Source organism: Maribacter chungangensis (assembly GCF_042676845.1).
Lineage (GTDB): Bacteria > Bacteroidota > Bacteroidia > Flavobacteriales > Flavobacteriaceae > Maribacter > Maribacter chungangensis.
Genome location: NZ_JBHTHY010000006.1, coordinates 288,358 through 344,756 on the forward strand (window position 1 = coordinate 288,358; position 56,399 = coordinate 344,756).

General features: G+C 40.0%; 61 protein-coding genes and 1 pseudogene (2 of these 62 only partly in view). 31 read left to right on the forward strand and 31 right to left on the reverse strand.

Annotated elements, in window-relative coordinates:
- A protein-coding gene (locus ACFQZJ_RS09240) for a hypothetical protein (RefSeq protein WP_379934074.1) crosses the window boundary here: on the forward strand, positions 1-43 show its end. The gene continues 125 nt to the left of window position 1, outside the view; the window shows 43 of its 168 coding nt (coding positions 126-168); its start codon lies off the left edge, out of view; its stop codon occupies positions 41-43.
- Positions 44-56: 13 nt separating this feature from the next.
- Here ACFQZJ_RS09240 and ACFQZJ_RS09245 read toward each other — a convergent pair whose 3' ends face one another.
- The 3 genes from ACFQZJ_RS09245 to ACFQZJ_RS09255 all read right to left on the reverse strand — a co-directional run bounded on the left by ACFQZJ_RS09245 (position 57) and on the right by ACFQZJ_RS09255 (position 2,694).
- Complete coding sequence (locus tag ACFQZJ_RS09245) at positions 57-1,520, reverse strand: M14 family metallopeptidase (protein WP_379934076.1); 1,464 nt, start codon at positions 1,518-1,520, stop codon at positions 57-59.
- 89 nt (positions 1,521-1,609) lie between these two features.
- Positions 1,610-2,269, reverse strand: coding sequence for an N-acetylmuramoyl-L-alanine amidase (locus ACFQZJ_RS09250; protein ID WP_379934078.1), 660 nt, complete (start codon positions 2,267-2,269; stop codon positions 1,610-1,612).
- Positions 2,266-2,694, reverse strand: a complete 429-nt coding sequence (locus tag ACFQZJ_RS09255) for a 3D domain-containing protein (RefSeq protein WP_379934079.1) — start codon at positions 2,692-2,694, stop codon at positions 2,266-2,268. Before ACFQZJ_RS09255 ends, ACFQZJ_RS09250 begins: the two co-directional genes overlap by 4 nt.
- Before the next feature lie 236 nt (positions 2,695-2,930).
- Between ACFQZJ_RS09255 and ACFQZJ_RS09260 the strand changes: the two genes are divergently transcribed.
- Positions 2,931-3,332, forward strand: a complete 402-nt coding sequence (locus ACFQZJ_RS09260) for a DUF2452 domain-containing protein (protein ID WP_379934081.1) — start codon at positions 2,931-2,933, stop codon at positions 3,330-3,332.
- Here ACFQZJ_RS09260 and ACFQZJ_RS09265 read toward each other — a convergent pair.
- Complete coding sequence (locus ACFQZJ_RS09265; RefSeq protein WP_379934084.1) at positions 3,327-4,202, reverse strand: pirin family protein; 876 nt, start codon at positions 4,200-4,202, stop codon at positions 3,327-3,329. The two genes, ACFQZJ_RS09260 and ACFQZJ_RS09265, sit on opposite strands and share 6 nt — an antisense overlap.
- Positions 4,203-4,355: 153 nt before the next feature.
- On the opposite strand from ACFQZJ_RS09265, the gene ACFQZJ_RS09270 reads away from it, so the two are divergent.
- The 6 genes and pseudogenes from ACFQZJ_RS09270 to ACFQZJ_RS09295 all read left to right on the forward strand — a co-directional run.
- Positions 4,356-5,582, forward strand: a complete 1,227-nt coding sequence (locus ACFQZJ_RS09270) for a serine hydrolase domain-containing protein (RefSeq protein WP_379934085.1) — start codon at positions 4,356-4,358, stop codon at positions 5,580-5,582.
- A 33-nt stretch (positions 5,583-5,615) separates the two neighbouring features.
- Positions 5,616-6,491, forward strand: coding sequence for a helix-turn-helix domain-containing protein (locus ACFQZJ_RS09275; RefSeq protein WP_379934087.1), 876 nt, complete (start codon positions 5,616-5,618; stop codon positions 6,489-6,491).
- 97 nt (positions 6,492-6,588) lie between these two features.
- Positions 6,589-7,488: a pirin family protein gene (locus tag ACFQZJ_RS09280; protein ID WP_379934088.1), complete on the forward strand. Its 900-nt coding sequence runs from the start codon at positions 6,589-6,591 to the stop codon at positions 7,486-7,488.
- Between the two features lie 68 nt (positions 7,489-7,556).
- On the forward strand, positions 7,557-8,075 hold the full coding sequence (locus tag ACFQZJ_RS09285; RefSeq protein WP_379934089.1) for a YceI family protein: 519 nt from the start codon (positions 7,557-7,559) through the stop codon (positions 8,073-8,075).
- A 796-nt stretch (positions 8,076-8,871) separates the two neighbouring features.
- On the forward strand, positions 8,872-9,756 hold the full coding sequence (locus tag ACFQZJ_RS09290) for a RidA family protein (RefSeq protein WP_379934091.1): 885 nt from the start codon (positions 8,872-8,874) through the stop codon (positions 9,754-9,756).
- Positions 9,757-9,935: 179 nt separating this feature from the next.
- Positions 9,936-10,259, forward strand: a pseudogene (locus ACFQZJ_RS09295) (RidA family protein); the annotation flags it as partial.
- Positions 10,260-10,526: 267 nt separating this feature from the next.
- Here the strand turns inward: ACFQZJ_RS09295 and ACFQZJ_RS09300 are convergent.
- The 3 genes from ACFQZJ_RS09300 to ACFQZJ_RS09310 all read right to left on the reverse strand — a co-directional run bounded on the left by ACFQZJ_RS09300 (position 10,527) and on the right by ACFQZJ_RS09310 (position 14,180).
- Entirely contained in the window at positions 10,527-11,369 is an 843-nt protein-coding gene (locus ACFQZJ_RS09300) for a 1,4-dihydroxy-2-naphthoyl-CoA synthase (protein ID WP_379934092.1), read from the reverse strand.
- A gap of 24 nt (positions 11,370-11,393) precedes the next feature.
- Positions 11,394-12,212 carry a mechanosensitive ion channel family protein gene (locus tag ACFQZJ_RS09305; RefSeq protein ID WP_379934093.1) on the reverse strand — a complete coding sequence of 273 codons (819 nt, stop codon included), beginning with the start codon at positions 12,210-12,212 and terminating at the stop codon, positions 11,394-11,396.
- A gap of 204 nt (positions 12,213-12,416) precedes the next feature.
- Complete coding sequence (locus ACFQZJ_RS09310) at positions 12,417-14,180, reverse strand: PorP/SprF family type IX secretion system membrane protein (protein WP_379934094.1); 1,764 nt, start codon at positions 14,178-14,180, stop codon at positions 12,417-12,419.
- A gap of 83 nt (positions 14,181-14,263) precedes the next feature.
- On the opposite strand from ACFQZJ_RS09310, the gene ACFQZJ_RS09315 reads away from it, so the two are divergent.
- Positions 14,264-14,806, forward strand: a complete 543-nt coding sequence (locus tag ACFQZJ_RS09315) for a SixA phosphatase family protein (RefSeq protein ID WP_379934095.1) — start codon at positions 14,264-14,266, stop codon at positions 14,804-14,806.
- On the opposite strand, the gene ACFQZJ_RS09320 is transcribed toward ACFQZJ_RS09315, so the two are convergent.
- Positions 14,784-15,533, reverse strand: coding sequence for a DUF6503 family protein (locus ACFQZJ_RS09320; protein ID WP_379934096.1), 750 nt, complete (start codon positions 15,531-15,533; stop codon positions 14,784-14,786). The genes ACFQZJ_RS09315 and ACFQZJ_RS09320 overlap by 23 nt on opposite strands.
- A 190-nt stretch (positions 15,534-15,723) precedes the next feature.
- Here ACFQZJ_RS09320 and smpB point away from each other — a divergent pair, with 190 nt between their 5' ends.
- A complete protein-coding gene (gene smpB / locus ACFQZJ_RS09325) occupies positions 15,724-16,185 on the forward strand; it encodes an SsrA-binding protein SmpB (protein WP_379934097.1) in 462 nt (153 codons plus the stop codon).
- Between the two features lie 6 nt (positions 16,186-16,191).
- Here smpB and ACFQZJ_RS09330 read toward each other — a convergent pair whose 3' ends face one another.
- Entirely contained in the window at positions 16,192-16,833 is a 642-nt protein-coding gene (locus ACFQZJ_RS09330; protein WP_379934098.1) for a protein-L-isoaspartate(D-aspartate) O-methyltransferase, read from the reverse strand.
- 146 nt (positions 16,834-16,979) lie between these two features.
- Between ACFQZJ_RS09330 and ACFQZJ_RS09335 the strand changes: the two genes are divergently transcribed.
- From ACFQZJ_RS09335 to ACFQZJ_RS09365, 7 genes are all read left to right on the forward strand, one after another.
- Positions 16,980-17,960 (forward strand): Gfo/Idh/MocA family protein, encoded by a 981-nt coding sequence (locus ACFQZJ_RS09335; RefSeq protein WP_379934429.1) that lies wholly within the window; start codon positions 16,980-16,982, stop codon positions 17,958-17,960.
- 90 nt (positions 17,961-18,050) lie between these two features.
- A complete protein-coding gene (locus ACFQZJ_RS09340; RefSeq protein ID WP_379934099.1) occupies positions 18,051-18,944 on the forward strand; it encodes a 3-hydroxyacyl-CoA dehydrogenase family protein in 894 nt (297 codons plus the stop codon).
- A gap of 70 nt (positions 18,945-19,014) precedes the next feature.
- A complete protein-coding gene (locus ACFQZJ_RS09345; protein ID WP_379934100.1) occupies positions 19,015-19,668 on the forward strand; it encodes a YggS family pyridoxal phosphate-dependent enzyme in 654 nt (217 codons plus the stop codon).
- Between the two features lie 55 nt (positions 19,669-19,723).
- Positions 19,724-21,091: an exonuclease domain-containing protein gene (locus ACFQZJ_RS09350; protein WP_379934101.1), complete on the forward strand. Its 1,368-nt coding sequence runs from the start codon at positions 19,724-19,726 to the stop codon at positions 21,089-21,091.
- A 74-nt stretch (positions 21,092-21,165) separates the two neighbouring features.
- The gene (locus ACFQZJ_RS09355) at positions 21,166-21,975 is read left to right on the forward strand and encodes an ion transporter (RefSeq protein WP_379934431.1); all 810 of its coding nucleotides are present in this window, start codon (positions 21,166-21,168) and stop codon (positions 21,973-21,975) included.
- Positions 21,968-22,891, forward strand: coding sequence for a tRNA (adenosine(37)-N6)-dimethylallyltransferase MiaA (gene miaA, locus ACFQZJ_RS09360; RefSeq protein ID WP_379934102.1), 924 nt, complete (start codon positions 21,968-21,970; stop codon positions 22,889-22,891). The genes ACFQZJ_RS09355 and miaA overlap by 8 nt, the downstream gene beginning before the upstream one ends.
- An 81-nt stretch (positions 22,892-22,972) precedes the next feature.
- On the forward strand, positions 22,973-23,485 hold the full coding sequence (locus ACFQZJ_RS09365) for a gluconokinase (protein ID WP_379934103.1): 513 nt from the start codon (positions 22,973-22,975) through the stop codon (positions 23,483-23,485).
- A 138-nt stretch (positions 23,486-23,623) separates the two neighbouring features.
- On the opposite strand, the gene ACFQZJ_RS09370 is transcribed toward ACFQZJ_RS09365, so the two are convergent.
- From ACFQZJ_RS09370 to ACFQZJ_RS09430, 13 genes are all read right to left on the reverse strand, one after another.
- Entirely contained in the window at positions 23,624-24,337 is a 714-nt protein-coding gene (locus ACFQZJ_RS09370; protein WP_379934104.1) for a response regulator transcription factor, read from the reverse strand.
- Between the two features lie 8 nt (positions 24,338-24,345).
- Positions 24,346-25,926 carry a sensor histidine kinase gene (locus tag ACFQZJ_RS09375; RefSeq protein WP_379934105.1) on the reverse strand — a complete coding sequence of 527 codons (1,581 nt, stop codon included), beginning with the start codon at positions 25,924-25,926 and terminating at the stop codon, positions 24,346-24,348.
- An 83-nt stretch (positions 25,927-26,009) separates the two neighbouring features.
- Positions 26,010-26,594, reverse strand: coding sequence for a dephospho-CoA kinase (gene coaE / locus ACFQZJ_RS09380; protein ID WP_379934106.1), 585 nt, complete (start codon positions 26,592-26,594; stop codon positions 26,010-26,012).
- Positions 26,591-27,556, reverse strand: coding sequence for a CdaR family protein (locus ACFQZJ_RS09385; protein ID WP_379934107.1), 966 nt, complete (start codon positions 27,554-27,556; stop codon positions 26,591-26,593). The genes coaE and ACFQZJ_RS09385 overlap by 4 nt, the downstream gene beginning before the upstream one ends.
- Positions 27,553-28,563, reverse strand: coding sequence for a glycosyltransferase (locus ACFQZJ_RS09390; RefSeq protein WP_379934108.1), 1,011 nt, complete (start codon positions 28,561-28,563; stop codon positions 27,553-27,555). Before ACFQZJ_RS09390 ends, ACFQZJ_RS09385 begins: the two co-directional genes overlap by 4 nt.
- Before the next feature lie 115 nt (positions 28,564-28,678).
- Complete coding sequence (locus tag ACFQZJ_RS09395; RefSeq protein WP_379934109.1) at positions 28,679-29,488, reverse strand: enoyl-ACP reductase FabI; 810 nt, start codon at positions 29,486-29,488, stop codon at positions 28,679-28,681.
- A 55-nt stretch (positions 29,489-29,543) separates the two neighbouring features.
- Positions 29,544-31,196, reverse strand: a complete 1,653-nt coding sequence (gene recN / locus ACFQZJ_RS09400) for a DNA repair protein RecN (RefSeq protein ID WP_379934110.1) — start codon at positions 31,194-31,196, stop codon at positions 29,544-29,546.
- 55 nt (positions 31,197-31,251) lie between these two features.
- Positions 31,252-32,145 (reverse strand): type IX secretion system protein PorD, encoded by an 894-nt coding sequence (gene porD / locus ACFQZJ_RS09405; RefSeq protein WP_379934111.1) that lies wholly within the window; start codon positions 32,143-32,145, stop codon positions 31,252-31,254.
- The gene (coaBC, locus tag ACFQZJ_RS09410) at positions 32,138-33,343 is read right to left on the reverse strand and encodes a bifunctional phosphopantothenoylcysteine decarboxylase/phosphopantothenate--cysteine ligase CoaBC (protein ID WP_379934112.1); all 1,206 of its coding nucleotides are present in this window, start codon (positions 33,341-33,343) and stop codon (positions 32,138-32,140) included. The genes porD and coaBC overlap by 8 nt, the downstream gene beginning before the upstream one ends.
- A 5-nt stretch (positions 33,344-33,348) precedes the next feature.
- Positions 33,349-33,681 (reverse strand): DNA-directed RNA polymerase subunit omega, encoded by a 333-nt coding sequence (locus ACFQZJ_RS09415; protein ID WP_379934113.1) that lies wholly within the window; start codon positions 33,679-33,681, stop codon positions 33,349-33,351.
- Positions 33,682-33,693: 12 nt separating this feature from the next.
- Entirely contained in the window at positions 33,694-34,512 is an 819-nt protein-coding gene (locus tag ACFQZJ_RS09420; RefSeq protein WP_379934114.1) for an outer membrane protein assembly factor BamD, read from the reverse strand.
- Between the two features lie 122 nt (positions 34,513-34,634).
- A complete protein-coding gene (gene dapA, locus ACFQZJ_RS09425) occupies positions 34,635-35,525 on the reverse strand; it encodes a 4-hydroxy-tetrahydrodipicolinate synthase (RefSeq protein WP_379934115.1) in 891 nt (296 codons plus the stop codon).
- Between the two features lie 2 nt (positions 35,526-35,527).
- Positions 35,528-36,061 (reverse strand): DUF6913 domain-containing protein, encoded by a 534-nt coding sequence (locus ACFQZJ_RS09430; protein ID WP_379934116.1) that lies wholly within the window; start codon positions 36,059-36,061, stop codon positions 35,528-35,530.
- 45 nt (positions 36,062-36,106) lie between these two features.
- Here ACFQZJ_RS09430 and ACFQZJ_RS09435 point away from each other — a divergent pair, with 45 nt between their 5' ends.
- The 7 genes from ACFQZJ_RS09435 to ACFQZJ_RS09465 all read left to right on the forward strand — a co-directional run bounded on the left by ACFQZJ_RS09435 (position 36,107) and on the right by ACFQZJ_RS09465 (position 43,246).
- Positions 36,107-36,892 (forward strand): 5'-nucleotidase C-terminal domain-containing protein, encoded by a 786-nt coding sequence (locus tag ACFQZJ_RS09435; protein WP_379934117.1) that lies wholly within the window; start codon positions 36,107-36,109, stop codon positions 36,890-36,892.
- 41 nt (positions 36,893-36,933) lie between these two features.
- Positions 36,934-37,842: a metallophosphatase gene (locus tag ACFQZJ_RS09440; RefSeq protein WP_379934118.1), complete on the forward strand. Its 909-nt coding sequence runs from the start codon at positions 36,934-36,936 to the stop codon at positions 37,840-37,842.
- Positions 37,843-38,138: 296 nt separating this feature from the next.
- Complete coding sequence (locus ACFQZJ_RS09445) at positions 38,139-39,227, forward strand: Gfo/Idh/MocA family protein (protein WP_379934119.1); 1,089 nt, start codon at positions 38,139-38,141, stop codon at positions 39,225-39,227.
- Positions 39,228-39,308: 81 nt separating this feature from the next.
- On the forward strand, positions 39,309-39,557 hold the full coding sequence (locus ACFQZJ_RS09450; RefSeq protein ID WP_379934120.1) for an FUSC family protein: 249 nt from the start codon (positions 39,309-39,311) through the stop codon (positions 39,555-39,557).
- Positions 39,558-39,748: 191 nt separating this feature from the next.
- On the forward strand, positions 39,749-40,588 hold the full coding sequence (locus ACFQZJ_RS09455; protein ID WP_379934121.1) for a DUF3667 domain-containing protein: 840 nt from the start codon (positions 39,749-39,751) through the stop codon (positions 40,586-40,588).
- Positions 40,589-40,814: 226 nt separating this feature from the next.
- The gene (locus tag ACFQZJ_RS09460; RefSeq protein WP_379934122.1) at positions 40,815-41,531 is read left to right on the forward strand and encodes a hypothetical protein; all 717 of its coding nucleotides are present in this window, start codon (positions 40,815-40,817) and stop codon (positions 41,529-41,531) included.
- 1,157 nt (positions 41,532-42,688) lie between these two features.
- Positions 42,689-43,246 (forward strand): REP-associated tyrosine transposase, encoded by a 558-nt coding sequence (locus tag ACFQZJ_RS09465; protein WP_379934123.1) that lies wholly within the window; start codon positions 42,689-42,691, stop codon positions 43,244-43,246.
- 98 nt (positions 43,247-43,344) lie between these two features.
- On the opposite strand, the gene ACFQZJ_RS09470 is transcribed toward ACFQZJ_RS09465, so the two are convergent.
- The 5 genes from ACFQZJ_RS09470 to ACFQZJ_RS09490 all read right to left on the reverse strand — a co-directional run bounded on the left by ACFQZJ_RS09470 (position 43,345) and on the right by ACFQZJ_RS09490 (position 47,984).
- Positions 43,345-43,647: a hypothetical protein gene (locus ACFQZJ_RS09470; protein ID WP_379934124.1), complete on the reverse strand. Its 303-nt coding sequence runs from the start codon at positions 43,645-43,647 to the stop codon at positions 43,345-43,347.
- A gap of 81 nt (positions 43,648-43,728) precedes the next feature.
- Positions 43,729-45,723, reverse strand: coding sequence for an NAD-dependent DNA ligase LigA (gene ligA, locus ACFQZJ_RS09475; RefSeq protein ID WP_379934125.1), 1,995 nt, complete (start codon positions 45,721-45,723; stop codon positions 43,729-43,731).
- Positions 45,723-46,304 (reverse strand): LOG family protein, encoded by a 582-nt coding sequence (locus ACFQZJ_RS09480; RefSeq protein ID WP_379934126.1) that lies wholly within the window; start codon positions 46,302-46,304, stop codon positions 45,723-45,725. Before ACFQZJ_RS09480 ends, ligA begins: the two co-directional genes overlap by 1 nt.
- A gap of 325 nt (positions 46,305-46,629) precedes the next feature.
- Complete coding sequence (gene prmC, locus ACFQZJ_RS09485) at positions 46,630-47,496, reverse strand: peptide chain release factor N(5)-glutamine methyltransferase (RefSeq protein WP_379934127.1); 867 nt, start codon at positions 47,494-47,496, stop codon at positions 46,630-46,632.
- Positions 47,497-47,498: 2 nt separating this feature from the next.
- The gene (locus ACFQZJ_RS09490) at positions 47,499-47,984 is read right to left on the reverse strand and encodes a GNAT family N-acetyltransferase (RefSeq protein ID WP_379934128.1); all 486 of its coding nucleotides are present in this window, start codon (positions 47,982-47,984) and stop codon (positions 47,499-47,501) included.
- Between the two features lie 100 nt (positions 47,985-48,084).
- On the opposite strand from ACFQZJ_RS09490, the gene ribD reads away from it, so the two are divergent.
- From ribD to ACFQZJ_RS09510, 4 genes are read left to right on the forward strand one after another with little or no spacing between them, the layout of a single operon-like run.
- The gene (ribD, locus tag ACFQZJ_RS09495) at positions 48,085-49,170 is read left to right on the forward strand and encodes a bifunctional diaminohydroxyphosphoribosylaminopyrimidine deaminase/5-amino-6-(5-phosphoribosylamino)uracil reductase RibD (protein WP_379934129.1); all 1,086 of its coding nucleotides are present in this window, start codon (positions 48,085-48,087) and stop codon (positions 49,168-49,170) included.
- Positions 49,163-49,765, forward strand: coding sequence for an HAD family hydrolase (locus tag ACFQZJ_RS09500; RefSeq protein ID WP_379934130.1), 603 nt, complete (start codon positions 49,163-49,165; stop codon positions 49,763-49,765). Before ribD ends, ACFQZJ_RS09500 begins: the two co-directional genes overlap by 8 nt.
- A complete protein-coding gene (locus ACFQZJ_RS09505) occupies positions 49,766-50,623 on the forward strand; it encodes an EamA family transporter (RefSeq protein WP_379934131.1) in 858 nt (285 codons plus the stop codon). It begins immediately after the preceding gene.
- A 9-nt stretch (positions 50,624-50,632) separates the two neighbouring features.
- The gene (locus ACFQZJ_RS09510) at positions 50,633-51,241 is read left to right on the forward strand and encodes an IMPACT family protein (RefSeq protein WP_379934132.1); all 609 of its coding nucleotides are present in this window, start codon (positions 50,633-50,635) and stop codon (positions 51,239-51,241) included.
- A 28-nt stretch (positions 51,242-51,269) separates the two neighbouring features.
- On the opposite strand, the gene ACFQZJ_RS09515 is transcribed toward ACFQZJ_RS09510, so the two are convergent.
- Positions 51,270-51,665, reverse strand: a complete 396-nt coding sequence (locus ACFQZJ_RS09515) for an acyl-CoA thioesterase (RefSeq protein WP_379934133.1) — start codon at positions 51,663-51,665, stop codon at positions 51,270-51,272.
- Positions 51,666-51,868: 203 nt separating this feature from the next.
- Here ACFQZJ_RS09515 and dnaA point away from each other — a divergent pair, with 203 nt between their 5' ends.
- From dnaA to ACFQZJ_RS09530, 3 genes are read left to right on the forward strand one after another with little or no spacing between them, the layout of a single operon-like run.
- Positions 51,869-53,293: a chromosomal replication initiator protein DnaA gene (gene dnaA / locus ACFQZJ_RS09520; RefSeq protein ID WP_379934134.1), complete on the forward strand. Its 1,425-nt coding sequence runs from the start codon at positions 51,869-51,871 to the stop codon at positions 53,291-53,293.
- A 7-nt stretch (positions 53,294-53,300) separates the two neighbouring features.
- The gene (locus ACFQZJ_RS09525; RefSeq protein ID WP_379934135.1) at positions 53,301-53,750 is read left to right on the forward strand and encodes a low molecular weight protein-tyrosine-phosphatase; all 450 of its coding nucleotides are present in this window, start codon (positions 53,301-53,303) and stop codon (positions 53,748-53,750) included.
- Between the two features lie 10 nt (positions 53,751-53,760).
- Positions 53,761-54,483 (forward strand): SAM-dependent methyltransferase, encoded by a 723-nt coding sequence (locus ACFQZJ_RS09530; protein WP_379934136.1) that lies wholly within the window; start codon positions 53,761-53,763, stop codon positions 54,481-54,483.
- An 84-nt stretch (positions 54,484-54,567) separates the two neighbouring features.
- On the opposite strand, the gene ACFQZJ_RS09535 is transcribed toward ACFQZJ_RS09530, so the two are convergent.
- From ACFQZJ_RS09535 to ACFQZJ_RS09545, 3 genes are all read right to left on the reverse strand, one after another.
- Positions 54,568-55,050 carry a hypothetical protein gene (locus tag ACFQZJ_RS09535; protein ID WP_379934137.1) on the reverse strand — a complete coding sequence of 161 codons (483 nt, stop codon included), beginning with the start codon at positions 55,048-55,050 and terminating at the stop codon, positions 54,568-54,570.
- 289 nt (positions 55,051-55,339) lie between these two features.
- Complete coding sequence (gene mltG / locus ACFQZJ_RS09540) at positions 55,340-56,383, reverse strand: endolytic transglycosylase MltG (protein ID WP_379934138.1); 1,044 nt, start codon at positions 56,381-56,383, stop codon at positions 55,340-55,342.
- Positions 56,384-56,399, reverse strand: the end of a protein-coding gene (locus ACFQZJ_RS09545; protein WP_379934139.1) for a GNAT family N-acetyltransferase. It continues 509 nt past the right edge of the window; the window shows 16 of its 525 coding nt (coding positions 510-525); the start codon falls outside the window, past its right edge; it ends in the stop codon at positions 56,384-56,386. It lies immediately after the preceding gene.

The window sequence follows — 56,399 nt, forward strand, 5'->3', positions numbered from 1 at the left end:
GTTACATTATGGATCACAGATGTCCGTGCAGTATGGGTATTAAGATTACCTAAGTGTTACCTATAAATCATCGCATTGGGTATCGTTGGATTTTCAACATTTAAATCGATTAAAAAACCGTTGATGACAGCATATTCCAGCACCCCGTTTTTCTCAAGAAAAAAGGTAGGGTTTACGCCAGGCTGGAGCATTAGTTCCGGTACTTCGTAGTTTTTTCCGATAATATGAACCGGTAATGGCGAATTTAAGGCAGATAGCGGTATACCATCCATTCTAACATACCCATACCCTTTTTTTAATAAATCCGCAGTATTCAAATCTTTGGCAGCGGACATGGATTCCAAAATCTTGGGATATACTTTGGCCGGTTTCATGGTATGCGCGCTGGCATCTAAGGTTTCATAACCATAATAGGTAGATAAATCTCCTTGGTCTATTACCCTACTACTATACCAAAAACGGTTATGGTCCTTGTAATCGACCTCTAGTTGATTGATGCCTACATCCAAGGTATAGGTTTTTCCCATCAGTTCGTATTGCGCACCTACCAGCTTTAGATCAAATAGTTTTCTATCGTTCTCCGGAATTTTCTCATATTCCGAAATGGGAATCTCCTTGTAATTTTCCTTGGCTATGGTGTATATGGCAGATAAGATAGAGACATAGTTCAACTTTCTGATTTCTTGTTTTTCAGAATCATTTGGATATCCGCCGGATTCAATCAAAATAGTACTTGTTCCCCATTTTTGAATATTGTCCCCAAAGGCCCTCGGCTCAAAATCATCGTTGTACCTTCCTACTTGTCCCGGGGCGTACTGCTGCAGGATATTGTTCATGAACACTATGATTTTCATGGCATTACCACGAACTTCGTTGATATCCTTTTCGTAGTTATAGGCAGGCGCCAAATAAGAAATCGTAGCGGGTTTATCTGTTAGTTCCGCGTTGTAATAGGTACTTTGATCATGCAGATTAAAGCCAAAATCCGCCTCCAAACTGTCTCTAACCCGTTTTAGGGTCTTTCCCTCGGGAGATTGCAGTCTCAAGGCATCTCTGTTGATATCTATTCCCAACAAATTTCTTCTTTGATATAGTTCCGCACCATCGGGATTTAACATGGGTAAAAAGTGAATGGTAAGGTTCTCCAGAATGGCCTCTTTCTCCTCTTTAAAATCGGGACTATCAAAGAAATTCAAAATATCGAAAATTGCCTGGGTCGCCGTGGGTTCGTCCCCGTGCATCTGTGACCACAAAAAAACACTGGTTTCCCCTTTTCCCAAACTGATCAGGGACAAACTTTTCCCGGCAATAGAGGTACCCACGTTTGAAACCTTGAACCTAGGGTTTGCCTTCGCTTTTACAATCAAAGGGGCTATCTCCGTGTGTTTTATCCGTCTTTTGTTCAAGGATTCTTCCTTATAGTTTTCGTAAGTATCGTAAAGCGCCGTGGTAATATCTTGGCTCTGGCTTACTCCGATTAGCGGAAGGATAAGAATGAGTAAAAATCTTAGTTGCTTCATGTGGATGATTTATGGTGGTTAGGTTTTAAGGTTCAAGGTTCAAGGTTTCAAGATAAAATAATGTCTTTGATTATAGATTTATTTCTAGCTTACAATGTGGGTACTGGTTTAAAATCAAGGGATTTTACGGCTTTTCTTACCTTTTCCATAAAGTTTTTTCCCGGGTCGGTTTTTACGGTACGGTAGCCACTGTCCTTCTCCAACCAAAGCGAATGGTTTTCAAAACGCGTGTATTCATAATGCCCAATCAGATACTCGATATCGTACTTATCCGTCAAATAACGCACCAATTGAATGTTGGATTTAACCTGTGCTTTTGTCAAGGGCTGCCCTTCGCCCCCACCCACATTTTCCACACCAATGGCACAATGGTTTAGACCGATGACATGGCGTGCCATTTTGGTTTCCGGCATAAGTCTATAAATGGTACCATCGCGGTCCACCATAAACTGGGACGAGACATTTAACCCACTTACTCCTTTTATATCTGGTCTCCAATTTGGTAGTGTCGGTTTTTCAAACGCTGAAAAGGATTTTTCAAAGGTGGGGATAACGGTCCAATGCAGAACGATCATTTTGGGCGTTATTTCCGGACTATCCTGTTCCAATCCATAACGCTCCTCCAGATACTCAAGCGTTAACCGTTCTCGTTCTGCATCGAATATGATGGGTTTACTAACTATGTTTAAGGTCGATTTGCATGATGAAAGCAGTACCGCGCATATCACCAAAAGTAATCTTGTTCTCATTCTTCAATTGTGTTTACCGTATCCTTTAATACACCGTATTTAATTTCGATTTTCCTTCTCCCCCATTCCCGCGCTTTTTTAATATCCTTTCCCATGTAAATATCAATTCGATTGCGCCATCTGGCATGCATTTTATCCTTCACGACATAAACTCCCTTAAAAGTATCAATTTTGACCAAGGTATTATAACTCAAGCCTTTTTTTAATAAATCCCTAGATACGGCTATCCATTTTACGCCGGGTTTTATGGAATCGCCCCAAGCTGTTATTGCTGGGTGTTCATGGGATGTTTGTGCAGGAGTTGAGTTATAGGCCGTAGCGGTCACGGTAAGAGGCTGCCAGTGATAAGGGTCTTCCTGCTCGGCGGAATCCCTACAGGAGGAACTTATGCTGATCACTATCAAAACAAGGAAAAACCTACCCATGGTACATCGATTTCTAGGCCTTAATAGTACTTATTATTTTTCATAACCGAAAGACAAAACAGAAATTACAAACGGTTTTATAATATAACATGTAACCGTGCGGTACAGATTCAAACATAAAAGTGATATCAACCATCAACATATAACGCGGTTGAAATGATTCATATCGAGCTTAGCTGTTCTTACACCTAGTATACGGTTCGTAATTCCTCGGTTTTCCTTAATTTTGTACTGCTATGAAAAAAGAAAAAAAACCAGATTACATCGTTTTTGATGAGGAGACCCAATCCTACAACGGCAAACTGTTACCCTATGCAAGTGGTGTTGCCGCGCCAAAAATTACTCCTCCGGACGTAACCTCATGGAAAAATACCAATATTGTTAGCGCCAATAATCAATTTAAAGCGCAATACGAGGCTATACAAGAAGATTATAAGCGGTTGATGAAGGATTTTGAACTGAACAATTTGGTGTACAGCGCCAAGTTTAGTTTTGAGCCCATCGTTGGAAAAACCTATCATTTATACCGCTCCAAGGACGAGAGTACTTTTTTGTCCTTAATCCTTCCCAATGAATGTACGTTTGAGTATTTGGGTAGTTTCCTTTTAGGGCCTAACAGAACTTGGGAAAAACTATAGGCCCGGTAAGGGCACGTAACTGGTATCGTCGTCCATCATAGGAAATGTCTTTGCTTTCCAAGAGGATTTTGCTTTTTCTATTTTTTCTTTGTCGTGCGAGACAAAATTCCAATAGATATGTCGCTCTTCTGGCAAGGGTTCACCGCCAAAAAGCAATACATGGGTATTGGCATGAACAATGGTTTTACAGGTATCCGTGACTTTACTGACCAGAATATTTCCTTTTTCAACCACTTCACCGCAGGCCTCAATACTTCCTTCTACGATACAGATACCTATTTCCCCTTTGAGGTTGTCCAAGGTATTTAAACTATATTTTTCTGTTGTTTTAACCTCTACCATAAATAGTGGGGAATGCACGGGCACGGGAGATTTTCTTCCATAACCCTCGCCCGCAACTAAGGTAAAACTGGCGGCATCATCTTGCCAAGAGGGTAAACTGTTGGCCGCAATATGGTGAAATTCCGGTGCCATATCTTCCAACTCCTTGGGCAAGGCTACCCAAATTTGATAGCCGTGCGCCGTAAACTGATTTCCGTTTCTAAGATAACTGGGCGTACGTTCGGTATGGGAAACCCCTTTACCGGCCACCATCCAATTTACCGAACCAGGTTTGATCAACTGTTTTGTTCCTATACTATCCTCGTGCTGCAGTTCACCTTCCAACATATAGGTAAGGGTAGATAGGCCTATATGCGGGTGTTGGTCTACATCCATATAAGTAGTGGGGCCCAACTTTGTGGGACCCATGTGGTCTATAAAGATAAAGGGGCCTATCATGCGTTTTTTCCGAAACGGAATAAGTCTGCCCACTAAAAAATCACCAATATCCCTGCTGCGTTCCGCTATTATCAATCCAATGTTCGACATCACTTTGTTTTTGCTAAATTTACAAAAATGATAACGTAAATCACATTGAAAAAACTAAGATTAGTTCTCCCCGTAATACTCGCTATAGTCGGATTTTTAGTCTGGAAAAACTACCCCAAATTAAATCTCATTTCCGGTTACTATTCAAAAAATATGGCATCTAACCATTTCATAGCCAAGCGAATGTTCTCGGATATTGCCGAAATGGATAATAACGTTCCTTTGGTTAAACTGGCAAAATTGGACAAAGCTTCGGAGACTTCGGTATTTAGCTCGGTATACGGGCTTATGCAAAGAGAAAGTGTATGCCGCGAAGGATTGGGGTGCGTATTAATTACGGATGCGTATGACAAAAGTAAACCGTTGTTAAGACCAAAGCGAACTCGATTACGGAACAATAAGCCCTTCCCGTATGGTAATAATGGTAAAAAGGATACCATTTTCAATAATGTGGATTACAAAAAATTGGAACAGGCCCTTAGCAATGCCTTTAGCGACTACGAAACACAAAAGACCAGAACGGTTCTTGTTGCCTACAAAAATGAAATTATAGCAGAGAGCTATATCGAAGGCTTTTCTGCCGAAACACCCATTTTAGGTTGGTCCATGACCAAAAGTGTCTTGGCCACCTTGTATGGTATTCTGGAACACGAGGGCAAGATAAAAATGGATTACAGGCCCTTTGCGGATGACATACGTATGAAGAACACCAAAATTGGCATCACCTTAAATCATTTGTTGCGCATGCAGAGTGGCTTGGCCTGGGAAGAGGATTACACTAAGATTTCTGACGTGACCAAAATGCTCTTTTTGGATGCCGATATGACTAGGGCACAAGCGGTTAAACAGCCTGTTGCAGCGCCTACCGAGATATGGAACTATTCTTCGGGCACAAGTAACCTTCTTTCCGGAATTCTGCGAGATCAGTTCCCGACCCACCAAGCCTATTTGGATTACCCCTACACTCAATTAATCGATAAGATAGGTATGCACTCCATGCTTTTGGAAACGGATATGGAAGGTAATTTTGTGGGGTCTTCCTATGGATGGGCAAATACGCGTGATTGGGCAAAATTCGGACTTTTGTACCTAAACAAAGGCCTATGGAACGGCGAACGTATCTTCTCGGAAAGTTGGATAGATTATATAACCGAGCCCACCGCACATTCAGATGGTGTCTATGGAGCCCATTTTTGGTTGAATTCCGGCGGTAAGTTCCCCGATGTGCCCAAGGATATGTATTCCGCCAATGGTTATCAAGGTCAGTATGTATTTGTAATCCCTTCCAAAGATCTGGTCGTGGTGCGCACAGGTTTGGCCGAAGACCCGGAGTTCGATGTCAACGTTTTTTTGAAGGAGATTTGTGCAGCCATTGAGTAGCAAGGAAAATGATAGTATCACAAGAAAAAACCAATGAACACTTTTAAGACCTATCAAAAAGTAAATGCCAAAGAGGACAAGGTAAGCTTTGCCGTATCTAGAATGGAAGATCTATATGCAAAGCATAAGGGAAAGGTAGACGAACCGCACCGGCATAATTATTTTACGGTTTTGATTGTGAAAAAAGCAGAAGGACAACATAAAATCGACTTTAATACCTATACGTTATCGCCGCGGCAAATATATTTCGTTGCGCCAGGGCAGGTACACCAGGTGATAGAAAACGAGCAATCCTTTGGTTTTGTGATGACATTCTCCAACCAGTTTTTGGTAGAAAGTTCCATACCCCTATCGTTTATAGATAGTCTTAACCTTTTTCATAACTACGGACAAAGTCCGCCTTTACTTCCAGAACCAGATCAGTTCAACAATATTGAAAATTTCGCCAATAGTATTTTCGAACTGTACCACAGTACCGCTAACATGAAACAATTATCCATTGGTGCCTTTTTAAAACTGCTGCTTATTGAATGTAATAATATCTGTGCCATAAATCCGGTAGCTTTCGAGGGAGATAGTTCTGCTGATAATCTCATCAGGGCTTTTAAAAAAGAGGTGGATAACAAGTACAAGAAAGAACATTCCACCACCTACTACGCAAATGAACTTCATATTACCCCGGACCATCTAAACCGGACAGTTAAGTCTAAAATTGGAAAGACAGCTAAAGAGTATATACAGGCAAGAATCATTACCGAGGCAAAAAGATTGCTCTATTTCACGGATGAGTCAAACAAGGAAATTGCTTACGAACTAGGTTTCAACGAACCTGGAAATTTTAGTGCGTTTTTTAAAAAACAGACACAATTATCCCCTTCCAACTTCAAGAAAAACGAGATTAGTGCCTAACTAGGGTTAGGATATCGGATTTTTATACGTTTACCCCTTTTTTTCATATTCCATAAGCTTCTGTTTCATCGCATCTTTGCACTGTAAAGAAAACGAAATGAAACGTAAGGACTTTTTAAAAAACGCATTGACAGGAAGTATGGCCGCTTTGCTCGGGGTTTCCGCCAAGGCCAAAACCATACAAAAACCTGAACCTGCGGAACATAAAAAATCGAACAGATCATTTGATACAAATCAGGTAGGTTATAATCACTTACCGAATAAAGAAACAAAAACTATGAATACAATACTTCACAAAGCAGACACAAGAGGAGACGCAAATCACGGTTGGTTACATTCCAAACACACCTTTAGCTTTGCCAATTACCACAACCCGGAACGTATGAATTTCGGCGTATTACGTGTATTGAACGATGACACCGTCTCGGAGAGCAGAGGTTTTGGAGCACACCCCCATAGGGATATGGAAATTGTTTCCATTCCATTGGAAGGCGACTTAAAACATCAGGATAATATGGGGAACGAAACCGTCATAAAATCCGGAGATATACAAGTAATGAGTGCCGGTACCGGGGTTATGCATTCGGAATATAATAATAGTCCCGAACATCCTGTAAAGTTTTTACAGATTTGGGTAATGCCCAACAAGCGGAACGTAACGCCTCGTTACGACCAAATTACCTTGAACACGGCAGATCGCAAAAACAAATTACAGCAGGTACTTTCGCCCAATGCGGATGATGACGGAGTATGGATACACCAAAATGCTTGGTTTAACATGACCAATCTCGATGACGGCAATGAAGTACAATACCACTTAAACGACACCGAAAACAACGGGGTTTACGCCTTTATTTTAAAAGGGAATGCCAGCATTAACGGCCAAGCCCTTAACGAAAGGGATGGTTTTGGCATTTGGGATGTAGAATCGCTGGACATAAAAGCGGATAGCGATACGGAAATCCTTTTGATGGAAGTGCCTATGCAATTGAACTAAACCCACTAAAGAGAAACAGAAATATAACAACAATTTTAATTATCAAATCATACATAAATAAGAAAGATATGGCAACAACAACATGGAACGTAGACGCGGCACATTCAGAAATAGGCTTTAAAGTAAAGCACATGATGATTTCTACCGTAAAAGGCGCTTTTGAAGATTTTAATGCCACCGTAACAGCGGAAAGCGATGACTTTACAAATGCAAAATTTGGGTTTACCGCTAAAATAGATGGCATTAATACAAGGAACAAGGATAGGGATGCACATTTAAAGTCGGAAGATTTTTTTAATGCCGATGCATATCCTGAAATGCGATTTACATCCAAGTCGTACGATGGGGAAACCCTTGTAGGTGATTTAACGATCAAGGATGTAACCAAAGAAGTGAGCTTGGATATGGATTTTAACGGGGTGGCGGTTGACCCATACGGACAGACCAAAGCAGGATTCGAAATTTCTGGAAAAGTTAACCGTAAGGATTTTGGTTTAACATGGAGTGCGGTTACCGAGGCTGGTAGCATCGTTGTAAGCGATACCATACAGATGGCAATTGACTTACAGTTCATAAAGGAGTCCTAAGTGATGATTCCAAGTTTTAGGCGGATGGTACCTCTTGGTTACTACCGACCAAAATAGATTAGCTGATAGCTAATAAAATAATAAAACGGTTTGGTTCGCTATCCAAACCGTTTCTTTATGCACTATTTTACCAGTAGTTAAAAAGAATAATTAATGCTATATGATATCCATTTTGGTCGTTATTGAACGGTAAAAAATGTCTTTTGTCGCCTACACCACAAATTTCCCTTGGCTCACAACAATAGTTTCTAAAATCTGGGACTTGGTAGTACTTTTACAGTGTAATAAAAACGAATTAATTTTTTTCATTTTCATATAGTGTTCTCGTAAAAGAGTCCGGTCCTCACAGATTGGACTCTTTTTAGTTTATGGAAATATTGGATTCCTAAGCGGACAACAGCGTAAAGACCACTTCCTTTCTGTTAGTGCAAATTCAACCTTTGTTTTGGTTTGTAAACGGCCAAAATGTAATGAACGCGATAGTTGAGGTGATTTTAGATATATTCGGTACGTAAAAAAATAAAATAGTATGATGTTTTTGCACACCTAACCGCTATTTTGAAAAAACGCGTAGTTTCTTGAAATGGGTTGTTTAAATAATTAAGTATTAAATTACTGTCAATTATGAAAACACAAATGCTTACCGAAAAAATTACAATTACTTTACACCTCGCTATCGGATTACAATTATCTTTAGACGAATAAAATACCAGGTATATGGTATCTAAATTAACATAAAATCAATTTTAACCGTTTGTATTTATACAGGACAAAACGGTAACAGAACATTCATAAAATGAAACAATTAAAAACCAGTACTTTAGGGATAGTATTCCTATTATTCTTTAATCTGCTTTTAGCCCAAGAAGAAGAAAAAAAAGAGTTGGCCAAACTATCCTTTTTAATGGGAAACTGGTCAGGCATTTCTAGCACTTTCAAGGCAAACGATACTACTAGTGTAAAAGTAAGGGAAAGTGTAAACTACATCATGAACGGAAATATAATAACTCTAGATGTGGTATCTGCAAATATCGAATTACATACACTCATTACCTATAGTAAAAAGGATACCTGTTATTATTACCAGCCCTATAGCAAAACTGGTGGAGGCAAGTACAAGGGAAAATTAGAAGATGGTAGATTTATAGTCTATTTTAATCCCGAGAATAGATTGATTTTTGAAAAAACGGATAATGGGGAGTTTCACGAATATGGTGAATCTTTTAAGGATGGAAAATGGAAGAAGTACTTTGAGGATATTCTCCTACCCGCTGCCGTAGCCAATGAAAATCAAATAAAAGCTGAAAAAATCACTAAGGAATATATTGATCCCATTACAGCCTTAACCAATGTTGTATCCGTTGAACACGAAAATTTTAAAACGATATATATAGCTGGTCAGGTTGGTACCGGAAACACTAAAGAGGAACAGCTAGAGACCGCTTACAAAGCAATTGAGAAAAGATTGGCACAGGCGGGAGCCACCTTTGCCGATTTGGTAGACATGAAAATTTATATTGTAGATTATGATCCGGATAAGGATTTAGATATGTTTTTTAGGGTTCGTAAAAAACTTTATGGGGACATGAAAATGCCTCCAAATGTATTTATTGGAATTTCTTCTCTTTACAGTAGGGAGAAAAAAATTGAATTGTCAGGAACAGCTGTTCTTGTTAAATGAAAGCAATACCACGTTATTAAGTACTGTATATAATGAAAAATATCACAAAAATTTACAGGGGTCATTTTTTTATACTGGTACTCGCCACGTTGTCCAATACAGTCTTTGGTCAAGAAACTGGGGACAAACAGTTTAAAAAACAAAAAATTTGAGGTGAACCTAATTGGACTTACTCGGAGGCAGTAAAAATTTCCGACTATTCTGAATTATTATTTATAAGCGGTCAAATTCCGGTGACTGCTGATGATAAGGTGCCTGACGATATTAAAGAACAATGTGAAATAGCTTGGTCTAATGTTGAAAAACAATTAGCAAAAGCCGGGATGACTGCAGAAAACCTTATAAAGGTTACCTTTTTTGTGTCGGATAGAATGTATTTAAGCGAAATGGCTCAATATAGAAACAGAAAATTGTTAGACATAAAACTTGCTATGACAATCATAATAACAGGTATTTATAATGAAAATTGGTTACTGGAAATTGAGGGGGTTGCTGCAAAATAAGGATACTGTCGAAAATTTCTCCTGTCTCCAACACTCTTTTTTTTCCTGCCTATCATAAGCGAATCTCCTTTTTTAGTGGGTTACGGTAGCTTATCGGGGCAAGGATTTATTATCGGCCTATTTCGATGCTATGAACCATCCACGAAACAAGCAAACCGTGCACAATTAATTCTTAAATGTAAATAAATCAAATCCACTAGTATAACCATAACTTGGATATTATGCGGAATACGTATCTGGCACTTGAAAGCTCATTATACATACATGCTAGGGCAACCAATTATCGGTGCCAAAATTGGGTTTCCGCTTTTCCAAGAAGGCGTTCCTACCCTCTTTGGCTTCTTCCGTCATATAGGCCAGACGCGTAGCCTCTCCTGCAAACACTTGCTGCCCTACCATACCGTCATCGGTTAGGTTCATGGCGAACTTTAGCATTTTTATGGAGGTTGGGGATTTTTCCAATACTTCCCGTGCCCATTGGAAAGCGGTGTCTTCCAATTCGTCATGCGATATCACGGCGTTGACCATACCCATCTCAAAGGCTTCCTGTGCGGAATAATTACGCCCTAAAAAGAAAATTTCACGTGCTTTTTTCTGTCCTACCATTTTTGCCAAATAGGCAGATCCGTAACCACCGTCAAAACTGGTTACATCGGCATCGGTCTGTTTAAAGATCGCATGTTCCTTGCTCGCCAAGGTCATGTCGCAAACTACGTGCAGACTATGTCCACCACCAACGGCCCAACCGGGAACAACCGCGATGACGACTTTGGGCATAAAACGAATCATTCGTTGCACCTCTAAGATATTTAAACGATGTTGGCCATCTTGACCAACGTATCCCTTCTCTCCCCTAGCCTTTTGGTCCCCACCACTGCAGAAAGACCAAATACCGTCTTTTGTAGAAGGCCCCTCAGCGGATAACAATACCACTCCGATGGAAGTGTCTTCTTGTGCATCATAAAATGCTTTGATCAATTCACTTGTGGTATTGGGTCTAAAGGCATTTCGCACATTGGGCCTATTGAAAGCTATACGGGCGACCCCATCACATTTCTTATAGGTGATATCCTCAAATTCAATCGCTGTTTTCCAGTTTGGACTTCTCATAGTATTATTTTTAATTTGGCATTATTACTTTCCTATACTGCCCAACTCAATTCCCTCGGAATAGGCTACCCGAATATTATTTTCGTGAAACGCGTGCTTTACCGCCCTATGTGCCTCAAATGTAGCCTCCCAGTAATTATCCGGTAATACATAGGGCCGTATTGCTAGTATGATATTGTGACTATCGAAATTTTCGATTCCTATTTCGGCAGGTGGATCGTTCAGGACCAAGGGAGTGTTCGCCAAGGCCTTCGTAATCATTTCCTGTACCTTGGGGAAATCCTCGGCATAGGGAATGTGTGCATTAAGCTCTAAGCGCACCAAGCCTTTTTTAGAAAAGTTGGTGACTACACCATCCGTGATCTTGGCATTGGGGACAATGAGCGTTTTGTTTCCGGGCGTAATCAGTATCGTGTTGAAAATGCCAATTTCCTCCACCTTTCCGAATTTATCATCGACTTGTATCCAATCGTGTACCTTGTAAGGCTTTAGAAATAGAATCAAGATACCAGAGGCAAAATTCCCCAAGCTCCCCTGTAGTGATAGTCCGATCGCAAAACCCATGGCAGCAACGATGGTCACCAACCCGGAAAGCTCTACGCCTATAATGGATACAGCGATCAATACCAATATAATCTTAAGTACTGTGGCGACCAACGAAATGATAAAAGGCCGCATTGTATCCGAAATATGTAGCCGCTCTAAACTTTTGGACAATAAGCGATCCAGCTTTTTAAGTAGTTTAAATCCGATCCATAACACCAAAATTGCTGCAAATACCCTTGGTGCAAAAGAAATAACATTGTCTATTATAAGCTGTGTGTAGTGTTCAACTTTATCCATGGCCAGTGTACTTAGTGTGGTGCAAAAATAAGGCACTAAATCGAATTAAAATAAAAAACCCCGTAATCCATTAGCCTACGGGGCAATTATTTATGCATTCTTGCTTATGACATATAGCGGCTTTTTGGAACAACTATTTGAACCGTTGCCATTTCCCCGCCCAACACCTTTTAATGACCTTCTGAAAACTTCAGGTTTCCATGGTTATTCTCCAGTGACCCTAAAGATCCATGTTTTTTCTTGATACTTCCCGTCCAATTTGGATTCCCTAGCTTGTCGAGCATCTTTTATAGATGTGTAGCGACCCAGGTATACGTAGTTGTACTTATTGGCTTCCCTGTAGAAGGAACCAGCGTTTATACCTCGTTTTTTCATATCGGCCATAAAGGCATCAAAATAACGTTTGGTTCCAAAAACATTGGCAATAAGGTAATAGCCCGGAGCTAAATTCCCCTCCTTGGTTACCTCTTCGTAACGTTCGCCCGCTTTTGGCTTTACGACTTCGTTCTTTAAGGCCAAACGCTCAGCTTCTGCTTTTGCCTCGGCTACTGCTGCTATGGAATCTTGTTGTCGCTTTAAATTCTGGGCAATGGCCTCTTCACGTGCTTTGGTAACCGCTGCTATGGAATCTTGTCGCTGCTGTTTTTTTAACGCGATCATTTCTTGGTATGCCAGGGCTTCATTTGCCCTAGCAATAGAATCCGCTCGGCGTTTAAGCTCACGTTTGGATACCTTGGTCGCCACATCTGAATTTTTGGACGATTGCCGCACGGAATCCTTGTACTTCCTCGCTTTTTCTTTATCCAGTCGTTCTTGCGCCTTTAGTTCTTGTTCGGTAAGTTGATCGGAAATTTTAACGGCCTCTTTTAACGAATCCTCTTTAACCTGTTCTGCCAAAAGTTCCTTTTCTTTTTCTAAGAGGGCTTCTTTCTCTTGCTCAGCTAAAAGTTCTTTTTCTTTCACAGCTAAGAGCTCTTTCTCTTGCTCTGCCAAAAGTTCCCTTTCTTCCTTCGCTAAACGCTCTTTCTCTTGTGCAGCTAGTAATTCTTCCTGCGGTGCCTCTGGTTTGGTCTTACTATCAAACCGGTACGATGTTACCAGTTCAAAGGTTGGGTCGGTTCCACTTAACTCGGGACTCGTGCCAAATTCAACTAAGGCCCCAAACGAGAAGCGTTTAAAGAACCGTCCTCCGGCCCCTCCGGAAATGCCGTAGAAGGAATTGTAACCCGCTTGCGCCCAAAATTTTTCATTGCTTAGTATAGAATTGAAGCCAAACTGCGTGTCGAATCCTGGAATAGATTTAAAATAAACCGCGGGACGTAAATAAGATTTTCCATCTGTATTAAACATTTCCATTGGAATATCATAACTAGCCATTCCAAAGAACATTCTATCGGACGGACTGGTATTGCGCTGATTTGTACCTAAATTATAGTCGAACATGTTCTCGGACACAAAACCGATATTAAATTTATCAACTCTCAGATTTAATCCGGGAGCCATTTGCAACACCATGTCATTTTCAGGTGTTCTTTGTATGGGGTTGGGTTGAAAAAATCGGTCATCTGCCAATTTTTGCTGGAATACAAAAAAGTTAAGCCCTATGCCCAGTCTCACTTTTGGGCTAAAATCTATAGCATAAGCATAATTGAGCGCTCCACCGGTATTAATAAAAACGCCTGTGTTATTTTGAAAAAATGCGCCTCCAAGAGCCGATTCACCGTTTAGTTTATGCGTATAATTGAAGAAGACGGATGTGGGATCCGCATCGAAGGTCTGCCATTGCCATCGTGCCCATAGGGCCGCAGAAGTGGGGTTGTTACGGTCTATGGCATAGGCCGGATTTAAAAGACTGGAGTTGTATTCCGTAATGTTTTGCTGCCTAAAATCGTTGGGTAAAGGCGTGTTTTGTCCATGAAGACCAAAAACTACAAAACCAATAAGAAGTGCCCCACAAAAATTTTTCATATGCAAAAAAACAAAAAATAGACTATTGAACGTACTATTTTCCAGTATTTTTAGTTTTATATCTACCAAACAATAGTACAACAATGAAATTTCTAAAACTAATGCTACTTACAGGATTTATTTTCTTACAATCCTGTAAGGAAGAGCAACCTGTTACCATCATAAAGGCGGATAGCGGAATTACAACCTTCTACCTCATTCGCCATGCGGAAAAAGATAGAACTAACCCGGACGATGTTGACCCTGAACTAAACCAAAAAGGATTGGGACGCGCCATGCATTGGGCCGAAGTGCTTAAAGATGCAAATATTGATGCCATTTATTCTACAGACTACTTTAGAACTTCGATGACGGCAGCACCTATATCGGTAAAAAACAACATAGACGTTCAATACTACGACCCAAGAACTTTGAATATAGATCAGTTAAAAACCGATAATCTAAATAAAAATATTTTGATAGTTGGCCATAGCAATACAACGCCACAAATGGTGAATATGCTTTTGGGCGAAGAGAAGTACGAAGCCTTGGACGACAGCGAAAACGGTGCGCTATTTATTGTGAAAATCGTAAATAATGTTGCTACCGATTCTAAACTGACCTTTAATTGTAATTGCCCGGATTAACGCTTATATCCTCTAACTTAATTTCGGATAGCAGGTTTAGCGCATTCGATTCGTACAGTTCGTCTATGTCATGAATAGATCTGTCCAGTTGCGTGTTCTTATAATTTTGGTAATCTACAAACCGTATACCGCCTACTACTCTTTCGTTAAAGGCTTTTCTAAACCGCTGCCCCCCGCCATCTACTTGAAATTCATAGGCCAAATAATCTGGATTAAAAGTTTTTGAATTGAACCAGTAAACATAAACATCATCAAAATCATCCCCACCACCCTCTTGGTCGAATGTAATTTCTACTTTGTAATATTCCTTCTCGTTCAAACGCACTTTCCCTAAATACTTTTTGTTTACCGCCGCATCGTTTAAACCATACGGTAAATAAGCGAAATAATGTACCGAGTTTACCGAATTTGAGTAAACATTGGCTAAGGAATCGGAAAGGACAACAAGGCTATCGTTTACATAGCGCTTAAAGTCTTTTGGTGTCCTCACATCTTTGATATGAGCACTGTCTTTTTGAAAACTACGTGTAAGGACCCTATTGTTTCCAAAACCTGATGCCGTATATACCATATCGCGAAAGCGAAAAGAAATATCGCTTGCACGGTAATTCTCCCCGCCAGAAACCAAAATACTTCTATCAACGATTTCCTGTGCCGTAGGTTCCTTCGTTTTTTCATTGCATGCCGTTATCAATAGCAATGCAAGCAACCAATACCCTTTGTTCATTTGTTTCCTTTTATTTTCTATTTAAAAACTTGGTAATATCAATAAACTAGTTGAATCTATTGTTAAGATAACCATTTTGGCACCTATTTTTATACTTATTCGTAAATACACTAGTTTCATTACAAATGAAGCACTTTAATTCGTTGCAAAAGTAAAGTGGATTATTTAATTGTGCTTATTTTTGTAGTGTATGCAGAAGAACATCAATATAAAAAATAAAAAAGCAAGGTTCGAGTACGAACTGTTGGACAAATATACGGCCGGTATCGTTTTGGGCGGTACCGAAATTAAGTCCCTGAGGTATGGTAGGGCCTCTATTTCGGAAAGTTTTTGTGAATTTAACGACCGTGGTGAGCTTTTTGTCATCAACATGCAGATCGATGAATATTCCCATGCATCCCATTACAATCATAAACCCAAAGCCCAGCGAAAACTATTATTGCAAAAAAGGGAACTAAAAAAATTGCAAAAACAAGTAGTGGCATCCGGGTTGACCATTGTGCCTTTGACGCTCTTTATAAACGACCGTGGACTGGCAAAAATACAGATAGCGTTGGCCAAGGGCAAGAAACTCTATGACAAGCGAGAAACCATGAAAGACCGCGACAATAAACGGGATTTAGCGCGGATTAAAAAGAGTTTCAATAATTAGGGAGCTCTAGTTTTTATCTTCCAATAAGGGCACGAATTTAAAGGAACCAAATTCCTCTTTCGTAAACTCCTTTTCCGTGGTTCTCACATAAAGGGTCATAATCTGCTCCTCGAATCCAACAGGAATAACCAACCTCCCACCTACTTTTAACTGCGATAATAAGGCCTTTGGTACTTCTGGCGCTCCAGCGGTTACAATTATCCTATCAAAGGGAGCATCTTTAGGTAGGCCTTTGTATCCATCGCCAAAAATAGTTTTCTTTGGTCGATAGCCCATTTTCTTAAAGAAAAGACTTGTTTTTTTAAAGAGTTCCAACTGTCTTTCTATCGTAAAAACCTTAGCCCTACATTTTAATAGCACCGCTGTTTGATAACCACTGCCAGTGCCAATCTCCAAGACGTGCATGCTTGGTTTCAATTCCAATAATTGCGTTTGAAAAGCTACTGTATAGGGCTGGGAAATGGTCTGGTTAGCGGCAATGGGAAATGCTTTATCCTGGTAAGCATGTCCCTCAAAACTGCTATCCATGAACAAATGCCTTGGAATATCGCGGATGGCATCCAGTACCTTGGCGTCCGTTATTCCCTTTTCTATCAATAGCTGCGCTAATTGGTTGCGCATTCCCCTGTGTTTTAAGGTGTCTTTCAATCGTAGTTGGTTTGGAATTCAAATGTAGCAAAGTTCCCGGTACGAATGAAACACTATAAAAAAAAGGTGGGCAATTAATTCGAATTTTGCTAAGGGCGTTCCTCTTAACTTCCAAACTATGCGTATTTTTGAAAAAAAAGAGAATCATGTTGAAAGCAGGTGTTTTAGGAGCGGGTCATCTAGGAAAAATCCATTTGAGATTGCTCCAAGAATCCAACAAATATGAATTGATAGGATTTTACGACGCGGACATCATCAATGGTAAAAAAGTAGCTTCGGAATTTGGATATACCTACTTTGATAATATGAACGAGTTGATCGCTTCCGTTGACGTAGTAGATATTGTAACACCAACACTTTCCCATTACGAATGCGCCAAAAAGGCAATGGAGCATGGAAAACATATATTCATAGAAAAACCGATCACCAACACCTTGGCGGAAGCCGAAGAACTCTTGGTTCTAGAAGACAAATTCGGCATAATGGGTCAAGTAGGACATGTGGAACGATTTAATCCCGCTTTTACCGCTGTAAAACATGCCATCCAAGAACCCATGTTCATTGAAACGCACCGGTTAGCGGAGTTTAATCCAAGAGGTACCGATGTGCCAGTGGTCTTGGATTTAATGATTCATGATATCGATGCTATCCTAAGCGTGGTAAACTCAAAAGTTAAACAGATAAACGCCAGTGGTGTTTCCGTTATTAGTCAATCTCCGGATATCGCAAACGCACGATTAGAGTTTGAAAATGGTTGTGTTGCGAACCTAACGGCAAGCAGAATTTCCTTAAAAAACATGCGTAAGTCCCGCTTTTTCCAAAAGGATGCCTACATATCGGTCGATTTTTTGGAGAAAAAGGTAGAGGTGGTAAAAATGAAGGATGCACCGGAAAATCCTGGTGATTTTGATATGGTGCTGCAAAATGCGGAAGGTGTCAAAAAACAGATTTATTTTGAAAACCCAACGATAGCGGCCAATAATGCCATTTTAGATGAATTGGAGGCTTTTGCCGATGCCATAAACAATAAGACTACGCCTATAGTCTCACTCAAACAAGGAACGGAAGCCTTGAAAGTAGCTTTACAGATTATAGCTTCATTTGAGGACAACAAAGTACAGGTATAAAAGTTTTCCCGTGTACCGACGAATACTACAGAATTACGGGGAATAGTTGAAAACTAAAGATTCCCCTGTTAAGATAAAAAGACGGATAAAATGAAAAAAATAGCGGTAATAGGTGCTGGCACCATGGGAAATGGTATTGCACATGTTTTTGCGCAAACCGGTTTTACAGTGCGCTTGATCGATGTTTCACAAGTAAGTCTGGATAAAGGATTCGCTACCATTTCCAAAAATTTGGACAGAATGGTTGTCAAAGAAAAAATATCGGAAAGTGATAAGGCTTCTACGCTTGGTAATATCAAGCTGTTTTCCAATTTAAAAGAAGGTGTGGCCCAGGCCGACTTGGTTGTGGAGGCCGCCACGGAGAATATCGACCTAAAACTGAAAATCTTTAAGGATTTAGATACGCTTTGTGAGGCCGGAACAATCTTAGCTACCAATACATCCTCCATATCCATAACGCAGATAGCCGCGGCAACATCAAGACCGGAAAAAGTAATTGGTATGCATTTTATGAATCCTGTGCCCATAATGCAGTTGGTAGAAATTATACGCGGGTACAGTACCTCTGATGAAACAACGACTACGGTTATGGAACTTGCTAAAACCTTGGGAAAAACCCCGACCGAGGTTAACGATTACCCTGGTTTTGTGGCCAACCGTATTCTCATGCCTATGATCAACGAAGCCATAGAAACCCTGCAACACGGGGTAGCAGGTGTCACAGAAATAGATACCGTTATGAAATTAGGTATGGCACACCCCATGGGACCATTACAGTTAGCCGATTTTATTGGTCTGGATGTTTGTCTCTCTATTTTAAACGTAATGTACAATGGTTTCAAAAATCCAAAATATGCACCGTCTCCCCTATTGGTAAATATGGTCATGGCCGGTAAGCTGGGCGTAAAATCCCGAGAAGGTTTTTATGATTACAGCGAACATAAAAAAGCCGAAATAGTGTCCACGCAGTTTTTAAAGGGATAATGAAAAACGTGCGCCACCGTTCACGGGCATATAGGAATCAAATTATTAACGAGTAGATTCAAATAATTACATGTCGATACAAAAAAACTTAGCGAACATTCAGCAATCCATTCCCCACCATGTAACCCTGGTAGCGGTATCCAAAACCAAACCCGTTTCAGATCTGCTTGAAGCTTATCGAGCAGGGCAACGCATCTTTGGAGAAAATAAAATTCAGGAAATGACCCAGAAATGGGAAGAAATGCCCAAGGACATCCAATGGCACATGATTGGTCATGTACAACGTAACAAGGTAAAGTATATGGCAGAATATGTAGCACTGGTTCATGGCGTAGATAGTTTAAAACTCCTTAAGGAAATAGACAAGCAAGCGAAGAAATACGACCGTACTATCCCCTGCTTACTTCAGGTGCATATTGCAGAGGAAGACACGAAATTTGGTTTTGATAGGGAAGAGTTGCTGTTACTTATTGAAAATCCCGAATTCTTAGGATTAAAAAATGTGCGCGTTAAGGGACTTATGGGAATGGCCACCTTTACAAATGATCAAGACCAGGTAAGAAGGGAATTTAAAACCATAAAGCAGCTATATGCCGTTATAAATACCAAAATATCAACTGTGGATACCCTCTCGATAGGAATGAGTGGGGATTACCACATAGCCATAGAAGAAGGTAGTACGATGGTACGTATAGGAAGTAGTATCTTTGGTGCAAGAAATTAGATTGATTATGTTAATCGGCCGGTCGGTTTAAAGAGAATAATAGCCAAAAATCAAAATGTACGCAATTTTAGATATTGAAACAACAGGAGGAAAGTACAATGAGGAAGGTATCACGGAAATTGCTATACATAAATTTGATGGGCACCACGTAGTGGACACCTTTATTAGTCTGGTAAATCCTGAAAAAGAGATTCAGCCTTTTGTTGTGAATCTTACAGGAATCAATAATAAAATGTTACGTACCGCACCTAAATTTCACGAGGTGGCCAAACGCATTGTGGAGATCACCCAAGACGCGGTACTAGTAGCCCATAACGCGCAGTTCGATTATCGAATTTTAAGAACGGAATTTAGACGTTTAGGCTATAACTACCAACGTAAGACCCTTTGCACGGTAGACCTTTCCAAAACCTTGCTGCCAGATGCCGAGTCCTATAGTCTAGGTAAATTGGTGCGATCTTTGGGTATTCCCGTAACCGATAGGCATAGGGCAAACGGCGATGCGCTGGCAACGATTAAATTATTTCAGCTCTTGCTGGCAAAGGATAGTGAGAAAATAATTATACAGGACGTTATTAGAAAAGAGGCGCATGGCGAACTTTCCGAGAAGCAACTGGATATCGTGCAGCGCATGCCCAATGAAACCGGTGTATTTTATATGCATAATAAGGACGGGGATATCATTTACCTAAGTCGCAGTACCGATATCAAAAAACGGGTAAACCAGTTGTTTACCAAAAGTGGTAATCGGTCTAGAAAATTGGTAAAAGAGACAAAAAAAGTTACGTTCGAACGTACCGGCAGCGAACTCATCGCATTACTAAAAGAGCACCAAGAACTCAATAAAAACAAACCTAAATACAACTCATTGCCCAAAAAGAGAATGTTCTCCCATACCTTATGCTCTAAAATAAACGAAGGTGGGTATATAGAATTAAGGGTGCAACCCTTGTCCGATTGTAAAAGGCCTAGCGGTACCTTCAACGGAGTTTTTAGTGCACAAAATCACTTACACAAAATCACCAAGGAATTTACCCTTTGCGATAAATTGAACGGAATAAGCGAGGCCAGAAAAAACTGTGCGGCTTATGACGATAATGAATGTCACGGAGCCTGCATCCAAAAGGAAGTTTCGGAAACCTATAACCTTCGCGTTGCAGATGCGCTGGCAAAATATACCTTAAAGGGGAAAGATGTACTTTTAATCGATACGGGTCGAAAAATAGGTGAAAACAGTGTTATTTTAATTAAAAAGGGGGCTTTAGTAGGCTTAGGCTACTATGATCTAAACCATCAAATAAATAATATGTCTATCTTAGAAACGTTGATTACACCTATGAACGGAACCGTTAACGCTAATTTTATTATAGAATCCTATCTAAGAAAGAAACGTATTTTAAAAACAATTCCTATTAACGCGTAAAATTGAAACAAGAAACATCCAAACTTGGCTGGCGGGAAAAGCTACATGAGATTATTTATGAAGCCGATACCCCTATGGGGAAATGGTTTGATCTTATCCTAATCATATTAATCCTGCTAAGTGTTGTTTTGATTATGCTGGAAAGTGTAAAAGAAATCGACGTAAAATACCATAGGGAATTATTGTTTCTAGAATGGGTTGTAACCATTTTTTTTACCATAGAATATATAGCTCGAATTATTTCTATACGTAAGCCTTTTAAGTACATATTCAGTTTTTACGGTGTTATTGATTTTATTTCCACAATTCCGCTTTACCTGTCCTATTTGTTCGCTGGTTCCCAAGTATTATTGGCCTTTAGAATATTTAGGATGCTCCGTATTTTCAGAATATTAAAATTGGTAAAATTTATTGGTGAAGCCTCGCAGTTAAAACAGGCGTTGAAGGCTAGCAGGACAAAAATCGTTGTATTTATTTATGTAGTCCTTATACTTTCGGTTATAATGGGTACGATCATGTATTTAATAGAAAGTGAAGAGGCTGGTTTTACAAGTATCCCTAGAAGTATTTATTGGACTATAGTAACGTTGACAACAGTAGGTTATGGTGATATTGCGCCTGAAACCAATTTAGGTCAGTTCATTGCAACTATAATCATGGTTTTGGGGTATGGCATTATCGCAGTTCCTACTGGTATCGTTAGCGCGGAGTTTGCAGCAGGACAAGGCACTGCAGAGGAAAAGAAAAAAGATGGGTCCATAAGCGCTGGGACAAATAAGCATGGCATACACTTGAATACACAATGTTGTACCTATTGCTCCAAAGAAGGTCATAGGGATGATGCCGTACATTGTTATAACTGTGGTAATTTATTACATGAGTAAGCTCCTTATTTCCGTAGTAGGGCCTACGGCCATAGGTAAAACCAAGTTAGCAATTTCGCTAGCGCAACATTACCGGACCGAAATCCTATCTGCAGATTCGAGACAGTTTTTCAAAGAAATGACTATCGGAACCGCGGTACCCTCGCTAGCAGAGCTAAGTGCGGCAAAGCATCATTTTATACAACACAAAAGCATAAAGGATGCCTTTTCAGTGGGAGATTTTGAGAGGGATGGCATAGCCTTGCTGAATCACCTTTTCAAGAACCAAAGTATTGTTATTATGGTCGGTGGCAGCGGTTTATATGTTGATGCAATAACGAAAGGTATGGATAAATTCCCGATCGTAGATTCGGAAATACGGGAACAACTTAACCAAGAATTTAAGGAATCCGGTATCGTATCACTTCAAAAAAAACTTGAACAACTAGACGGTAGTTATTATAAAACGGTAGACCTAAACAACCCCCATAGGCTAATACGTGCCTTAGAAATATGTCTTGGTACGGGAAAACCATATACGAGCTTTTTAAACAAACCGAAGAAAGCGCGCGATTTTAAAACGATAACCGTAGGCCTAAAAGCGGATAGACCACATATATACGATGCAATAAACCGAAGGGTCGATACTATGATGGCCCTAGGTTTGGAAGAGGAAGCAAAAGCATTGTTCCCAAATAGGGCGCTTAACGCTTTGCAGACGGTTGGGTACAAAGAACTTTTTACGTATTTTGATGGTATTTGGAGTTATGAAACGGCTGTATCCGAAATAAAGAAAAATACCAGACGCTTTGCAAAGCGGCAGCTTACATGGTTCAAGAAAAATGAACAGATCTTATGGGTGGATAGTAACACAAATCGTGAACATCAATTAGAAAGTATAGCAGAACATGTAAACCAGGCCGTAGCGTTCTCGTAAGGATTTTGAAAGAACATCTGTTACAACTTTTGGTAGGCCCTGAAGAAATACGCGGACGATAGTCGGGCTTAACTCTGGATTATGGAATTTAAACATAGCATGAACAGACCTAAGACTATATACGTTATGGGAGTTTCCGGTAGCGGAAAATCTACCGTAGGTAGCCTTTTGGCCGAACGTTTAGGTTACGCATTTTTTGACGGTGACGACTTTCATCCAAAATCCAATATAATCAAAATGTCCCGGGGAGAGGCATTAAACGATACCGACCGCCAAGGTTGGTTGGAACGCCTTAACCAGATTGCCAAGGAGCATGAGGAAACAGGCGCTGTAATTGTATGCTCCGCATTAAAGGAAACGTATAGGAAACAGCTTAAAAAAGGCTTGGAGAACGGTTTTGAGCTATTATATTTAAAGGGAAATATTGATGCCATTAGAGAACGTCTTTTGAGCCGAAAAGGTCATTTTATGCCCCTAGAATTATTACAATCCCAATTTGATACTTTAGAAGAACCTTCAAACGCTATTATAATATCGATACTAAAGAATCCGGAACAAATTGTAAACGAGTTCATGGAAAGGGTATTTTTTTAAAGCGACGGCTCCACCTAAAAAATTACCCTCCACAATATACAGTACAAAACGGAACTGAATTTACTTTTGTCCAAGGTAAAAACATTAGCATTGGTCTAAAAACAGAAAGACTCCGGCCAAACGGTTAACGAAGCGTAGTTACTCCCCCTCCGTTTTTACGACCAATCGGAAACCTTCTCCATGGATATTCAATATTTCAACCGTGTCGTCAACCTTCAAATATTTGCGCAATTTGGCGATATACACATCCATACTTCTGGAGGTAAAGTAATTGTCGTCTCTCCAAATTTTGGTCAAGGCCAGTTCCCGTGGCATTAAATCATTTTCATGAAGCGCCAATAAACGCAATAGTTCGTTTTCTTTTGGCGACAGTTTAATCGCCTCGGTATCCTTATATTTTAAGAATCTTAGTTTAGAATTTAAGTGAAAACCACCGATGGTGAATTCAAATTTTTTACTATCGGCCAAGCTATTGGAAGCTTTACGCTGAAGAATGGCCTTTAGCTTCATTAAAAGCACTTCGGAGTCAAAGGGCTTGTTCAAGTAATCATCCGCCCCTGCCTTATAGCCTTTAAGTACATCTTCCTTCATCGTTTTGGCCGTAAGAAAAACTATAGGCACGTTCTCGTTCTTTTCACGGATTTCCTTGGCTAAGGTGAAACCATCCTTATAGGGCATCATGACATCCAAAATACAAATGTCATAATTATCTTTCTTGAATTTCTCAAAGCCTTCCATTCCGTTCTTTGCCAACGTAACGTCAAAATCGTTCATTGACAAATAATCCTTAAGTACAATTCCAAAATTTGGATCGTCCTCTACTAAAAGTATTTTCTTGTTTACTGTTTCCATACTATTTTTTAAATTAAAGGTAGTTTTACGAAGAAAGTGCTTCCTTTTCCTTTTTCACTTTCTACGTAGACCTCCCCTTGGTGATCATCTACTATTTTCTTTACGTAGGCAAGACCTAAGCCGTGTCCCTTAACGTTGTGTACATCTCCGGTATGTTCTCTATAGAATTTTTCAAAAACCCTTTTTAGAACCGCTTTACTCATTCCGGATCCTTGGTCCTGCACCTTAATGATAATATAGTTTTTTACTTTTTCGGTGTACACGTCTATTTTTGGTGCCTCTTCGGAATATTTTATGGCATTGTCCAACATATTTACGATAACGTTGGTAAAGTGCATTTCGTTTGCCAAAACTTCGGACCGTTCGGACTCCAAATGCGTATGTATATAGCCTCCCCTATCTTTCGCAATCAATTCTACATGCGTAATGGCATCGTTTATTATGTCGTGCACATCTACCCTATCCTTACTAATATCCAATTGATTCCTTTCCAATTTAGAGATTCGCAATACATTTTCTACTTGGGCATGCATTCTTTTGTTCTCGTCCCTGATCATGGTAAGGTAGCGGTTCACCTTTTCCTGGTCTACTATAATCTTGGGATTTTTAATCGCCTCAACAGCTAAATTTATGGTTGCAATAGGTGTTTTAAACTCATGTGTCATGTTATTTATGAAATCCGTTTTTATCTCGGATATCTGCTTTTGCTTAATCAATTGATAAATAGCACCGGAATAAGCGATAACAATGATTAAGGTAAACAATAAGGACAACAATGCCATTCCCAAAATAGAACTGACCAAAAAACGCTTTTTCTCGGGAAAGGAAACCAAAAGGTCAAAATTGGAACTCCCTTCCATATCGGTGAACATGTGTGCCCTATAAATATTCTTTTCCGAGTACTTAAACTTCTTTGATTTCACCTTTGTTGGCAAACCATTGCTATAGATCCCATATTCAAAACTAATATCCAAACCTCTATTTTCCAGTTCCCGCTGCATAAGCAACTCTATTTCCTGTTTGGATACACGTTTATGTATGGGCTCTCTTTTGGCGTAGGTATTAAAAAGATCTTTTAGCGCTAGTTTGTCAAATTCGGACAGACCACCAATTTTTTCTACCCGCTGTTGCGGTGTTAACATAAAACTCTTCTTCCCGTCTAAATCATAATCCTCCTTAAAAATCGAAGTGGTACGTTTACTGGTAAAATTTTTTATAATGGTATCGCTACCATTGGGATTATCAAAGAACGTTGAGGAAATGCTATAGTCCTCCTCTAGTATACCATGTTCGTATAATAAGATTTCGTTGGAATTTACATCCCTATCAATAAAAAAGAAGTTTGTAAACTGTGTATCCACTAATTCCCCAACACTATCCCTTGCCTGTAGGTATCGATCAAAATAATTCTTGGTCTCACGTTCCGAGATCTTATCGGTTACGCTATTAAGCGCCTCCGATACCATGTTTGAAAACTGTTCTTCCTTGTCCTCGACCGATTTATTTATCCATAGACTTTGGACAACTATCAATCCGATGAGCGATGAACTCATCAATATAACCAAGATCACAAATAACCTCTTGTTCATTGAGTGTTAAAATTACAGATTTAGTATAAGGGAAAAGGCGGGTTTAACCTAAGCTTAACATAAATGTTAAAATGCCTTAGAACCTAGCAATATTCAAGGAGAGCGATGTTGAGCGCTTGAACTTTCCCCTTAATTTTATCTAGCTCAATATTCTCCAGCACATAATCGGCCAAAGGTAATTTTATAGCATCGTCCAACTGATTGTCCATCCGGTCCAAAACCTGTTGTCGCGTGCTTCCGTCCCTTTCCATTATCCGTTTTATACGAATATCCTTGGGTGCGGTAACCAAAACCGTCTTGTCATAATAGTCCTGCATTCCATTTTCGAACAGCAAGGCCGTTTCCTGTACCACATACGGATGATCTTTCTTTTTGGCCCATCTTAAAAAATGTTTCCGAACTGCTGGATGTACGATTCCGTTCAATTTTTCTAAAAGTGCCTTATCGTTGAATACCTTTTTAGCGATATAAGCCCTATTGAGCGTATCATCAACAAAGGCCTCTTCTCCTAGTAGTTGAACTATTTTTCTACGCAACACCTTTGAAGTGTTCATTAATCGCTTGGCCTCTATATCGGAGTTATAAACGGGCACCCCCAAGTCTTCCAATAATTTTCCAACCGTAGATTTACCGCTTCCTATGCCACCTGTGAGTCCTACCAACATCATTCCCGTCTTAATATAAATTCCACCTCATTGGTAACCAGTGTAGCCGTACTTAATTTATCCGGAAAGTTTTCCATAAGCAATGGGAGTTTATTATCCTTGGCAGACGCTATTTGGTTATAATCGGAAATAATCTTAAAATCATTCGGATTTAGATCCTTCAAGGCCTCAATAGTGCCTTGGCACAGCACTTTCACTTCATTGGGAAACATACGAACCTTTACACTGTCCGGAACATTCACCATAACCACTGGAACAGAAAGCACCTTCTCCGAAAAGCGAAGAACCCTACCGGAAATGATAACTGTGGGAGGTGCTAGGTTCGATTTTGTTAAATCCCTATGTAATACCAAAGCTTGTTCTTGAGAAAAGTCATTACTTACGTTTTCTAAGTTCATAAATGACGTTCTTATAGCGGTTATTGTATCTACCTCGCTTTTTGGACCTCTTAGCTTGACTGTTGGTGGCGCAACTGTTATAGGGCCGTTTAACATATAGTTCGTAGCCAATTCAACATTGGTTCTTGGAATAACCGGCACCTCTTTCACAATGAGTTCCATCAACGGAATGAAAAGGGTATCGTTATCCATTTGTAGTACCTCCATACTATTCGGCAATTGCCTTTCTATCTGTTTTCTGTATACTTTAGGTAAAATAAAATATCGATCACCTTTTACGCTTATGTTGGAAAGGTCTATTTGAACCTTACGTTTTCGTATTTCAAAACCTACAAACTGAAAACCTATGGCCCTTAGCCTTACATCTATTGCCTCCCTAGGAGTCTGGGTAAGTAAAAAGGCATCCGGTGTATTCACATATTCCAGTTCAAAGCTTGTATTGCTAACAAAAGACTGAGATAGATTGTTAATAAGCCAGGCAAGGGTAGAAAAAAGCAAAAAAAGCGAGAACACCTTTACTTTTCTCTTTTTTAATGCTGTTTTTATCCGTTCTACGATCAAAATCAAGAATTTGTTTTAAAAAATAACTTAGGAAAAATGTCTTGTGGCGCACTTTTTCTAAATGTAATATGTACGGTCGATTTTAAAAAACCATACCCGTACCCTAAGAATTGAATGCCCGTAGCAAATAATGCCAAAAGGGCAATCATAAAACTCCTTGTCTTTGCCAAGGCATCAACAAACAATATAAAGAAATAGATACCAAATAAGACCAATGGCCATAAAATACCTAGAAACGAAAAGCCAAGGGCCAAGATAAAGCCAAAACAGAACAAACTGGGAAACCAATAGGTAAGCTTAGCCGTTTGGGGATGCCATTTGTTCAAAATGGGACGTACCATTCCAAATTTATTTACTTGTACGTAAAATTTGTGCCAATCTATACGTCTTTTATGATATACGTAAGCCTCTGGGATCAATTTGGTAGTAAACCCTTTATTCCAAATACGGATGGTTAGATCAGGATCCTCCCCAGGATGAATATTTCCGTATCCGCCTACGGTGTTAAAAGTTTCTTTGGAAATACCCATATTGAAACTCCGCGGCTGAAATTTATTTATTGATTTTTTACTACCACGTATGCCACCAGTGGTGAAAAAAGAAGTCATCGCGTAGTTTATGGCCTTCTGGATATCCGAAAAAGAATCGTGAGCCGCATCCGGACCGCCATAACAATGCACAAATTCCTTTTCTAAACTTTTCTCTACCCGTTCCAAATATTCCGGTGGTAAAATACAGTCGGAATCCAAGACTATAAAATAGTTTCCCTTTGCCAACCGCATCCCGTAATTTCTGGAATCTCCTGGTCCCGAATTAGGTTTCTGAAAGTAAGAAATTTCCAAAATACCGTTGTATTCAGAACTAACGGAATCGGAAGGTATGGTGGAGCCATCCTCTACGATAACCACTTCAAAACGCTTGGTGTACGTCTGCTTACAAAGGCTTTCTAAAAGCTCCCTTATTTCTTCGGGCCTATTGTAAACAGGGATAATAAAAGAAAAAGATAATTGCATTTTTACTTTTATATCGGTTAATCAAAAACCTAGGTTCTGACCATCTAGGTATGCGTTTAAAAGTATTAATTTTGAACTCGCCTTCCGGCAAATAGTATGATTGGCCTACATCACTCTAAGAGAATTTTTCTATTACTTCTTGACTAACTCCGGTATTGGAAAAACCACCATCATGGAAAAGATTTTGCATCGTTACCTTGCGGGTCAGGTCCGAAAAAAGCGTAAGGGTGTAATCGGCACAGTCTTGTGCGGAAGCATTCCCTAAAGGGGACATTTTTTCGGCATAACTAATAAAGCCATCGAATCCTTTTACACCTTGCCCTGCAGTAGTGGGTGTTGGAGATTGTGAAATCGTATTTACACGAACATTTTTCTCTTTTCCAAAGAAATACCCAAAACTACGGGCTACAGATTCCAAGTAAGCCTTGTTATCTGCCATATCGTTATAATCAGGGAAAACGCGCTGAGCGGCCATATAGGTAAGGGCCACAATACTTCCCCACTCGTTCATTGCGTCCGCTTTATATAAAGATTGCATTACTTTATGAAAGGACAATGCCGAAACATCCCAGCCCTTAGCTGTGAAATCATATTTTTCATCTGTGTATGCCCTTCCTTTTCTAACATTTACGGACATACCTATAGAATGCAGTACAAAGTCCAATTTACCTCCTAAAATTTCTTGCGCTTTGGCGACCAAATTATCCAAATCATCTACATTGGTAGCATCTGCCGGAATAATTTGAGCACCGGTTTTTTCCGCTAATTCGTTTATCTGGCCCATTCTCATAGCAATTGGGGCATTTGTCAACACAAAGGTCCCACCTTCTGCGTGTACGCTCATCGCTGTTTTCCAAGCAATGGATTTTTCATCCAATGCGCCGAATATAATTCCTCGTTTCCCTTTTAATAAATTGTATGCCATATATGTTTTGCTACTTTGTTAAACGTAAAATTCAAAGATATTTAAAATATGCCTACTAATTAAGCAACTCCCTAGCATGGGCCATAGCAGAGTCCGACACTTCTTTGCCGCCCAACATTTCAGCTATTTCCAGCACACGCTCCTCGTGGAGAAGTTTTTTCATATTTGTACGAGTTCCTTCCTTTTCATCTGTCTTATATACCTTAAAATGGTGATGGCCTTTTGAAGCTACTTGTGGTAGATGTGTAATGGAGAATACTTGCATTTCGGAACTCATGTCTTTCATAATATCCGCCATTCGGTTGGAGATCTCCCCGGAAACCCCGGTATCTATTTCATCGAACATGATTGTAGGCAACTTTTCGTATTTGGCCAAAATCGCTTTAATGACCAACATTATACGGGAAAGTTCCCCTCCGGACGCTACTTTTTTAAGCAAGCCATAGGAACCTCCTTTGTTTGCGGTAAACAAAAAAGAAAGCTCGTCCATGCCGTTAGCTTTAAAGCTATTGGTTGCGTTTAAAGTAATTTGAAAGGAAGCACTTGGCATTCCCAAAAGGGCAAGGTCTTCTTCCAATTGTTTTTTTAATTGTGCAATAACCCCATTTCGTTTTTTATTCAATTCCGTTCCCTGTTCTTTTAGAGCTTTCTCCAACTCCTGCAGCCTTTTGGTCTTTATAGCTATTTTTTCTTCGACATTTGCAGTTTCGTATAAGCTATCGGACAATTGGTTCCTAATCGCTATAAGCTCCGAAATTTCTGAAACCCCATGCTTTTTTTGTAAGTTGTACAGCAGCTGTAGCTTTGTATTTACCTCTTCCAATAGTCCTGGGTCGGATTCCACGGCTTCCTGAAACGCCTGTAATTCTGTATTTATATCGTCTAATTCTATAAAAACGGATTGTACTCTTTCGTACAGACCTGCATATTGTTTTCCGAAACCCGCTAATCTTGAAAGTGCCGATCGTGCTTCCGACATTAAAGAAAGTACACCGATCTGCTCATCATTAAAAAGTTGATCTCCCTTGGATAGCTCTTCTTTGATCAACTCAACATTGTTAAGCTGTTCGTATTGGGTTTCCAGTTCTTCCTGTATGCCTTCCTTCAATGGTGCAGCCTCCAACTCGGTAAGTAAAAACGTATTGTAATCCTGTTCTTTAGTAGCGTTTTGCTGAAAAGCGATTAAATCCTCCAGCTCTTTTTGCTCCTCGGTATAGGCTTTTAGGGTTTTTGAATATTGGGAGAGTCGCGTTTTATTGTTGGCAAGTGCATCGATTAGTTTAAACTGAAAATCGTTTTCGGTCAACCGCATGGTCTGGTGCTGGGAATGTACATCTATCAATTGATCCCCCAAGCTAGAAAGGACATCCAAGGTTACGGGTGTATCGTTAATGAATGCACGTGATTTGCCGCTAGGCAAGATTTCTCTTCTAATGATGGTCGTTTCTTCATAATCCAGATCGTTCTCGCCAAAAAACGATCGCAGACCATAATCACTTATTGAAAAATGCGCTTCTACAATACATTTTTGTTCTTTGTTACGTAAGGAAGACAAATCCGCACGCTTGCCCAACACCAAAGAAAGTCCGCCTAGTAATATAGATTTTCCGGCCCCGGTTTCACCTGTTATTACAGTAAAACCAGAAGCCAAATGCACTTCTAAACTGTCTATTAATGCATAATTTTCAATGGAGAGATTGGCTAGCACAGATTACGAATTTAGTAGTACAAAGGTACTCTATATTCTGAAGTGAAAAAAGGGACTAATAACTAATATCGTTCCATGTGCCAGAGTAAAAAGGTGCTACACTGTTGAGGGTCTCTTTGAGTTTAACGATGTCCACTTTTGGTCCGTCTGAAAATATACTCTGTATTTCTTCGGATTTGGCATCAAAAAACGTTTGTACCAAAAAGGCGTTGGGCCTTCTTTTTACCATAATTTCAAACAAATTGATGGTACCCGCAATGACCTGTTTTCCCGTACTATTGTTATCGCCTAAAATATCAAGACCTTTTCTATGGTAGTTATACATGGCCACACGATATTCCTTATACGTGTTGGAAAGGATATCGCTTATAAAATCGAAGCGCGTCCTATTGTCGGAGGTGGATTGGTTCCAACCTGCATAATTACTTCCCTGTGCCTGGGTTGTAATCTGCTGTGCTTTTCTAAAATAATCCGTCCCACCTTCCAAAGAAAAGGTGTCGGCATCCAATCCTAACATAATATAGGCGTAGTAGGCCAAGACCGCAACGAGGTTGGACTCAAAAACATTTTCGTTGAACACCAAAGGCTGAAACTCTACATACTGAAAATTAAACTGATTATCCTTGTAATTGAATACCGTAGTTTCATAAGAGGTGTTGAAAACAGGTCTAGAGGACTGTAATTGAATAGTACCCGTAAAACGATCCGATTCGTATTCCGTTATTGTGATGAAAATTTGGGCATTTACCTTTTCATTTTCCTTGTACACCCTATTTGTCCATTTGGTCTTGTTAACGAAATCGGTCAAAGACCGTTGAAGGGTTTGAAAAATCTGTTGGTTGGTCTGGGACACTTGGTCGGCGTTTACCGTAATGGTAGCGTTCAACTCTTGTGCATGCAAGGAGTTAAGGAAAATACCAAAAAGAAGGAAAAATAACAGCTTACGCATAGCGTCTTTTAATGATTTCATTAAAAATATCCTCGGCAACGGCTGCCTTGGTTTTTAATTCAAACGTCCGTATTCCGGAATTGGTATCTAAAAAGCTAATTTTATTGGTAGTACCACCAAAACCTGCTCCTTTATCGTTGAGGGAATTTAGAACAATGGCATCTAGATTCTTACGTTTTAGTTTTCTTTTAGCGTTTTCTATTTCGTTTTCGGTTTCCAGTGCAAAACCTACGAGATACTGGTGTTTCTTTACCTGGCCCAAAGAAAAAAGGATATCCTTGGTTTTTACGAGGTCTATCTGTAATTCATTCTCAGATTTCTTAATTTTTTGGGTGGCCGCCACCTTTGGTCGGTAATCCGCAACAGCTGCCGCGCATATAACAATGTCGGCATCGGCGTAATGCTGATGAGCGCTATCGTACATTTCCTGGGCAGAAACGACAGGTGTCACCAAAATGTTATCATGGTCTACCGAGTACTTGGTAGGTCCGGAAACAAGTACTACTGTTGCTCCTAACCGTGCGGCACGTTTGGCCAATTCAAAACCCATAAGTCCGGTAGAATGATTGCCGATAAACCGTACGGGATCTATGGCCTCATAAGTAGGTCCCGCCGTAATCAACACCTTCTTGTGGCTAAGCGGTAGTCCCTCCTGAAGTTGTCTTTTTATAAAATCGATAATATCCTCTGGCTCTGCCATTCTTCCTTCGCCATGAAGACCGCTTGCCAACTCGCCCGAAGTTGCCGGAACCATATAATTGCCATAGGACTGTAAGGTATTCAGTGTTGTAACGGTACTTGGATGCCTGTACATGTCCAAATCCATGGCAGGTGCAAAGAAAACGGGACATTTGGCAGAAAGATAGGTTGCCAAAAGTAAATTATCGCAATTTCCGGAAGCCATTTTGGACATCGTATTCGCCGTGGCCGGAGCGATTACCATAAGATCCGCCCAAAGACCGAGTTCCACATGATTGTTCCAATCCGTGGTGTTGGCCTCTGTCTTCACAAAATCCGAAATTACCGGATTTTTTGAAAGCGTTGCCAAGGTTAGTGGTGAAACAAAAGAGCTGGCGCTATCGGTAAGAACGATCTTAACGTTAGCGCCAGCTTTTATCATTAAACGAACCAGGAACGTAGTTTTGTACGCGGCAATCCCTCCGGTAATGCCTAAAAGGATGTTTTTACCGCCTAACATAATCCTTATCCGTCTTTCTCGGTATTTCTATGGTAAATTTTATCCATCAACCACTCCTCTACTGCCATGGCATGTGGTTTTGGTAATTTTTCGTAGAACTTTGACACTTCTATCTGCTCTTTATTCTCAAAAACCTCTTCAAGACTATCGCTGTAGGTAGCAAACTCCTCCAATTTCTCCAATAATTCCTTTTTTATTTCAGAATTGATCTGCACGGCACGCTTTGCGGCAATGGAAATAGCTTCGTAAATATTATCGGTTTTACTGTCGAACTCGTTCTTGTTTATCGTTACCGTTGATACGGCAGCTTTCGAGTTTTTTAAATCGTTCATGTTCATAATGGCAATTATTTATTTTGATTCTGCTGTGAATTGTAATAATCCGTTTTCAACTTTTTCCATCAAGTCGGATACTTCTTTCTCAAGTTTAGAATTAGGGTATTGCTTCTTAAACGCCATAATAGCGTCTTTAGCGTTCTGTAAGCGTTCTTTTTGTAAGCTTTGATAGCTATTCATGGCCATGTGGGTCAGTGCATCGGCCTTAACGAACAGTGCTTCCTCCCGGTAAACCGAACCAGGAAAATCAGATGCGAAATTTTCACTTGCCGCGACTGCAGATTTGATCATATCGTAATTAAATTCCCCAAGCTTGTTATACTGCTTTACGATTTCGTATGCCTTACGCTCCTTCTTTTGTGTTAGTTCCTGGGCCATGGCATTCGCCTGTGCAAAATATTCGGACTCCGAATATGCGTTTATAAAGTTTTGTAATTTCAGTAACGCTTTGTCGGTATCCGTTTGGTCCAATGAATAGTTCGGAGATAGTTCATAGTAGCTTCTGGCTCCTAAAAATGCAGCTTCCGTGCTTTTATCACTCTTAGGATAAGATTTAATAAAACGCTCGAACTGGTATCCTGCGGTGTTGTAATCATCCAATTCAAAATAACTATTTGCCAAAAAAAACATCACCCTTTCTCCCTGCGGCTTGCCTATATACTTTGGGGCAATCTGTTCCAACAATCTATTGGCACGCTTAAAATCACCTTCCCCATAGAACTTTTCGGCCATGTCGTATTTCGGCTTTATATCCTCGTTTTTAAGCACTTTTTGGTATTCGCTACAAGATTGTGAGGCTACCGCCAAAACCAAAAAAATAAAATATCGTTTCATTCTAAAAAACATTTTGCAAAATTAGTGATTCCCAACGGATTTAAAAAACATTTTTACACTATCAAAAATAAGCGCATTCCGTTTGTCACCTGTGGTTTTTGGGTAAGTTTTAACGTAAACTATTACGCTAGGATTTTGGAAACCGAATACATGAAGAGACCAATTTTCTTTTTAAGCTCGTTCGATACGGCGATGAGCGGTAACCTCACATCGCATCGGCCCAGGTTCAAAAGCTCTAACATAGCCTTTATGCCTGCGGGATTACCTTCCTCAAAAATAAGGTGCATTCCCTCCTGTAGTTGGTAATGATAACGGTACCCTTCCTTGGCATTTCCTTTTAGACCTAACCTAACCATTTCAGAAAATTCCAGGGGCAGTCCTTGCCCTATTACGGAAATAACACCATCGCCTCCCGCTAAAATCGTGGGCAGTGCGGTAATATCATCACCTGAAATGACCATAAAATCCTTTGGTTTGTTTTGGATAAGTTCCATTACCTGAACCATATTGCCGGATGCTTCCTTTATAGCTATAATATTTTCCAAGTCATTTGCCAACCGGATCGTAGTAGCGGGCTGCATATTACTACCTGTTCTGCCAGGCACGTTATACACGATTATAGGTAACGGCGAAACTTGCGAAAGCGCCTTAAAATGTTGATATATGCCTTCTTGGGTAGGTCTGTTATAATAAGGTGAAACGGAAAGAATTGCGCAAAAATCGCTCAAGTCCAACGTTTGGAGTTCTTTCATAACAGCTCTTGTATCATTACCCCCTATGCCTACCACTAAAGGTAGTTCCCCGTTATTGGCAACCACCACGGTATCCAATACAATTTGTTTTTCTTCTTTGGACAGGGTAACGGATTCCGCCGTTGTTCCCAAGGCTACCAAATAGTCGATTTTACCTTTTTTGCAATGCACCACTATTTTGGAAAGGGCTTCCACGTCTATACTACCATTTTCCATGAACGGCGTAACCAAAGCAACACCAGTACCCCTCAATTCTTCCATAGCTATAATTCTTTAAGTACCCCCAAATATTTTTTCAATTCGGTTTTAAAGGTTTTAAAATCGGAAATCTTTGTTTCCAGCATTAAATCATTAAACTCCGGCCCTACTTCTTTAAATCCTACTTTTAAACGGGCCACAGTTTTTAAGGACATGATATTCAACAATAAATTACTCTCGTTGTAATAGTTCACCAATACATCATATTCCCCGTTAAGGAACTCCAAGGCGTAACTATTTTCTATATCCCCGTTCCAGCCTAGGTCCTTATCGGAAAAAACCGGGGTGGCGTAAGGAGAATTTTTGTCGTAGTAGCTTTTATACCCAATGATTTTGACCGCATTGGGTTGTAAACTAAACGCCTCTAAAAACTCATAGAACATATCCGTTTTATCAAATTTATCCAGATCAACGATGCATCCTATTTTTCTAACCCCTTTTTTTCTTGTGCTTTTGGCCGTAGGTTTAGACAGTGTCTGCTGTATAAATTTACGCGCGGATTTCTGTTTAAACTTGTCCTTAATTCCTTTTAAAAACATGTATTTTTACATTTCTACAAATGTAAATAATATCCGTTCAACTGTATGGCGAAGTTAAAACACTTTAGAATTTTAAATATTGAACATTTTGTTATATTTGTAACATTTGTGGTTTTAGCCTCTTGTAAACGGGCCAACCCTCCGTTAACATCCATTGAAGGAAAACAACTTGCCATCGATTCTACCGCTGTAACCGTACAAACCATAGCCGACTTTGTAAAACCTTACCGAGAACGAATAAATGTTATTCTAGATAGTACCTTGGCATTCGCCCCTTATACCATCTCCAAAAACGACGGAAAATACAACACCACGGCAGGTAATCTTATGGCAGATATTATGCTATCAGAAGCCAACCCTATCTTTAAAAAACGAACGGGCAAGACTATCGATTTTGTGTTCATGAACCATGGCGGTATAAGGGCTAGCATATCAAAAGGTAAGGTTACGGCCAGAACCGCTTATGAGGTGATGCCTTTTGAAAACAATATAGCGGTCGTAGAACTTGCAGGAGAATCTGTTCTTAAACTGGTTGATCATCTCGTAACAAGTGCCCGGGCACATCCTATTGCAGGAATACAGATTATCTTGAACAAAAACGATACGGTGAACAGTATAAAGATCAATGGAGTTCCTCTGGATGTAAATACTACCTACTTTGCAGCTACTTCAGATTACCTAGTAAGCGGCGGAGATGATATGGTGTTTTTTAAAAACGGACTTTCATTTACCGCACTAGACTATAAAATACGTAATGCCATGATCGATTATTTTACTAAAGCGGACACGATTGCACCAAAAATAGATAACCGCTTTTATAAAATGGACTAGCAGGTAAAAAAATACTATCGGCATTTATAATCTTGAAAGAAATGGAACGAAGATATTTTATAAAGAACACATTAGCATCGGCGTCTTTTGTTGGGGCTGGCGGATTATCCTTAGGGTCTTGTTCGGGCGAACAAAAAAAACATATTACCATTTTACACACCAATGATGTACATAGTCATATTGACCCTTTCCCATCTGGACACTCCAGATTCCCCGGACTAGGTGGTCTGGCCAGAAGAGCCGGACTAGTAAACCAGATACGTAAGGAAAATCCGAGTACCCTGTTGTTCGATGCCGGTGATATTTTTCAGGGTACGCCCTATTTCAACTTTTATGGTGGTGAGCTGGAAATGAAACTAATGACCCTGCTCAATTATGATGCGGGAACTATCGGAAACCATGAATTTGATAACGGTCTAGACGGACTCCTAGCCCAACTACCTTACGGAAAGTTTGATTTTGTATGTTCCAATTACGACTTTAGCAATACCATAATTGACGGATTTACAAAACCCTACCAAACCTATATCCGTGATGGAATAAAAATAGGTGTATATGGTTTAGGCATTGAGCTGGCCGGGCTTGTGAACAAAGAGATGTTTAAAGAAACGTTGTATTTGGACCCTTATGACATAGCTTCCGATTTAGAGCGACAACTAAAAGAAGAGGAAAAATGTGATCTGGTCATTTGCCTGTCCCATCTTGGGTATCAATACGAAAACGATCAGCGCCCAGATGATATGACCTTGGCGACCAAGACCAAACATACCGATTTGATTATCGGCGGCCATACCCATACTTTTTTGGACAAACCAAGTGTGGTGACCAATGCCGTAGAGCGGGATATTCTCGTAAACCAAGTAGGTTGTTTTGGCGTGCGCTTGGGCAGAATCGATTTTTATTTTGATGCCGACCGTATGGTTGCGGATGGTGTTTCCATACGGGTTTAAAAATGGGTCCAGTGTGTCAACCCTGTATGCCATAAGTGGGTGCAAACGCAATTTTGAACCTGAAACCTTATTAGGTTTAAGTGTAAAGCTCAAGTATCAAGTTCAGATACAAGCTCAAGCGCATACTTTTCCAACAAAGGACTTTTAAACCAAAAGAAGAAGGTAAAATGTCAACTTTTAACCTAGGACAGAAACCTGAAACCCCTAACATGAAACCTTGAACCTATATTTAGCTACTCCTTACGCTTGCTTAATCATTCCGATTATCGTAATTTTTGTGGCTAATCATAGCATTCATGGAAAAAGATAGACGGCAATTCATACAGAAAATTGGGATATTAGGGGCAACAACCGCGTTAACTCCAAATATACTTTGGCCAAAAACTAGCCTAGCAAAACCTAAATTAGGGGTTGCGCTGGTGGGCCTTGGCTATTATAGTACCGATCTTTTAGCCCCTGCCTTAGAACTGACCGAACATTGCGAACTTAAGGCTATAGTAACGGGAAGTCCCGAAAAAATCCCCGTTTGGCAAGAAAAATATGGAATTTTAGACAAGAACGTTTACAGCTATGATACATACGACAACATAGCCGACAATCCCGATATTGATGTGGTTTATGTGGTATTACCGCCCTCCATGCACGCGGAATATACGATTAGGGCCGCGCAAGCAGGAAAACATGTATGGTGCGAGAAACCAATGGCTCCCTCCGTTGCGGACTGTGAGGCGATGATCAAGGCATGTGCGGATAATAAGGTAAAACTTTCCATAGGCTATCGTTGTCAGCATGACCCTAATGTCCAAGCTTACATGAAAGTGGCGAAGGAACAACCCTTTGGTAAGGTTAAAATGCTGACCTCGGCAGCAGGATATTTTGATGGTCGCGCCAACCATTGGAAACAGAACAAGGCACTGGGTGGCGGTGTGCTGGGCGATATGGGCGTATATGCCATACAAGGAGCCCGTTTGGCAACCGGAGAAGAGCCTATTTCCGTTCTGGCACAGACCTTTACGACACGACCGGAAATTTATCACGAAGTGGAGGAAACGGCCATGTTTCAGTTGGAATTCCCCAGTGGTGCCAGAGCCTCTTGCCAAACCAGCTTCGGTATTTCCATGAACCATTTAAAAGTTACCTATGAGAAAGGGTGGTTGGCCATGGAACCCCATTCGTCCTACTCGCGCAATAAAGGTAGTATGTCAGATGGTACGGTCATCAATTTTGAGCTTAACAATCAACAGGCAAAACAAATGGACGATGACGCCCTTGCCTTAAAATTGGGCAAGGATATGCTTGTGCCAGGAGAAGAAGGACTGCGAGATATCCGTGTCGTAGAGGCCGTATACAAAGCTGCTGCTTTGAATGATCTGGTTAAGCTTTAAGACCTTGTGATACGGATTAGATAATGAGTTCTGCAATGAATAGTTTTAAAAATAATAAGGAAAGATTTTTACATAGAAAAAATGAGAGAAGAAGAACTTTCTGATTTAACGGACGAACAACTTCTGAAAAAGGTAAAAAAATCGAAATCCAGTGCTATCTGGGATGCTTTAATCATCGGTTTTATGATTGGTATTGTGATATACAGCGCGGTAGAGAACACGCTCGGTTTTCTTACATTGATTCCGTTATATTTTATTTATAAAATGGTGAAAAGCTCAAAAAATGATGATGCCCTGAAACAGGTTTTGAAAGATAGGGGTTTAGTTTAGCTTCCTTCAATGAACAAGTAATGAAACCAAAATCTTGGTTCGGTTGGTATACCATGGTCAAATGATTTAGATTTCTCTTTTTTTTACAGCCTATTTGAAAACTATTGAAATGCTTTTTAGCATTGCCAAAGTTCTTTATTAGTATTGAACTTGATGCAGGAACAACCATAAACCAATTGTAGCGAATAACTATGGAGAACGGCAATGATAAAGTAACAACGGAATGCCTTAATTGCAATACCTATGTTGCAGGTTATTTTTGCCCCCAGTGCGGGCAGTCTGTTCGGGATAACACAGATCGTTCTATAGGCAAGCTATTAGGCGACTTTTTGGACAATATCTTCTTTTATGATAATCGCTTTCTGATCAGTTTGCGCTACCTCTTCCGGTATCCTAGCCGAATAACCGTGGAGTTTTTGGCAGGTAAGCGTAAAAAGTTCGTTTCTCCCGTTACCCTGTTCCTGTTCGTGAACGTCATTTATTTCTTCGTGAATCCATTATCGGATTACTCCATTTCGCTTGAAGACCAATATACACAGCCCTATGCCCCTTTGATTAAAGATTGGATCAACGGGAGGCTTCAGAATGAAGGACTTGACTTTAGCACCTACAGCAGTACCTATCAAAATATGAGTGACACGATTTCCAAGTCTGTCATCATCATTAATATCCCCATGATTGCTTTGGGCGTTTACCTTATGGCCTTTAAAAAAAGGCGTTTTTATTATGACAGCCTCATCTTTACCTTTCACTTTTTTTCCTTGTTTTTGGCCAGTTGGATACTACTGGATTGGATAGATACGCTCATAGCTATGCTAGCTGGTCATGAAGAATCTGTGATTGCTGCCATCTCTTTTCTGCTGTTTACGTTTGCCATACCGCTATGCTATGCCATTTTGGGCATGAAAAAGTTTCTGGATATAAAATGGTATTGGGCCATTCCTGGGGGTATTGGTGTTATATTAGCTGTTGCGTTTGCTAATGTTTGCTATAGGCTGATTATCTTCATTTTAAGCATGTGGTTTACCTAAACTGAATGCTCATAGCCATGCTAGTTTTACTACTAAATGGTTAAAAACTTTGAATAACTCCAACTAGCGCTCGTCTATGACGGGTGCGAAAACATATAAGCAAAATTGAAATAACTATACTTCCGTTTAGGTTTTGTATTTTAGATTTCAACTGAGTGTAAAATATAAACCACTTTTGCGGTAACTAAAAGTTACAATCCCATTAACATTTACTACGACAAGAAAAATGAAAAAGAAATTTATATTAATAATTTTACTATTCGCAACAAGTACAACTTATGCTTGTACTTGTCCACTTATAAAAATAACTAATGCATTTTCACATTTTGAATTTATAGGAATAGTTGAATTTCAATCTTTGCACGAAATCGAAAATAATTCCGGGTATTATCAATCAAAGTTCAAAATAAATGAATTATTTAAAGGAAACAATATCAGCGAATTATTAATTGTCAGTGGAGAAGGCAGCACTTGTGGATTCTCACCTAGAATTAACACGGAATATTTTATTTTAGGATATAAAAATGAGGAAGGTTTGATTGAAACATCATATTGCCTTTCTTATAATTCACCGGATGATGAAAAGTTATCAATTTTGAGGGAATTAGCTCAGAAGGAAATATCTGTTCAACTTACCCCTAATCTCAGACAGGAATTATTGGATAAGCTAAATTCTACTCTTTTTGACAAGTCCGTAACAGGCACATTTCTTTATGAAGTGATCTTAAATTCAGATTTAGAAATCATAGAGATTATTGCCTGTAATGAAAATGCAGAAAGAAACTTCAACGAACAAATAAAAAAGGAAATAAAACAAAAAATCAAGTATGAAACATTTGAGGAAAACCAAAAAATCCCTATTCAGAAAATATCCTCATTTATTTTATTAAGTTGGACTGAGAACTACGAAAACGAAAAAGTCATTACTGCTACTAAAATATAAGTTTATCGAAATACATAGCTTGCGAGAGTGTCACGCTAGTAACGTTCTTGACAAGAACATACTAAAAATAAAAATTGACTTATGTAATCTTTGTTACCGTTTTTAGCAAACATAAAAAGTACCTTTGTACTAGTAATTTAAGTCATTTTAAAAACAGAAAAATGAACAATACAAACAGGATTGGTCTAGACAAAGACAAAGCAAAATATTTAGCTGAAAAATTAAACCCCGCTAGCGCTCGTTTGTGACGGGTGCCCACAACAGTAAGACATACAAATCAGAAATCAGATACCTATACTCACTCAGCACGGCACTCGTTGCAAACGAGCGCTAGCGCCTACAGCGGTAAGACTTACAGTTTAACTAGGCTACCCGCTAGCGCTCGTCTGTGGCGGGTGTCCACAACAATAAGACACAGCGTACTCCAGCTTGCTCACCCAGCATGGCACTTGTTGCAAACGAGCGCTAGCGCCCACAACACTAATACATGCAGCTTAGCTATACTGCTCATTCAGCACGGCACTCGTTGCACCTGTCCGACAACAGTGGAAACAGGCTAACAAAATTATTTTAGTTCTAATAAAATGTTAGAACCTAGCTAGTATTTCCTGATCAGTGCTAAAATGTTATGTATGCAGATATGGATGTTATAAAATATGTCAGGGTTTTACAGCCCCCCGCTAGCGCTCGTCTGTGACGGGTGCCCACAACAGTAAGACATACAAATCAGAAATCAGATACCTATACTTACTCAGCACGGCACTCGTTGCAAACGAGCGCTAGCGCCTACAGCGGTAAGACTTACAGTTTAACTAGGCTACCCGCTAGCGCTCGTCTGTGGCGGGTGTCCACAACAATAAGACACAGCGTACTCCAGCTTGCTCACCCAGCATGGCACTTGTTGCAAACGAGCGCTAGCGCCCACAACACTAATACATGCAGCTTAGCTATACTGCTCATTCAGCATGGCACTTGTTGCACCTGTCCGACAACAGTGGAAACAGGCTTGCAAAATTATTTCAATTATAATATAATCATATCAAAGAGCTAGTATTTCCTGATCAGTGCTAAAATGTTATGTATGCAGCTATGGATGATAAAAAATTATGTCAGGGTTTTACAGCTTAAGTTTTGTATTTTAGAAAACAAATGAATAAATGAGTAGAAAGTATAAATTTCATAATCCCGTTGGGGTATACTTTGTGTCTTTTGCAACCGTATATTGGATTGCTGTTTTTACCAGAGAAACCTACTTCCAAATTTTAGCGAATAGCTTATCCTATTGCAGAAAGGAAAAAGGAATGGAGCTTTTCGCTTATTGCTTTATGCCAAATCATATTCATCCCATTTTTAGGGATACCAACGAAAACCCAGCAAACTTATTACGGGATTTTAAAAAACACACGTCTAAACAGCTAATAGCTGCAATTGAAGAAAACCACCAGGAAAGCAGAAAAGAATGGCTTTTATGGATGTTCAAACGTGCAGGGAAAAAAAGTGCTAACGTAAGCACATACAAATTTTGGCAACATCATAATCAACCCATAGAACTTTGGAGTATTGCGGTTATTAAACAAAAACTAGACTATATCCATAATAATCCAGTTGCTGCGGGTTTTGTTAGCCAACCAACACAATGGAAATACAGTAGTGCCAGAAATTTTGCGGAGGAAGATTTTGCCTTTGAAATTGATGCGATAGGTTTCCTTGACTAATTTGAAATGCAATCACTCGTCTCAGACTAGCGCGTATCCAACAGTGGTTGCAGACAGAAAAAACCTTAAAATCTATATGCCTGCCTATAACTAATGTCTCAAGAACCCTCCAAAACAAAACCCACCATCTCCCGCAACTCATCCTCCAAGGATAGTTTAGGATAATTCTTGCCCGCTTGTCGGTACCAGTAGCCTGCATTAAATCTGTCGCCCTCCTTTCGGTGTAGATAGGCATGGATCCAACTGCCAATTTGGGTATGCATATCCTGGGCTATGTTATGGGAACTTTCCCAATCGCCTGTTGCATCGAACCAAAGGGCTTTTAGGGCATCGGGCCAAGCTATAGGTGGTGCTGGTTCGTTCAGCGTTTCCTCAAAATCGGTATAGTTTTTAGGCAGCATGGTTTATGCGCTGTTTTTCTGCCTTTTAAGGCGTTATATTTGGTTTTAATAGTATCCATTTTCGCAAGCGCAATAGGTTGCTTACACCATCGCCAAAAATTCCTGTTCGGTTATAATCGGCACATTGAGCTTCTCGGCCTTGGTACGCTTGCTTGGGCCCATTTTATCGCCAGCGACCAAGTAATTGGTCTTGGACGAGATCGAGGAGCCTACTTTACCACCATTATCCTCTATCAACTTTTTGAGTTCGTCCCTACTTACCGACTCAAATACGCCGGATACCACTACCGTTTTTCCTTTCAGGATGTCGGTCTGGTTTTCCAATTTTTCTGCCGATAAAGAAAACTGCACGCCCTTTTCCTTCAGCCTTGCTATGGCGTTCTGGTTCTTTTCGTTACTGAAAAAAGTGACTACGCTTTCTGCAATGCGCTCCCCTATTTCATCTACGGCCATTAACTCCTCTTTGGTAGCAACGGCCAAGGCATCAATATTTTTATAGGCTTTGGCCAGTTTCTTGGCTACCGTTTCTCCCACAAACCGGATTCCCAAAGCAAACATGACCCTCTCAAAGGGTATGGCAACGGATTCCGCGACTCCTTTGATCAAGTTTTCGGCAGATTTCTCCGCCATGCGCTCCAGCGGTAGAATCTGCTCTTTGGTAAGGTCGTATAAATCGGCATAATCGGTGATCAAGCCCTCCTTAAAGAGCAACTCCACGGTTTCCCCGCCAAGGCCTTCGATATCCATGGCCTTTCTGGAAATAAAATGCTGAATACGGCCTGTAATCTGTGGCGGACAACCATACTCATTGGGACAATAATGTTTGGCATCTCCTGCGGTACGTATCAAAGGCGTATGACATTCGGGACATTCCTCAATATAGACCGTTTCTATAGAATTGGCCGGACGCTTGGAAAGGTCAACACCAATGATCTTGGGAATAATTTCGCCACCTTTCTCCACAAAAACCGTATCGCCCTCTCTAATGTCCAGTTTGGCAATCTGATCGGCATTGTGCAGGGATGCCCTTTTTACGGTAGTCCCGGCCAATAAAACAGGTTCCAAGTTGGCAACGGGCGTAATAGCTCCCGTTCGCCCCACCTGATAAGTAATCTCGTTTAAGATCGTAAATACCTGCTCTGCCTTAAATTTATAGGCCATGGCCCAGCGTGGCGCTTTTGAGGTAAAGCCCAATTCGTCTTGGAGTTGTAAACTGTTTACCTTCACCACCACCCCATCGGTTTCGTATGGCAATTGGTGGCGCGCTACGTCCCATTCCTCTATAAATTCCATCACCTCTGCCGTACTTTGGCATAATTTGGCTACCGTAGGCACCTTAAAGCCCCATTCGCGTGCCTTTTCAAGCATTTGAAACTGGGTAGTAATTCCGGTATTTTCGCCCACGATACTATATAGGAGACATTCCAAGGGCCGTTGTGCGACTAAAGCACTATCCTGTAATTTTAAACTGCCCGAAGCCGTATTTCTTGGATTCATATAAGGTTCTTCTCCATTGGCGATCCGCTCTTCGTTCATTTTCTGAAAACCGTTAAAAGGCAAAACGATTTCACCACGGATATCGAACTTGGGAGGATAATCTCCTTTTAATTGCAAGGGAACCGACTTGATCGTTTTTATATTGGTTGTGACATCATCGCCTTGAAATCCGTCGCCACGGGTAACGGCACGTAGCAATTTACCGTTCTCATAGGTAATACTGATGGAGGCACCATCATACTTTAACTCACAAGTATAGGCCACGGGCGCATCGCCTAGATTCCGTTGAATCCGTTTTTCCCAATCCTCCAAATCTTCTTTGGAGTAGGAATTGTCAAGCGAATACATGCGGTGTTCGTGGGCAATGGTTTCAAAGTTCTTGGTAACCATGCCACCCACCCGAATAGTGGGCGAACTTTCATCGTAAAACTCAGGATGCTCTGCTTCCAATTGCTGTAATTCCTTCAATTTCATATCAAATTCGTAATCTGAAATCGTTGGATTATCCAGTACATAATAGTTGTAATTATGCCCGCGTAACTCCTCTCTTAATGCTTTTAATTTCGTTTCTATACTCATTAAAATTCTTCTTTAGTCATCCATTTTGGTGCAGGAAGGGGTTTGAAAGCCTTCATCTTCTCCAACAGGCTATCTATATTTTTATCCACTAAAATAGCATTCAAATTCTCTTTTTTAACAAAGCCCTTTTCCACCATCTTTTTTAGCATTTGTAGCAGCTCATCATAAAATTCGTTGGTATTCAAGACCGCTATGGGATAGGGATGTAGGCCCAACTGTGCCCAAGTGAGCATTTCAAAAAACTCCTCCAAGGTTCCAAATCCGCCAGGGAGCATAAGAATACCGTCGCTAAGTTCGTGCATTTTTAGTTTTCGGTCGTGCATATTCTGCGTAATGATAAGTTCGGTAAGTCCGTCATGATACACTTCCTTTCGCATTAAAAACTCGGGAATAACACCGATTACCTTACCACGGGCATCCAAAGCCCCTTGTGCTACCTTACCCATAATACCAATCTTGGCACCGCCATAAATCAAATCGACTTGCTGTTGCGCCAAGGTTTTACCCAAGTCATAAGCATCGTCAGCGAATTGAGGGTCGCTCCCCTCGCTACTACCACAAAATACTACAATTCCTTTCATTGCTATTCTTTTAAGTTCAAGTTCAAACATAAATGGAAATCAAATAATCTTGCATCTGTCTACGAACATCCGACCTACGAACCTTTTGAACATTAGGACTTGATTTAAACAAATTGCTACGTCGCAACAATCTAGTATAGCGCACTCCAATCCAAGTTTCGCTCCTTGCAAATATGTCCCTTGTAGGCGCACTATGAACTTCTGAACTTTTTACTAATCACTTTTCACTCATTACTTTTTGCTATTCACTTATCACTGCCATCCACTCACTACCAATGCCAACTAGTTCACTATCCTCTAAAAGCTACCAACTACTTTCTAAAAACTATCCCCTAAAAACACCTTTCACCATTCGGTCGTTCCCAAAAATATCCTTTTTTAATTCGATATCCTTAAAATTATAGGCATCAAGTAAATCTATCATTTCCTTGCCCAAATATTGGTTGATTTCCAGGTACAGCGAACCATTAGCTACCAAGTTTTTTTGGGCGAAATTAGCGATAGCCCTATAAAATACCAATGGGTCTTTATCGGAGACAAAAAGCGCTATACCTGGCTCATGTCCCAATACATTTTGATGCATTTCCTTTTTTTCCAACTCCCTTACATAAGGTGGGTTAGATACGATACTGTCAAAAGTAGATTCAAGCTGCGTCGTTGTACTATCGTTTAAAATATCAGCCTGATAAAAATTAATGTCAACATCATTTTGACGGGCATTGGTACGGGCAATTTGCAAGGCATCATTTGAAATATCCAAAGCTGAAACAGCAGCACCTTGCAAGTACCTCGCAATACTAATGGCAATGCATCCGCTTCCGGTTCCAATGTCTAAAATCTTAGGATGAGGATGTTGCGCGGCCCGATAATCCTCTAATATCCATCGCACCAAATCTTCCGTTTCCGGTCTAGGAATGAGTACATCCGCCGATACTTTAAATTTCAAATCCATAAACTCCGTCTCCCCCATAATGTACTGTACGGGTACATGTTTTTTTAACTGACTAAGTGCATTGAAGAGTATACTTTCCTCTTCCTTTGAAATCACCCATTGTGGTCGTAGTAGCAAAACAAACTTTTCCAAGCCCAAAAAATGATCTGTTAACAAGGTAAAGCAACTTGCTACTTCTTGGCTGCCGTAGATGGCATCCAGTTCGGTATGAAAAATAGTCTTTATTTCCTTCAGTAGCATCGTTACAGCGTTTTTAACATCCACACCTTACATGAGAAATGCCCTGTATTTCCCATACGCGCATCAATATACTCGAAGCCTGATTTTTGATAGAGTTTTTGCGCCGCCTTCATATAGGGCATGGTTTCCAAGTAGCATTGCTCAAAACCAAATTCGCGCGCTTTGGATAGGCAGGCATCCATCAACAAACTCCCGATACCCTTGCCCCTAGCCTGGTCCAACAAATACATTTTTTGAAGTTCGCAACAGTTACCATCATAATGCTCCAAAGGCGCTATACCAGCAGAGCCCAGTACCTCGCCATTTTGTTCTACCAGAAAATAAACAGCCTTTGGTACGTTATAATTTTCGAACATCTGGTCCAAGGCGGCGTCCGCATAGGCCGTACCCACTTTTGGTACGCCTAGCGATACAAGTACGGTTCTAATGACACGGGCAACATCGGCGTTATCGGATTTCTTTATTTCCCTTAGTACAGGCCTTTCCACGGTATTGGTTGTTATAGGTTTTAAAGTATTATTTTTGATGCGTGAAGATACATGAAATGTGTAAAATCATAAACGCCAAAGGCAAAGGAAAAATAAAAAGATGCAAACAGCATTAGACAAAAACGTGAGTCAAGCTACGATGGACGAAAAATTCATGCGCCGCTGTATTCAACTTGCCAAAAACGGGTTGGGAACGACTGCGCCCAATCCTATGGTAGGCGCTGTTATTGTGCACGACAATAAAATTATCGGTGAGGGATTTACGAGCCCTTTTGGCGGTCCACATGCCGAGGTTAACGCCATGGCAGCCGTAACGGATAAGGAAATACTAACGGAATCCACACTCTACGTTACCTTGGAACCATGCTCCCATTTTGGCAAAACACCGCCCTGCGCCGATTTGATTGTTAAGCATAGAATTCCAAGGGTCGTTATAGGCCTCAAAGACCCGCATAACAAGGTGGCTGGACAAGGGATACAAAAATTAAAGGATACCGGATGTGAAGTTGTCATAGGTATTCTAGGAACAGCATGCAGGGAACACCACAAGAGATTTCTAAGTTTTCATGAAAAACAACGGCCCTACATTATTTTAAAGTGGGCGGAATCTTCGGACGGTTTTATCGCTCCGGAAAAACAGCAACGACATACAAGCCCACAGCCTTTTTGGATTACAGGTAGCTTATCCAAGCAGTTGGTGCATAAATGGCGAAGTGAGGAACAAGCCATTTTGGTAGGTACGGCGACGGTTTTGGAGGACAATCCAAAATTGAATGTACGCTTGTGGACGGGGAAGTCCCCCACACGGATAATTTTGGACAAAGACCTTACAACTCCCCACAGTTACAATGTGCTGGACAAGAAACAAAGAACCATTGTTTTTACTACCCGTACGGACACCACCAAATATATCGATGGTATTGAGTACGTAACACTAGACGAACCCAAGAACGGCCCCGAAGCGGTCTGCAAACACTTACATCACCTAAACATACAAAGTGTTATTATTGAAGGTGGCGCTAAAACCCTGCAATCCTTTATTGATGCAAATCTTTGGGACGAAGCGCGTATATTTACCGGGGTCGTAAGGTTTACCAATGGTATTGAAGCACCAAGGATTAAAGGCAACTGTATTCATTATAAGTATATTGAAAAAGACCGATTAACTATTTTGAAAAATGATTAAAAACATTGTATTCGATTTTGGTGATATTTTTTTGAATCTGGATAAGCCGGCGGTTTACAGACATCTAGAGGTTTTCGGACACCCCGAATTGTCGCCTGAAATGGATACCTTGGCCAAAACCTATGAAGTGGGCAAACTAAGTTCCAGCGATTTCCTTGGCAAATTACAACATCATATTCCCAATGCTTCGATTTCTGAATTGACCGTAGCATGGAACTCTATTTTATTGGATTTTCCAGAATCGCGATTAACATTTCTAGAACAGCTAAAAGCGGAGGGCACATACCGACTTTTTCTATTGAGCAACACTAACGAACTCCACATTCAGCATGTAAAAAAAACCATGGGTACCAAACGTTGGAACCGATTTGAAGCTTGTTTTGAGCAATTTTACCTTTCCCATGAAATACAAATGCGCAAACCGAACACCGAAATTTTTGAGTTTGTACTGAACGAAAACGGACTGGTGGCAGATAAGACCCTTTTTATAGACGACACCCAGGAAAACACGGATGCGGCTGCTTCTATTGGAATACGTACTTGGCACCTTATCGTTGGCTCGGAAGACGTTACAGATGTAAAGACAAAGCTCTAAATGCAATACCTAGTACTTAGCATCTTATTTTCTAGCTTCATTTTTGTAGTTTTTAAGTTATTTGTACGGTATCAAGTACAAACCTTGTATGCCATAATAACGAATTATGTGGTGGCCTGTTTGGTTGGGCTTATCTTTTATGAAGGCGATTTGGATATTGGCAAGCTACCTTACAAAAGCTGGTTTTGGGGCGCTATGGCACTAGGCATTCTATTTATTCTGGTATTTAACATTATGGCGGCTACTTCCCAGAAACTTGGCGTCTCCGTAGCTTCTGTGGCAACGAAAATGTCCTTTGTGATACCGGTGGTACTGAGCGTTGTTCTATACAACGATAATTTGGACGGCATTAAATACCTAGGCATTGCTATTGCAGTTTTAGCCGTATACCTAGCTTCTATGAAACAAGCTGCCGAAAGCTTTAAGTTTAGCATGCTGTTGCTTCCTTTTTTGGTGTTCTTGGGTTCCGGCATTATAGATGCTGCCATCAAGTATTTTCAAGAAGTACATGTTCCCGAGGATGAATTTGCACTTTTTTCTTCCTTGTTATTCTTTTTCGCAGGGAGTTCCGGTTTACTTTTTATCCTTGTAAAGTCCTACAAACAAAGGATTAAATTGAATCCTAGAAATATTCTAGGTGGTATTGCATTAGGTGTCCCTAACTTTTTTTCTATCTATTTCCTGTTGCTTGCCTTAAACCATGCTGGACTAAGCAGTGCCTCGATATTCACCGTAAACAATGTGGGCATAGTGGTTTTATCGACACTTTTAGGAATTGTCTTGTTTAAGGAAAAGCTCAGTCCAAAAAACTGGTTGGGCATTGGCTTGGCCATTCTTAGTATTCTTTTAGTTGTATAACCTAGGAAGATGGAAATAATAGATACGTACAAAACCATTTCAAAAACTGTTTCCGAAATTCTATTGAAGGAAAGAAAAAGTAAGTTTTACGGCTATGCTTTTCCAATACAGAACGAAAGTGATGTAAAACCTTTACTTGATAATTTGAGAGCTTTATACCCTACGGCCAATCATGTATGCTACGCATGGCAATTAGGTGTAGAGCATGTTTCCTATCGCGCAAACGACGATGGGGAACCCAATAATTCTGCAGGAATGCCCATTTATGGTCAAATACAATCCTTTGGTATTACTAACGTACTGGTTGCCGTAGTGCGCTTTTTTGGAGGTACGAAATTGGGCGTAGGCGGATTGATAAGTGCTTATAAAAACACAGCACAATTAACGTTAGAAAATGCGAGAATCGTTAAGAAGATACTAAAGGAACGGGCAACACTTAGTTTTGAATATTCGGAAATGGATACTGTAATGCGTTTTATAAAGAAAAATCGATTAGAACTTGTTTCACAAAATCTGCAGATGAAATGTGAAATTACCATTGCAGTACGGAAAAAAGAAGTGGAAAAAATCTTAAAGGAACTAAAGTCACTGCATAAAATCAGCGTCAAAACGTACTAACACAATTTACCCCTACAACTGTATTCTGCTATTTTAGTTTTTTGAAGATATAATCCGGGCATTTTATAGGTCTTTTCTTACTAGCGTCCATAAAGGCTAAAACGGTGTTCGCCGTTAACAAAATTTCGTTGTTTTGATTTGTTAACTCGTAATCAAATTCTATCCGTACCATAGGTAGTCTTTTTAGCTTTGTTTTTACGGTTACCAAATCATCAAAAAGTGCGGGTTTTAAAAATTTCATTTCTAGGCTCACTACTGGTAACATAACTCCATTCGCCTCCATCTCCCTATAGGAAAGGTCAAGAGCACGGAGCCATGATATTCTTCCCATTTCCAGATATTGTGCGTAATTGCCGTGATACACAACGCCCATTTGGTCTGTTTCGCCATATCTTATTCTAAAAGTAATTTCGTTTGCTAGCATTTTTTCGCGTAAAAAAGTATATATTTAGTGCTCCCCCATCGGGCAAACGAACATGGGAAAAAAAAAGGTGATATTCAATAGAGAATGATTTTTTTTTTAGCTTATTTGTTCACATATTTGTCTTCTAAAGAAATTAGAAATATAACAAGTTTTGCTTGTTGATTAATCTTTACAACTAACCATTAAACGAGGGCTTTTTTATTATGAGTGTCACTGCTAAATCCGTTTGGAAAAATTGTATGTTATTTATACAGGATAATATCCAACCGCAGGCATTCAAGACATGGTTTGAACCCATCAAACCCGTGAAACTATCGGAGAACGCGCTTAGCATTCAGGTTCCCAGCAAGTTTTTTTATGAATGGTTAGAAGAGCATTACGTTAAACTTTTAAAAGTGGCCCTTACCAAGGAGTTGGGAGAATCTGCAAAGTTGGTCTACATTATACGTATGGAGAATACCTACGGAAACAAAGAACCCTTTACGGAAAAAATACCTAGTTCCAATAGGGAGAACATGGTACCACAAGAAATGGACGTTCCTATTAAATCTAAAAACCCTGAATTACGCAATCCGTTCGTGATTCCCGGTATTAGAAACATAAAGATAGAATCTCAATTAAATCCCAACTATAATTTTGACAACTTTTTGGAAGGTGATTCCAATAGGTTGGCACGTTCTGCAGGTATGGCCGTTGCCAACAAACCCGGAGGCACATCGTTTAATCCGTTATTGGTTTTTGGAGGTGTAGGTCTTGGAAAAACACACTTGGCCCACGCTATCGGGGTTGAGATAAAAGACAAGTATCCAGAGCGAACTGTGCTTTACATTTCCGCTGAAAAATTTACGCAGCAGTATATAGAATCCGTAAAGAAAAACACTAGGAACGATTTTATTCATTTTTATCAACTTATAGATGTGCTCATCATAGATGATGTTCAGTTCCTATCCGGTAAATCCGGTACACAGGATGTATTCTTTCATATTTTCAACCATTTACATCAAAATGGAAAACAGGTAATTTTAACCTCGGACAAGGCACCTGTAGATATGCAAGATATTGAACAACGTTTGTTGTCGAGGTTTAAATGGGGACTCTCTGCCGAACTACAAACACCGGATTACGAAACACGTATTTCTATACTGAATAACAAGCTCTATAGGGATGGCGTAGAGATGCCGGAAGAAATTATAGAGTATGTTGCAAAACATATAAAGACCAATATTAGGGAATTGGAAGGCGCTATTATTTCGTTGATAGCACAGTCTACCTTAAATAAACGAGAGGTAACCCTAGAACTTGCACAGCAAGTGGTAGAGAAGTTCGTTAAAAATACAAAACGAGAGGTTTCTATAGATTATATACAAAAAGTAGTCTCCGATTACTTCGAAATGGATGTGGCCACCTTGCAGTCCAAAACCAGAAAAAGACATATTGTACAAGCCAGACAATTGGCCATGTTCTTTGCAAAGAAATTCACTAAAGCTTCTTTGGCAAGTATTGGGTCACAAATAGGGAAACGTGACCATGCCACTGTTCTTCATGCTTGTAAAACGGTAGATAACTTAGCCGAGACCGATAAGCAATTCCGAAAGTACATAGACGATCTTACCAAGAAATTTTCGTAAAACCTACATGAGGACTAATGTGTTAATGGTATGCCTAGGAAATATTTGTAGGTCTCCGTTGGCCGAAGGTATTCTCAAAAGTAAGGTTGATCCCGAACGTGTATTCGTTGATTCTGCCGGAACTGCAGGTTATCACATCAATAATCCTCCCGATCCTAGATCCATCGAAGTTGCAAAGAAGTACGGTGTAGACATTGCTGAGCAACGCTGTAGACAATTTAATATTCAGGACTTTGACTTGTTTGATGTCATCTACGCCATGGACAAAGAAAACTATTACAACATTATAAAATTGAGTAGCAGTGCAGCCGATCGGTCCAAAGTACATTTGTTGTTAGGGGAAATCGATGGAAGTGCCAACGAAGTACCAGACCCTTATTACGGCGGTGTTGAAGGATTTGAACATGTATTTCAAATGATAGCCAATGCCTGTGAACAAATTGCCAAACGACTTTAATCCTTAGCTTATGAACAATGAACCGAATAAGAAAGGAAGATTATATTTAATTCCGACTACACTAGGCGATAGTCCGCCACTGGAAGTACTTCCTATTTCCATTAAACGGGCGATAGAAAGTATAGACCATTATATAGTGGAGAACGAAAAAACGGCACGGAATTTTATCAAAAAAATGAGTCCGAGAAAATCTCAACCTTCCTTGCAGTTGTTTGCACTGAACAAATTTACGGAAGCAACGGAAATACCAAGTTTTGTTGAACCTTGCCTAAATGGTTACGACATGGGTATTTTATCCGAGGCAGGTTGTCCAGGAATTGCAGATCCAGGTGCTTCTGTGGTTAAAATTGCGCATCAAAAACACATACAGGTAATTCCTTTGGTTGGCCCCTCCTCTATTGTGCTAGCGCTAATGGCCAGTGGATTAAATGGCCAGAACTTTGCATTCAATGGTTATCTGCCTATTGAGGCCACAGAAAGAAGGAAAGAAATCAAAAGACTAGAAAAAAAATCAAGAGACGAACAGCAGTCCCAAATTTTTATTGAAACTCCCTACCGCAATAATAAACTGCTAGAGGAGTTACATAAAACATTAACTGGAACCACCAATGTCTGTGTAGCTTGTGACTTGACCTTAAACACAGAATTCATAAGTACACGAACGGCATCCGAATGGAAAAAGGAAAAAATTGACCTACATAAGCGTCCGGCCATTTTTATTGTTCAGGCATAAAAAACCCCGACACTCCAACTTCAGGGCTATTTTATGTTTGGTATAAATCAAGACCGGAGATTTAGATTTCCAATATGAAGTAATTTATATGCTTGGGTTTTTTACGGCTTCGATACTAGAAATATCATAACCCGAAAACTCCTTAAGGTAATTAGCGATGTTGGTACCATAATCGTCCATCACATCTTTTTTTCCAAAAGAACGCAAATAACGTTTTACATTACCGGCCCCGGCCAGATGCGCGGCTGCAAGCATTCCGGATTCCGTAATTTCGATACCGCGAATATGCTTACCGACAAATCTTTTGATATCCCGCCTTAGGATCCATTTATTCCTGGCAATATTAATTTGGAACACTTTCTCCTGTAAAACAGGATCCTGTAAAAACTGTTGGTCATTGTGAACGCCCATCAGTTCTAAAGTACTCATGCCAAACTGATACTTGCCCAAATACCCAAACGTATTTACCACAAAATAATCTCCTTTAGATTCCTTAAAGGCCAACGCCTCCTTAAATCCAATAAAATCAGTTCCAGCAAAGGGAGGCACTAGTTTAATTTCGGTCATAGCAGTTTTATCTTTGGGAAACAGAACTGCAGTAGGTTTTCTTACTTTAAGTGGCTCAGGAACAGTTACTTTGAAAGGACTAAATCCAAAACCAGATAAAATAAACATCACGACGAGAGGACAAAAAACAATTATCCATCTTTTCATAGAATAAATTTCTTAAGACTTATGGCAAAATACCTGCTTAAATTTCAGGGGACAAAGTTAGACAGTAAAGTAACTTGTTATGGCAAGGTTATGTTAAAAATATACAAGAATAGTTAACATGTATTAAATTTCCGACAATTAACTATCTTTTTATCTTTTGAGCATTTATCCATCGGACGTATTGTACTTTATTTCGGCCATGTTGCGCTAAATCCTTTGCAAACATGTGATATCCAAAATTTTCTACGTTGGCAACCATATAGAAATAATTATGCTTTTCCGGATTTAAAACACCATCTACGGCACTGATATCCGGCATCGTGATAGGTCCAGGAGGCAAACCTGCGTTTTTATAGGTATTGTAAGGGGATTCAATTTCCAGATCCTTATATAGTACTCTTTTTATAATGGTATCAAAATTTCCCGTCTCCTTTTTTATAGCATAGATAACGGTGGGGTCGGCTTGCAATAACATTCCAGTGCGTAACCGGTTCAAGTAGAGACCGGCAACTTTTGGTCGCTCATCTATTTTCGCTGTTTCCTTATGCACAATAGAAGCTAAGGTCACCACTTCATTTTGGGTTAACCCCAGTGCTTTGGCCTTTGTTTTTCTTGCATCTGTCCAAAATCGATTATATTCGGTCAACATTCTGGTCCTAAATTCGACTGCATCGGTATTCCAAAAGAATTCATAGCTATTTGGAACATATAGTGCTAAACTTGTGTCCAAATCCATCTTATTTTCGGATAAAAAATCCGTATCCCTAAAGGCATTTAACAGACTAATGCTATCCGCTTCTATTTGATCAGAAATCCTGCCCGCAAGATCTGCCAAGGTTTCTTGATTGTTGAAAGCTACCTTTACAGGTATATTACCAACCCTAAGATTATTAATGAGTTCATTATTGTTCATTCCTTTTACTAGCCTGTATTTGCCCGCCCTTATATTTTCTGTATATCCCTTTCTTTTCGCTGCAGATTCAAAGGCGCCCACATCTTTTAACAAAGGCCCCAAATTCTTCTTTACGTCGGAAAATGAGGCATCGCTGGGAATAAAGACAAAAACTTCTTTATCTTCGAACGAGGTGTTCGGAGTAAAAAATGCACTATAGACCATATATGCAAAAGAACCGCCTACCACAAGTCCAAGTAAAACCAAGATCAGTAAAATTCGTTTAATGTTCATCTAGTCATTAATTTTT

What these genes read in the sequence shown, in the direction of transcription:
- ACFQZJ_RS09335 (WP_379934429.1), top strand. Translation starts at nt 16,980, where the DNA reads ATGTTGAAAGCAGGTGTTTTAGGAGCGGGTCATCTAGGAAAAATCCAT.
- miaA (WP_379934102.1), top strand. Translation starts at nt 21,968, where the DNA reads ATGAGTAAGCTCCTTATTTCCGTAGTAGGGCCTACGGCCATAGGTAAA.
- ACFQZJ_RS09480 (WP_379934126.1), bottom strand. Translation starts at nt 46,304, where the DNA reads ATGAAAGGAATTGTAGTATTTTGTGGTAGTAGCGAGGGGAGCGACCCT.
- ACFQZJ_RS09255 (WP_379934079.1), bottom strand. Translation starts at nt 2,694, where the DNA reads ATGGGTAGGTTTTTCCTTGTTTTGATAGTGATCAGCATAAGTTCCTCC.
- ACFQZJ_RS09420 (WP_379934114.1), bottom strand. Translation starts at nt 34,512, where the DNA reads ATGAAACGATATTTTATTTTTTTGGTTTTGGCGGTAGCCTCACAATCT.
- ACFQZJ_RS09310 (WP_379934094.1), bottom strand. Translation starts at nt 14,180, where the DNA reads ATGAAAAATTTTTGTGGGGCACTTCTTATTGGTTTTGTAGTTTTTGGT.
- ACFQZJ_RS09435 (WP_379934117.1), top strand. Translation starts at nt 36,107, where the DNA reads ATGGCGAAGTTAAAACACTTTAGAATTTTAAATATTGAACATTTTGTT.
- ACFQZJ_RS09270 (WP_379934085.1), top strand. Translation starts at nt 4,356, where the DNA reads ATGGCATCTAACCATTTCATAGCCAAGCGAATGTTCTCGGATATTGCC.
- ACFQZJ_RS09530 (WP_379934136.1), top strand. Translation starts at nt 53,761, where the DNA reads ATGAACAATGAACCGAATAAGAAAGGAAGATTATATTTAATTCCGACT.
- ACFQZJ_RS09525 (WP_379934135.1), top strand. Translation starts at nt 53,301, where the DNA reads ATGAGGACTAATGTGTTAATGGTATGCCTAGGAAATATTTGTAGGTCT.
- ACFQZJ_RS09430 (WP_379934116.1), bottom strand. Translation starts at nt 36,061, where the DNA reads ATGTTTTTAAAAGGAATTAAGGACAAGTTTAAACAGAAATCCGCGCGT.
- porD (WP_379934111.1), bottom strand. Translation starts at nt 32,145, where the DNA reads ATGCGTAAGCTGTTATTTTTCCTTCTTTTTGGTATTTTCCTTAACTCC.
- ligA (WP_379934125.1), bottom strand. Translation starts at nt 45,723, where the DNA reads ATGAGTATAGAAACGAAATTAAAAGCATTAAGAGAGGAGTTACGCGGG.
- ACFQZJ_RS09340 (WP_379934099.1), top strand. Translation starts at nt 18,051, where the DNA reads ATGAAAAAAATAGCGGTAATAGGTGCTGGCACCATGGGAAATGGTATT.
- ACFQZJ_RS09515 (WP_379934133.1), bottom strand. Translation starts at nt 51,665, where the DNA reads ATGCTAGCAAACGAAATTACTTTTAGAATAAGATATGGCGAAACAGAC.
- ACFQZJ_RS09315 (WP_379934095.1), top strand. Translation starts at nt 14,264, where the DNA reads ATGAAATTTCTAAAACTAATGCTACTTACAGGATTTATTTTCTTACAA.
- ribD (WP_379934129.1), top strand. Translation starts at nt 48,085, where the DNA reads ATGCAAACAGCATTAGACAAAAACGTGAGTCAAGCTACGATGGACGAA.
- ACFQZJ_RS09460 (WP_379934122.1), top strand. Translation starts at nt 40,815, where the DNA reads ATGAAAAAGAAATTTATATTAATAATTTTACTATTCGCAACAAGTACA.
- ACFQZJ_RS09445 (WP_379934119.1), top strand. Translation starts at nt 38,139, where the DNA reads ATGGAAAAAGATAGACGGCAATTCATACAGAAAATTGGGATATTAGGG.
- ACFQZJ_RS09350 (WP_379934101.1), top strand. Translation starts at nt 19,724, where the DNA reads ATGTACGCAATTTTAGATATTGAAACAACAGGAGGAAAGTACAATGAG.
- ACFQZJ_RS09395 (WP_379934109.1), bottom strand. Translation starts at nt 29,488, where the DNA reads ATGGCATACAATTTATTAAAAGGGAAACGAGGAATTATATTCGGCGCA.
- coaBC (WP_379934112.1), bottom strand. Translation starts at nt 33,343, where the DNA reads ATGTTAGGCGGTAAAAACATCCTTTTAGGCATTACCGGAGGGATTGCC.
- ACFQZJ_RS09450 (WP_379934120.1), top strand. Translation starts at nt 39,309, where the DNA reads ATGAGAGAAGAAGAACTTTCTGATTTAACGGACGAACAACTTCTGAAA.
- smpB (WP_379934097.1), top strand. Translation starts at nt 15,724, where the DNA reads ATGCAGAAGAACATCAATATAAAAAATAAAAAAGCAAGGTTCGAGTAC.
- ACFQZJ_RS09320 (WP_379934096.1), bottom strand. Translation starts at nt 15,533, where the DNA reads ATGAACAAAGGGTATTGGTTGCTTGCATTGCTATTGATAACGGCATGC.
- ACFQZJ_RS09415 (WP_379934113.1), bottom strand. Translation starts at nt 33,681, where the DNA reads ATGAACATGAACGATTTAAAAAACTCGAAAGCTGCCGTATCAACGGTA.
- ACFQZJ_RS09390 (WP_379934108.1), bottom strand. Translation starts at nt 28,563, where the DNA reads ATGCAATTATCTTTTTCTTTTATTATCCCTGTTTACAATAGGCCCGAA.
- ACFQZJ_RS09280 (WP_379934088.1), top strand. Translation starts at nt 6,589, where the DNA reads ATGAAACGTAAGGACTTTTTAAAAAACGCATTGACAGGAAGTATGGCC.
- ACFQZJ_RS09505 (WP_379934131.1), top strand. Translation starts at nt 49,766, where the DNA reads ATGCAATACCTAGTACTTAGCATCTTATTTTCTAGCTTCATTTTTGTA.
- dapA (WP_379934115.1), bottom strand. Translation starts at nt 35,525, where the DNA reads ATGGAAGAATTGAGGGGTACTGGTGTTGCTTTGGTTACGCCGTTCATG.
- ACFQZJ_RS09465 (WP_379934123.1), top strand. Translation starts at nt 42,689, where the DNA reads ATGAGTAGAAAGTATAAATTTCATAATCCCGTTGGGGTATACTTTGTG.
- ACFQZJ_RS09455 (WP_379934121.1), top strand. Translation starts at nt 39,749, where the DNA reads ATGGAGAACGGCAATGATAAAGTAACAACGGAATGCCTTAATTGCAAT.
- ACFQZJ_RS09500 (WP_379934130.1), top strand. Translation starts at nt 49,163, where the DNA reads ATGATTAAAAACATTGTATTCGATTTTGGTGATATTTTTTTGAATCTG.
- ACFQZJ_RS09300 (WP_379934092.1), bottom strand. Translation starts at nt 11,369, where the DNA reads ATGAGAAGTCCAAACTGGAAAACAGCGATTGAATTTGAGGATATCACC.
- ACFQZJ_RS09290 (WP_379934091.1), top strand. Translation starts at nt 8,872, where the DNA reads ATGAAACAATTAAAAACCAGTACTTTAGGGATAGTATTCCTATTATTC.
- ACFQZJ_RS09285 (WP_379934089.1), top strand. Translation starts at nt 7,557, where the DNA reads ATGGCAACAACAACATGGAACGTAGACGCGGCACATTCAGAAATAGGC.
- ACFQZJ_RS09365 (WP_379934103.1), top strand. Translation starts at nt 22,973, where the DNA reads ATGGAATTTAAACATAGCATGAACAGACCTAAGACTATATACGTTATG.
- ACFQZJ_RS09275 (WP_379934087.1), top strand. Translation starts at nt 5,616, where the DNA reads ATGAACACTTTTAAGACCTATCAAAAAGTAAATGCCAAAGAGGACAAG.
- ACFQZJ_RS09375 (WP_379934105.1), bottom strand. Translation starts at nt 25,926, where the DNA reads ATGAACAAGAGGTTATTTGTGATCTTGGTTATATTGATGAGTTCATCG.
- ACFQZJ_RS09535 (WP_379934137.1), bottom strand. Translation starts at nt 55,050, where the DNA reads ATGACCGAAATTAAACTAGTGCCTCCCTTTGCTGGAACTGATTTTATT.
- ACFQZJ_RS09305 (WP_379934093.1), bottom strand. Translation starts at nt 12,212, where the DNA reads ATGGATAAAGTTGAACACTACACACAGCTTATAATAGACAATGTTATT.
- ACFQZJ_RS09470 (WP_379934124.1), bottom strand. Translation starts at nt 43,647, where the DNA reads ATGCTGCCTAAAAACTATACCGATTTTGAGGAAACGCTGAACGAACCA.
- ACFQZJ_RS09265 (WP_379934084.1), bottom strand. Translation starts at nt 4,202, where the DNA reads ATGTCGAACATTGGATTGATAATAGCGGAACGCAGCAGGGATATTGGT.
- ACFQZJ_RS09440 (WP_379934118.1), top strand. Translation starts at nt 36,934, where the DNA reads ATGGAACGAAGATATTTTATAAAGAACACATTAGCATCGGCGTCTTTT.
- prmC (WP_379934127.1), bottom strand. Translation starts at nt 47,496, where the DNA reads ATGCTACTGAAGGAAATAAAGACTATTTTTCATACCGAACTGGATGCC.
- coaE (WP_379934106.1), bottom strand. Translation starts at nt 26,594, where the DNA reads ATGATGTTGGTAGGACTCACAGGTGGCATAGGAAGCGGTAAATCTACG.
- ACFQZJ_RS09370 (WP_379934104.1), bottom strand. Translation starts at nt 24,337, where the DNA reads ATGGAAACAGTAAACAAGAAAATACTTTTAGTAGAGGACGATCCAAAT.
- ACFQZJ_RS09510 (WP_379934132.1), top strand. Translation starts at nt 50,633, where the DNA reads ATGGAAATAATAGATACGTACAAAACCATTTCAAAAACTGTTTCCGAA.
- ACFQZJ_RS09355 (WP_379934431.1), top strand. Translation starts at nt 21,166, where the DNA reads ATGGGGAAATGGTTTGATCTTATCCTAATCATATTAATCCTGCTAAGT.
- mltG (WP_379934138.1), bottom strand. Translation starts at nt 56,383, where the DNA reads ATGAACATTAAACGAATTTTACTGATCTTGGTTTTACTTGGACTTGTG.
- ACFQZJ_RS09245 (WP_379934076.1), bottom strand. Translation starts at nt 1,520, where the DNA reads ATGAAGCAACTAAGATTTTTACTCATTCTTATCCTTCCGCTAATCGGA.
- ACFQZJ_RS09250 (WP_379934078.1), bottom strand. Translation starts at nt 2,269, where the DNA reads ATGAGAACAAGATTACTTTTGGTGATATGCGCGGTACTGCTTTCATCA.
- ACFQZJ_RS09345 (WP_379934100.1), top strand. Translation starts at nt 19,015, where the DNA reads ATGTCGATACAAAAAAACTTAGCGAACATTCAGCAATCCATTCCCCAC.
- ACFQZJ_RS09260 (WP_379934081.1), top strand. Translation starts at nt 2,931, where the DNA reads ATGAAAAAAGAAAAAAAACCAGATTACATCGTTTTTGATGAGGAGACC.
- dnaA (WP_379934134.1), top strand. Translation starts at nt 51,869, where the DNA reads ATGAGTGTCACTGCTAAATCCGTTTGGAAAAATTGTATGTTATTTATA.